Genomic DNA, 57,671 nt, shown 5'->3' with positions numbered 1-57,671 from the left:
TTCGGAATTGCCTGCATTATTCTTAGTGCACCTTTTGATGCTATTGCCCAATCTTTTACGAAATCTTCTGCTACACGATACATGGAAAACTCCCCTTTTTTATCATTTATATAATCATACCGAACAACACTAAAATGGTCTATTTATAGATATTGTTGAATAACACGCCATGCCTCCACCTTTTCATCGAATGATTTTATATTTCTTCCTGGTATAGGGCTTGTAGAAGGCATTTTTTCATACGCACGATTTTCTAAAGTCTCTAATCCCACATGCTTCTTAAATACTTCAAAGCTTTTACCGCCATTAAATAAGATAAGTTTAATTTGGGGATACTTTTTAAAAAGCGTTGCAAAGTCATTTGGAACTTCATTTTTTATCGCTGCATCCAAACTCCCTTTCCGTTCACAACTTTTTACTGAATCCCATAAACCAATTCTATGTGTACGAAGAAGTCTGATTTTATCATTATAGTTTTCAGGAATTTCGGTTGCCAGTAGCTTCCCGATGATTGCCCAAAAATGATTTCTTGGGTTACCGTAATATTGTTGTTTCTCTAATGATTGTTTCCCTGGCATCGAGCCTATGACTAGCACATATGTTTTATCATCTACAATTGGAGGCAATACATTTTCTATAGGTTCCATCGTATCCCATCCTTTCTCGTAAATTTAGTATATTAAATACATCCAGGACATGCCAAACATCAGGAAAGGGCAATTAACTTTTATCCATGAAAAAGGCTACTTGCATACCGAGTGAATTTTGTCGGTTGCAAGTAGCACTTTTTTGCTTATTGATTAATTTGTACGTTATGAATTTGATAAATACCTGTCGCATCAACTGAAAACCCTGTAACATTATTCGCATACCCTGTTAAGTATGCTTGGTGATGAATGAATGCCGCTGGTGCTTCTGTATTGATCATTTCCTGTGCTTGCTTATAAATATCCGCACGTATCGTTTCATCCGTTTCAATACGTCCGAGTTCCAGCAATTCATCCAACTTTGCATTGTTATAGCGGGTACGGTTGTTATTACCGATATCAGATGAATGGAATAATGGGTAAATTGCGCCATCCGCATCCCCTGTAGAAGGTGCCCATCCTAGCATGAACATATCGTGGTCACCCTTGGATGTTTTCTCTAAATAAGCGCCCCATTCCATTACTTCAATTGTTGCATCAATTTTCAACTGCTTTAATGTTTCTTGTAATATTACTGCAATTTGTTGACGCTGTGGATTGTCATTCGTCCAAATAGCTGTTTTGAAGCCATCAGCTAAGCCTGCTTCCGCCAATAATGCCTTTGCTTCTTCTATGTTTGTATCCTGTTTTGTTACATCTTCTGTGTAACCCCATACCATAGGTGATAATGGACCAAAGGCTTGCACACCAAATCCATCGTACACCCCTTTAATAATTGCTTCGCGGTCCAATGCTTTTGCAATAGCTTGACGAACTTTCGGGTTATTAAATGGTTCTTTTTCAGTATTGAAGCCTAAATATGAAATAGATACAGAAGGCTGCTTTAATACCTGTGCATACCCTTCCACTAGAGGTACTTCTGTTGGTTGCACCGGATCAATAATATGTGCATACCCTGCTTCTAAATCAGCTGCACGTGTAGCACTTTCAGGCACTGTTTTAAAGACAGCTGAATCGTAAGTAACTTGCTCACCCCAGTATTCTGTATTCTTCACTAAACGAATTTCCTGACCTGGCGTCCATTTATCTAATTTTAAGAAACCTGTACCGATAGGATTTTCATTTCCGTATGCACGTGCCTCTCCGCCATTTTCCATACGTTTATAGTCTTCTTCAATGACAGCTGGGCTCATAATATTTCCGCCGGGATGTGTTAATGCGAATAATAGCGGTCCATATGGTTTCTCTGTTTTAATTTGGATTGTATAGTCATCCATTACAACAATCTCTGTAATTGGTTCAAAGTTTGAAAGACGTGGTGAAGCGATATTTGGGTCAAGTAAACGGACCAAATTCACCTTTACTGCTTCAGCATTAAAATCTGTACCATCATGGAATTTTACCCCTTGACGTAATTTTAATTGTAAAGTCAACTCATCAATATATTCCCAAGACTCTGCTAATAACGGTTCTATCTCCCCTGTCTCAAAATTTCGAACAACTAGTGTTTCGAAAATATTGCGTTGTACATTTGACGAAGGAATATCATTTGAACCGTGGGGATCCAACTCCACAGCCTCAGAAAGCACTTCGATTACTAACTCACCGCCTTGTGCATTCAAATTCTCTGTTGATGTATTTGAAGCCGGTTCATTGTTTGTGTCTGTTGAGTTCTCTTGGGTTGTACCTTCATCACCGCTACATGCGGTTAATAACAATAGAAAAGAAAAAGTTAATAAAATCCATAATCTATTTAACTTCATTTCACCACTCCTTATATAACTGAATTTTCAGTTTTTTATATCATATCTTTTTACAGAGGATTTTTCAATACTTTTTCCTATAAGTTTACTTGGGTTATATTTCCCAAAAGAAAAAGAACCACACTTATATGTGATTCTTTATGCATTAGTTACTTTTTATATACAACATTACCTGCAACAACTGTTTTTAATGCAGTAGTTTGCAATATTTCTTCGGCAGTGCAATGTAATAGATCTTTATCGAGTATTGTAAAGTCTGCATCGTATCCCGGCCGGATGTAACCACGCTCATTTTCTTTACAAATGGCCTCCGCACTTCCAACCGTATACATTTTGACTGCTTCAAAACGAGATAGCTTTTGTGCAGCTCCATATCCGTCATGCGTATCGTGAGGCTTTTTGCGTTCTACTGCAGCGTAAATTGTTTCAAATGGACTAATCGCTTCTATCGGCGCATCTGTTCCTGCCGCGCACATTAAACCTGCTTCTACAAAAGTCTTCCAAGCATATATATGACCGGAACGATTTTCTCCCAGCTTTTCACGTATCCATGGGAAGTCAGACGTGACAAAAGCAGGCTGTAAATCTAAAATAACAGACAGCTTTTTTATTCTTGCCAGCTGCTCTTCAGATACGAGACAGCAATGAATGAGGCGATCTCGCTTTCCTTTATTAACAGGATATTTCTCTAAATACGTCAATACTTGTTCCATACTACCATCCCCGATAATATGGATGGCGACTGCTTCATCGTATTTTCTTGCTAATTGAATGAGGGCTTCCATTTGTTCATCTGTATGAATAAGCATACCTTTATTATCCAACTCATTTGCATATGGCTCCAATAACGCAGCAGTGGAGCCTCCAAATGAGCCATCGGCAAAAATCTTCATCGCACCGGGCTCGATAAACGGTTCATCATATGATGCATTATTTTTAATCATTTCTTCAAGAACTGTATGATGACGCAATAGATTGACACGGAAATGCTTTTTATCCCCAACTGTACGTTGATAGGCTGTTAACGGATTAGTATAATGCCCAAAATAACCCATTTCCTCCGTATGACCACCCGTCAATCCATATGATTGCATATGTTCAATGCCCAATTGCAGATAGTGCTGCAAACTATCAATATAGCTTTCTCCTTCTTGCTGGAAAATAGACGACACCAAATTCATAGCTTGCTCATACAGTAAGCCATTCAGTTCCCCATTTTTATGACGGCCCAATTTTCCACCTTCTGGATCTGGCGTGTCATTTGTTATACCTGCTAATTGAAACGCCGCTGAATTTACGAGTGCAACATGATGACAAACACGATTAAGATATATAGGTCTATCAGTTACGGCATCAAGTTCTTCTATTGTCGGAATTTGAACATCTATAAATTGATTTTCATTCCAGCCATCGCCAATTAACCATTGCCCTTCCTCAAGCAGACTTGTAGCATTTTGTACGAGCTCCAGAAGTTCCTTTCCACTCTTGGCCTGTGTTAAATCCAGTCGCATTAACTTTGCTCCATGCCCAATCATATGCAAATGACTATCGACAAAGCCGGGATACATGAAGGCACCTTGTAAATCGATTATTTCATCTGCTTTTTCCCGTAATTGATTGAAGTCTCCTGTTTCTATAATTTCCCCTTCATGCACAAGTACAGCCTGAACTGTACTTCCTTCTTGTTCCATCGTATAAATCGTGCCATTTGTCCATAGTTGTTTCATCTACCACAATCCCCAATCTACATATCAAATTCACTTCGTAAGTAAGGCTGCCCTATATTCATATGATCCAAAGCTGGTTCGTACGAGCCCTTATGGATAAATGTAATTTCCTCAATTTCCGGTAAATTTTCAAAGTAAGAACGGGCTAATGTTTCTACGAACATTTTCGCTCCAGCTGAACCTTGAATAGTATAAATATCGTCGCCTAAATTTAGCACTAAGCTTTTATTCTCACTTTCTACTGTATAATCCAATAATTCTACGTCATGCTCATTTACTTCCGAGAAAATAAACGGCACTAGGTTTCCTTCATCACCTTCAAACTCTTCTTCATATGGAACTGTATTTTCAGCATTTTCATCAGATTTATATAAAGTAATCTTTTTTTCCTCTACATTTGTATTACCCTGCGTTACATCATCTGTAGTATTTCCCGGGACATTATTTGTTATATCTGTTGTATCTTCCGTCCCGCATGCCGCGAGCACGAATATCAGTAACAAAGTAAAAAACAGCTTCTTCATCGTTGTACCACTCCTTTTGATGTATTACTTCCACGATAACGAATATACTCTCAATTTTCAAACTTTTATAACAATAAAATTGTTTTTTATACGATCTAATAGTAAAAAACCACAAAATTCCAATACTGAATATAAATTGTTTTCAAAATATATTGACAATGATAATTCGCTCTAATAATATTAAGGAACACTAAATAAATTGGAACAAGGAAAGGAGATTAGGGGCATGATGACAGCACCTTTAGATGTACACGTTTCAAAAGCGACAACTTCATATTTCCCTATTCCGTACCTTTGTTTTGATGTAGCTTGCACTTTTAAATGAAGGGCACGGGTTTGGACTTCCTTGTGCTTTTTTCGTAATGACACCTTTTCGAAAAATCGAAAGAGGTGTTTTTTTGTTGGATAAGAGCTTACAAGTGATCGAAACAAAAAAGCAGTGCTATTTAGTGAAAAAACATTCAGGAGGGCTTTAAATGACACTCTTTACGCGAAAACTATTAAAAACGGATCGATATGATGATGGGTAGCCTTGCTTTAAATTTTATTGAAAGAAGGTATAAGTAATGTTTAATGTGTTTTTTAAATTAAAATGGTTTTTTAAACAGTACCGTAAGCAGTACACAATCGCTATAACACTATTGATAATTGCAAGTTTTATAGAAGTATTGCCGCCATGGATTTTAGGTGAAGCCATCGATGTTATGACTAGCGGTGAGATGGATCAGGCACAGCTTCTTAAGTATGTAGGATTTATTCTGGCTGCTGCGATTGCAAGCTATGGATTAAACTTCTATTGGCAATACCAACTATTTGGCGGTTCTATTGCGCTTGATCGAATATTGCGGAAAAAATTAATGCATCAATTTTTACAAATGACACCTACATTTTATGAAAAAAACCGTACAGGGGACTTAATGGCAAAAGCTACAAACGATTTAAATGCCGTTACATTAACAGCAGGATTTGGAATCATGACGCTAATTGATTCGACGGTGTTTATGGCGCTTATTATTTTGGCAATGGGCTTCTTCATCTCCTGGAAATTAACTTTCTTTGCGATGCTTCCAATACCGGTTATGGCAATCATTATTCAATATTTAGGTAAGATTGTCCACGAAAGATATATGACTGCACAGGGCGCATTCGGTGAAATGAATGACAATGTTCTTGAATCAGTTGCAGGAACACGCGTTATCCGCGCTTACGTCCAAGAAGGTAAAGACGAAGAACGCTTTGAAGAGATGAGCGAAAATATCTTTGCAAAAAATATGCGCGTTGCCTATATTAATGGTCTTTTTATGCCAATAACAAAAATCGGTACAGGAGTCTGTTACGTTATCGCGCTTGGTTACGGAGCCGTCCTTGTATCAAATGAGGCGCTAACAGTGGGTCAGCTCGTATCATTTAATGTGTATTTAGGGCTTGCAATCTGGCCAATGTTCGCAATTGGCGAGCTGATTAACGTCATGCAGCAAGGAAGTGCCTCTCTTGACCGTGTACAAGATACATTAGAGTATGAAGCAGATGTTAAAAACCCAAATACTCCAATGAAACATAACGTACCCAATTCAATTGGTTTTTCTGAGTTTACTTTTCAATACCCTTTATCTCAGGTAAAAAACTTACAGCAAATTTCATTGAATTTACAAAAAGGGCAAACCCTTGGCATTGTCGGAAAAACAGGTGCCGGAAAAACAACCTTCATTCGTCAACTATTACGAGAGTACCCGTTAGGAAATGGGCAAATTATTATTAATAATACAGATATAGCACATATGACGAAGGAACAAATTTTAGACTGGATTGGTTATGTACCACAAGATCACGTACTATTTTCTCGTACCATTCGTGAAAATATATTGTTCGGAAAAGAAGATGCGACAGCAGCAGATATTGATGAGGCTATTCGCTTAGCAGACTTTGAAAAAGACTTAGCTAATTTACCACTAGGCATCGAAACACTAGTCGGAGAAAAAGGAGTATCTTTATCTGGCGGACAAAAACAGCGTGTATCAATCGCACGTGCACTTATTAAAGATCCGGAAATCTTAATTCTGGATGATTCTTTATCAGCAGTAGATGCAAAAACGGAATCAAAAATAATTGAAAATATTCAAACAGAGCGCTCCGGGAAAACAACAATCATTTCAACCCACCGCTTGTCGGGTATTCAGCATGCGGACGAAATAATTGTACTGGATGATGGCTTTATTGTTGAACGAGGTACACATGAAGAGCTTCTACGCTTAGGTGGTTGGTACAAAGAGCAATTTGACCGCCAGCAGCTTGAGGAGGTAAAACAATGAGTACATCTAAACGACTGTATCTTTATGCTTTAAAATTTAAAAAGCCGATTTTAATCGGATTATCCTTATTAACAATTGCTGTTGCAACGGATATTGCAGGTCCGTTTATCGCAAAATATATTATCGACCATTACATGGAACCAGGTAATTTACAGGCAGAGCCAATTGCGATTTTATTATCGATTTTCTTCTTGTTATCCGTACTGACTGCTGTATTCCGTTATTTAATGTTCATCTTTTTACAGCGGGGTGCAAACTTTGTCATCCAACAGCTACGGAAAGATGTGTTCGGGCATATTCAAAAGCTACCAATTGAATACTTTGATAACTTGCCGGCCGGTAAAGTAGTTGCCCGTGTTACAAATGATACAGAGGCTATTCGAAACCTTTACGTAACCGTACTTTCGCAATTTGCGAACAGCTTTATTACCATTGCAGGGGTATATATAGCTTTATTTATTTTAAATTGGAAAATGGCGCTTTTTGCCCTAGTACTCATTCCAATCGTCTATATTTGGATGATTTTATACCGAAAATTCGCTTCACAATACAATCATGTTATTCGTACAAAAATTTCCGATATTAATGCGATGATTAACGAATCGATTAATGGAATGACAATTATTCAGGCTTTCCGCCGTGAAGATCAGATGAGACTTGAATTTGATGAGATGAACGATGAGCATTACCAATACAACCGTAAGCTTTTATTGTTGGATTCTGCGACTTCACATAACTTAGTAAATATTTTACGACTTGGTATGTTCGCTGTATTCGTTTATTACTTCGGTATACAATCGATGACATTGCCCGAAGCAGTTTCAGCAGGTACACTTTATGCATTTGTTGATTATATTACGCGTCTATTCAATCCGATCACTAACTTGGTCAATCAATTTTCACAACTGGAACGTTCACTTGTAGCGGGTACCCGTGTATTCGAATTACTTGATCAGCCGGGAGAAGAAGTAAGCAAAGAAAGAATTGAGCGCTACAAAGGAAATGTTGTATTTGATCATGTTTCTTTTGCATACAAAAATGACGAGTATGTATTGAAAAATATTCACTTTGAAGCAAAGGAAGGCGAAACAATTGCACTTGTTGGTCATACAGGCTCAGGAAAAAGCTCAATAATGAATTTATTATTCCGCTTCTATGACCCACAAAAAGGACGTATTATCATTGATGGGCAGGATATTACAAAGCTGCCTCGCCAAGCAATTCGTGAGCATATGGGTATCGTATTACAGGACCCGTATTTATTTACAGGAACGATTGCATCAAATGTTAGCTTGAATGATGCGCGTATCTCACGAGAGATGGTAGAAAATGCACTGGAGGCGGTTGGTGGTGACCGTGTTTTATCAAAATTTGAAAAAGGAATTGATGAACCAGTAATCGAAAAAGGAAGTACCCTTTCATCTGGTCAACGCCAATTAATCTCATTTGCACGGGCACTAGCATTTGACCCAGCCATTTTGATTTTGGATGAAGCAACATCTAATATTGACTCTGAAACAGAAGAGATTATCCAGCATGCGATGGATGTACTAAAAAAGGGACGGACTACGTTCATCATTGCACACCGCCTTTCTACTATTAAAAATGCAGATAAAATTTTAGTATTAGATCGTGGGGAAATTGTCGAGCAAGGAAGCCATGATGAGCTTGTTGCACTCGGCGGTAAATATGAATTGATGTATCGATTACAATCAGGTTCTTTAACTTCTTAAAAACAAAAGGTGCTGTCCGGAAGTTCATTTCGGACAGCACCCTTTTTCTATTTTTGAAGCTTTTTATTTGGCCAATAGGACCATTTTCCAAATACCGTAATAATTGCTGGTACAAGCAACGGACGTACAACAAACGTATCCAGTAATACTCCGACTGCCGTTACAATACCGAATTGCACTAATAATTGAATCGGTAATGTAGCTAATACTAAGAATGTACCCGCTAAAATTAAACCTGCCGAAGTAATGACGGCTCCTGTTGATGCAATACCATTCACAATGGCCTCACGATGAGCAATCCCACGCTTTCGGTTTTTCCATATATCTGAAATCATGAATATATTATAGTCATTTCCTAAAGCAATAATAAATACAAAGCTATATAAAGGAATCGCACTTGCCATTGCTTCATGCCCTAATCCATAATGGATTATTAACCAACCAGCACCTAAAGCTGAGAAGAAGGAAATCAATACAGTTACCATCAGTTGAATCGAAGTAATAAGGGCACGTAAGTAACCTAGTAATACGATGAAAATAATGATAATCATAACAGGTTGAATAATGTTTTCATCACCTGATTGTACAACCTTTGTATCTAATTGAGCGCTTGTTTCGCCCCCTACCCAGAACTGACCATCTTCCAGATTATTTTCAGCTAAAATCGACTTCACATCATTTTTCATCTGTTCAACATCATCCATCGCTTCATTTGAGTATGGATTTTTGTCTAAATCTATTTCATAAAGCTGAATATTACTATTCACCTCACCTGTACGCATTTCTTTTACAATGCTCACGTAAGGCAACCCTAATAATTGTTCTGTAATATTAATATCTGTTCCTTCTGAATCTACTAAAAGCTGTACCGGAGCTAATTCGCCCGGTGTGAAGTTATCTTCAATAATTGTAAAGCCTTCACGAGAAGGCATATCTTCCGGGAATGAAGAAATTAAATCATAATTATATTTAATATTCGTTGAAGCGAAAGCTAAACCAATCAAAATTACACCTGCAATAACAATGACAAGCCACGGCTTTGTCGTTACGAATTCACCGACCGCACGCATATAACGGTGATTTGGCTTACGAGGTTTATATGGTTTATTTTTCTTTTCTGCATGTGCTTTTTCAGCCGATTCAGTACGTGGAACGAACGGCCAAAATGCTGCACGACCTAAAATGCCGAGTACAGCCGGCAATAATGTGACAACAGCAAAACCTGTTATTAATACACCGAAACTAAACGGAACAGCGAATCGCTGGAAAGCACCATAGTCCGCTAAAGCCAGTGTTGCTAAACCGATTACTACAGTTAAACCACTCATTACAATGGCACCGGTAGATTCACGTACTGCCATGGCTAACGCCGTAAATTTGTTTTCTTCTGTTAATAATATGTCGCGGTAACGTGTAATTAAGAATAAACAATAGTCTGTACCCGCACCAAATAGTAGGACAATCATAATCGCTACTGCCTGCGCATCTTTATCGATCCAGCCGTTTTCTGCCATCGCCCCTAATAAAGGACTGACAACTAAATATGCAATCCCAACAACAACTAAAGGAATAATAGCTAAAATTGGAGAACGGTATATTAATAATAAAATGACTAAAATAATGATAACAGTGGCAATCATAAGTTGAACATCAGCTGCTTTAAAAAGATCCGTCGCGTCAATTGAGATTCCAACTGGTCCTGAGAAACGAGCATGTAACCCTTCATCTTCCAAGTTCGACTCATATGGATTTTCACCAAACTGTTCTTCCGTACGTTCTTTAATAATCGCTAAGTTTTCTTTTAATACATCTGTATTTTTATCTGGGGAGAAAAACACAGGTGTTACAAGTGCGGCTCCATTTTCCGATAACAAGCCCATTAATGCTTGAGCCGGAATTTCATGGAATGGAGGAATAGATTCCTGCCCATTTAGTGGATCATCTGCAAGTTGCTTGTATAACCCTTGGATATTTGTTACATCCTGTTCTGTAATTCCTGATTCGTTATACCAAGTAATTAATAATGGAATTCCACTATCTGACGCAAATTCTTCTTCTAAAATCTTTCCTGCTTGTATTGATGTATATGTTTCTGGGATTTCATCACCCGCAAAACTTTCTACACTATTAATTTGCGGGAAGATAAGTGCAAATGTAACAGCGAATACAATCCATAGTGCTACAACTATCCAGCGTGTATTCTTGCCGCCCATTACACTTCCCCATTTTTCTAATGGATGTTTTGACATAATACAACCTCCTTCTCCCACTTTTCTATTTACAAATTTTTACTAATAATCATACCCTACAAACAATAACCCCATACATTGTTATACAAACATTGTACAGCATACGAAAAACATTTGACAAGTGCTTTTTTTTTCGATTGAATAGACATAAATAAGTAATTACTTAAGGAGGTGCAAAACTTGGTTAAAAAAACGTATTCTATTCAGCAAGTATCTGATATTACAAATCTTTCAAAACAACTGATCCGTAAATGGGAAGATCGCTATCAAATCATCCAACCCGAAAGATTGGACAATGGTTATCGCTTTTATTCCGAAGACGAAGTACAAACTTTAATACAGTTGAAAAATCATATAAATAATGGCATGACAATTAAGCAAGCTGTAGACCATTATCTTAAATATAAAGACACCCCAGAAGTAAACCCTATTACTTTCTTCCATAAAGCGCTTATTAAGGCTGGTACGGAAGGGGATGAACATGAGATATTACATTTACTCGAACAGGCACACCATAAATTTGGTGTTGAAAAGCTGATTCATGAAATTGTTGTTCCTTTTTTACATGAAATTGGCCAACTTTGGTGCGAAAATGCGTGGGGGGAATATCAGGAAGCCATCAGTAGTCAAACGGTGCGAGACTTTTTAAGTCATATCCGTCGGCACTTTTACGTCCCAGAAGATGCTCCGCTCGTTTTAGGGAGCTGTCTTCCTGGAGAAAGACATGAAATTCCTATGCAGATTCTGCTTATTCAATGCATGTTACGTGGTTATCGAACACTAATGCTCGGTCCTTCACCTGCACCTACCGCGATTCAATCGACTATCGCTTTAAAAAAGCCGGCCATTGTGCTCCTCACAGGATCCACTGAAATTGCTTTTACTGAATTTGCACAATCCATTACAACATTGGAAAAGTTGGCCCAAGCACATCAGGATATATCTTTTTATATTGGTGGAGCAGGCGCAGAAATCTACTATAGCGAATTTGAATTAAAAGCTTTAAAATTATCACGTACTATTAATGATATCATCCCTGCAAAAAAGAATTAAAAAATAACCCAGACAATACAAGCTCACAGTAAAGGATGTTATAGTCCTCTACTATGAGCTTGTAGTTTTTATATCCAATTTACAGTAATTGTAATGTCGTGATACATGTTCCATCTTCCTCAAACGTTGTTAAATCTCCTGTTACACTTTTCCCATCATAAGACATTTCAACAATGAATGCTTCATTACGCGGCAACCATAAATCGACGAAACCATTCTCTAAAGTTTTCATCGTCTCATCCACTACAACTTCACCTTTTTCATTTTCAATGAAAACATCTATTTCCTTTTGCACTAACTCGCCTTGGCAACCTGTTAAACTATGGTCTTTACAAGGATGAGTTTCATTAATATACGGTGCAATCGAAACAAAAAACTCATCTTCCGGTAAATCATATGTAACTTTATTTTCACTTGTATCCGTCACGATTAATTGTGTTGAAGTAATTGATGCCTTTTCATCAGTCGTTTTGTTCGCACTATATTCCGCCACCAAACCTTTCACATCTTCAGTTTGGCCTTTTGATATGGTTTCAGTTTCAGACTCGACTTCCTTCTTATCAATCGCTTGACTAACTGTTTCCTTTTCATCACCACACGCAGCTAAAAATACCATTACAAATAAACTTAATACTATGGATTTCCACTTCATTTTTAAGAACTCCCTTCCTTTATTCCATTATTGTAATTCATTTCAAGGTGCAATTCTGTGAAAAGTATAGGGCAATTCTGAAAAGTGACAAGAAAAATTGACCATTTTACAAAAGTAAAATGATCAATTATTTATTAAATTAAACTATCTACGTCTCGGTTGGTTTTTACGCTCACTACCTGACGTTTTTTTAGTGTCTGCAGGATGTCTCTCATCTTTTACTTGATCATTAAGTTCTTCCATCGGGATCGGATCGACAAATTTCATTTCCTCATCTATATCAAAAATACTATCCTTTTCGGTATTTAATAAATCAGGATTGTCGAGTTTTTTATGCTTTATTTTTTCATCTCTTTCATTTCTCATTTATAAAAACCTCCCTTTCTAGTAGTCATTATATTTATTACCCGTTTACTAGAAAGAATACACTTTTTTCTTTTATAACAACCTTCTTCTTGATGTATCACCCACAATTCCATTCTAATAGAAAAATCCGTTGCACGAATTTTTTCGCACAACGGATCTATTTTTTACGCCTCTATATAGTCACGAGAATCAACATTACGAATCATATAATCAAATGCTCCTAAAGCTGCTGTTGCACCTGAACCCATTGAGATGACGATTTGTTTATACGCAGTATCTGTACAATCACCTGCGGCAAAGATGCCAGAAACATTTGTCGCACCGTGCTTATCGACAATAATCTCTCCATGTGCATTCATTTCTATTGCCCCTTGCAGGAATTCCGTATTTGGCAATAAGCCAATTTGAATGAAAACACCTTGCAATGCAATTTGTTTTTCTTCACCTGTTTTTCGATCCTTATATGTTAAGCCATTCACTTTATCAGTACCTGTAATTTCTGTAGTTAAAGCATTCGTAATGATTGTAACGTTTTTCAAGCTACGAACACGTTCCTGCAGCACTTTATCAGCCTTCAACTCTTCACTTCGTTGAATTAGCGTTACGTGATTTACTACACCCGCTAAATCAATTGCAGCTTCAACACCTGAGTTACCTCCACCAATAACCGCTACATCTTTCCCTTTAAAGATTGGACCGTCGCAATGCGGACAGTAAGCAACGCCTTTATTTTTAAATTTCTCTTCACCCGGTACTCCCAATTGACGATAGCGTGCACCTGTTGAAAGAATTACTGTTTTACCTTTTAAGACAGCTCCATTTTCCAATGTAACTTCAATAAGATCTTTTTTCTCGATTTTTTTAGCACGTTGAGATTTCATTACATCGATTTCGTAATCTAGTACATGCGCCTCTAAGCTCGATACAAATGCAGGACCTTCCGTTGCCTTTGTTCCGATGATATTTTCGATTGATAGCGTATCATTTACTTGACCACCGAAGCGTTCAGCAACAATACCTGTACGAATCCCTTTACGCGCCGAATAAATTGCCGCCGCAGAACCCGCAGGACCGCCACCTACTACTAATACATCAAAAGGTTCTTTATCCGCAAACTCCGAACCATCCGATACTTCCCCTAGCTTTGTTAAAATATCTTCCAATTCCATACGACCGCCACCGAAATTCTCACCGTTCAAATAAACTGTAGGTACTGCCATAATGTCACGCTCTTTAATCTCATTCTGGAACGTACCACCTTCAATCATCACGTTGGAAATGTTAGGATTTAACACTGACATAATATTTAATGCCTGTACAACATCTGGGCAGTTGTGACAAGTTAAACTTACATACGTTTCAAATTTCAACGGCTGTTTAATTGCTTGAATACGTTTTATAACCGCGGCATCTACTTTTGGCGCACGACCTGAAACTTGTAAAAGCGCTAAAACCAATGATGTGAATTCATGGCCAAGCGGTAAACCTGCAAATACAACGCCCGATTCCTCTGCACCTACCTTATTAATGCTAAAGCTTGGTGTACGTTCCAACAATGAATGTTGCACCGTAATACGAGGCGACATTTTTTCAAGTTCCTCTACTAAATTGAGCATATCTTGTGAAGTTTTGTCATCACCAATACTCGCTTTAATCAATAGATCTCCTTCAAGCATCGTTAAATACTGCTGTAATTGCGCTTTAATTTGATTATCTAACATTGCACTGGCTGCTGTACGAATGCCCTCCTATTGTTCCCCCCGAAAAATAGTCGACCATTCTCCCTCTAACACAGCAAGCCTTTCACCTCTTTCATATTTAAATTAAAAGATAGAGAGCTTATCTTTCCTTTCCCACATTAAAAACAGAGCGACAAAAATCAATCCATAATGGTTGTTTTTTGCCGCCTTTTTGTTGTTATTTATAACTTAGAACTTAGAACTTAGATTTTACCTACTAGATCCAAGCTTGGTGTTAACGTTTCGCCGCCTTCTTCCCATTTAGCTGGGCAAACTTCACCTGGATTGTTACGTACGTATTGAGCTGCTTTAATTTTGTTAACTAAAATAGATGCGTCACGACCGATACCGCCAGCATTGATTTCTACTGCTTGTACAATACCATCTGGATCGATAATGAATGTTCCGCGCTCTGCTAAACCATCTTCTTCGTTTAATACGTCAAATGCTTTAGAGATTGTATGTGATGGGTCACCAATCATAATGTACTCGATTTTACCGATTGCATCAGAAGTATCATGCCATGCTTTGTGAGTGAAGTGTGTGTCAGTTGATACTGAGTAAACTTCTACTCCTAAAGATTTTAAAGTAGCATATTCGTTTTGTAGGTCTTCTAACTCAGTTGGGCAAACGAATGTGAAGTCTGCTGGGTAGAAGCATACTACTGACCATTGTCCTTTGAAGTTTTCTGAAGATACGTCGATGAATTCGCCTTTTTGGAATGCTTTTGCAGCGAATGGTGCTATTTCTTTACCGATTAATGCCATGTTAAAATTCCTCCTATATAAATATCATTGAATAATTATTACAAAATAATTATTATTACCATCTAAAATTATCTTACATTAATAATATTTCGTCAACTAGTAGCTACATAAATTGTGGGATTTTACTTTTAGAATGGGCAAACCCATGAACAACAGTAATATCAAATAATTTATATTAACATTAAAAAGTACTTCAATTATAAAATTTCGTTACTTATACATTATCTTTGTATCAAGGAATTATTTTATAATAATTATTTTATAATAAATAAGAGTTATACCTCCCTTAGAGCAACAACTCATTCTAATTCAGACCATTCTCGTTTAACATATCATTTGATTCTAATAAATGAGAAAGGTGGGGCAACACCCTTTACTGTTTTTCCCTAAAAAAAAATCTATGCGGTAAGCTTTTTCACTTACAGCATAGACTTTTCTAATATTAATTTGTAAAAGATAATACCGCATTTTTGTATTGAGCTAAAATTGCCGATGCTTCTTTTTTTGTTGTGTATTCAAACATTCTGATATCATTTGGATTGTTAAAAATAGTTACTACCCACATATTTTTCAGCTCCTTTTGTTTTTTTATTTTGTGTATGATAAAACTGCATTTGTATATTTTGCTAATTGTGTTGCTGCTTCGTTTTTTGTCGTATATTCGAACATACGAATATCATTTATATGGTTAAATACTGTTACTACCCACATGTTTCATTTCTCCTTTTTTAAAACCTGTTATTTTAAAAAGCCTTTTCCCCAATGACTTTTGCTACTTGTTGTATAACAACTTACTTAATTCATATTGTACTCCCATTTTATAAAATTAAAAGTGAGAAATACCCCTTTTCACAATGTGTTCAAAATTGAAACGCTTTCTTTGAACACTTTGTGACACCTCAGTTTTTTTAGTTTTAAATTTTATTTAGAAGAATAGATCATTAATTAGCATCATCTGTTGTAGTACAGAATAAAAACGCTTTCATAATTATTGCTCTTCATTTCTCTTATACTTTTTCAAGCAAAAAAAGCTGTGTTAAAAGTCAACCTGACTTTTAACACAGTCTTACGTCTTTTCTTTATTGTGCTTTGCGATTTACATAACTCATTACTATATTTGTCCACTCTTTCACTTCTGCTTGTCGCTGTGAATCATTATTTGCCTTTTTCAAAACAGCCGAAGTCTTGTCATAGGAGACATCACTTACCTGGTTTAATACAATACCGGTGTTTTTTACCGATTGAATGACCGACTGAACAGAGTCCTTTTTAAATTCAATATCTGTTTTTATACGATCCATCGTTTCCGTTAACTTTACCGTTTCTGTTTGTATATAGCTTAACTGTTTTTGAATGCCTTCAACACGTGCCAATAATAAAGTGACGACTTTTTTTATTGGTCCTAGTACAGCTACTATACATCCTACTAATAGAACAACTGCTATTCCTAATATTATAATTGAAGCTAAAAGCCAACTATTCATAAATACGCCTCCTTCTTTTCCTCTATTTTAATACATATACCCATATGACAATTAATAATACATATAAAAAGACAAGAAAGTGTGTTAAAAGCTTTTCACTTTTAACACACCCTATTTTCTATAAATAACGTCTTGCTCCAGAATAATTCTTTTTATAGGCACCATTATTCATCGATTCAATTTTCACTTTTGACGCATAATGTGGTGCATGCAGCATTTTGCCTTCTCCCACATACAGACCGACATGATATACTTTTCCTTTGCCGCCATTATAAGCAAAAAATACAAGGTCTCCAGGCTTTAAGTCTTTCTTTGCAACGGCTTTCCCACCTGTCGCTTGGTAAAATGAATCGCGGGGAATCATAATGCCGTGCGATCTAAATACCGCATATAAAATTCCTGAGCAATCATAGCCCCATGAAGATGTTCCTGCCCATAAATATGGAAGATCTAAATAACGCTTCGCTTCTTTAATAATCGTTTGTGCAGTTGGTTTAGGGACTTTGCTGTATGCTGTATACGATTTTGCGTCCCCCTTCTTTAATAGTTTAACGCCATTACTTGGTGTCTCAACGTAATAGTACTTTGCGTCTTCCTCGATTATAGGTAGTATCGTTGCATAACTAATCTGAAGGAATTTTGTTTTTGCGTCTTCCTCTAATAAGTGTGCTTTTTGTGATGTAATAATGGCAATGGCACAGTCATCATAATTTTTATTCGTTGCTACAATATGAGTTTTGGGTACCCAGCCCGGATAGCCTTCCTTTAAATACGGTACATATTGATCTTTTGCCGCCACACGTTGCCACTTTCCTTTTGTTTCAAGCAACGCAACCTCATCCCCGTATAATGCTTGTGTATCTGTACGTCCTACCAGCCACTTTTTTTGTGACAAACTTAACGATGAAACCCACTTTTGCATTTCTACTGGATCTTTCGTCGAAGGATAATCAACAGCACGCGCTTGATTTGGTTTATTCCAGAAGTTTGTGACTGCAACATCGACTACATATCTTTTTTTATTGGTATCTTTTGCACAGCTTTCAAAAACTGGTTGTTCTGGTTCTGAAGGTCGCAATGTAGGCTCGATAATTCTTGCTGTATAAGAAGCAAAGTTCCCGCGTGTCATCACTGCATTTGGATTGAACTTTTCGTTTTTTGCAGGAAATAGAATTTGATTTGCTACAAAAGCTTGGATAGCATTTGATCCACTGTGATTTTTAGGAATATCCTTATAAGTTATCGGTGCTTGCCCTGATAACCCAAATGCCTGTGCCAGAATTTTTACTGCCTGGGCACGTGTCAACTTTGCATCAGGGTTAAACTTGCCTTCAAACCCTGTCATAATACGTAGCTCTGTAATCGCTGCGATAATGGGCATGCGTGGGTCTTCTTCTGAAATATCCTCGTATGTAGGAATTGGTGAAGCTTCATAATCAATTTGCATTGTTCGAACGATCATTTCTGCAGCTTCATATCTTGTTATTGCATCATTTACCCGAAAAGGTTCATTCGGTATTATTGCGATTCCTCCAAAATCACTTAAAACATTAAGCTCTTCGCTTAATTTTGTGTCACTCGGAACATCGGGAAATGTATTAGCATACCCTACCCCGGTTGCCGTAGCCATAAATATACATATTATTACAATTTGAAACAAAATTCTTCGAATCATACACATTCTCTCCTCGCTATCATCGTTGTTGTAAACACTTTGTATATAAAAATCGAAATTCCACTTAACAATCAAACTCTTTCTTATTAAATATAATAGTATTTATTGTAATTTTTTTCTATGTTAATTGTTAATATTTTTTGATTCTTACAAATTTTTATTATACCCCTTTAATCTATACAGTTAAATTTAGGTCAAAAGTTTTCACGTGAAACATATTGCAACAGCTTTCGACAAATACGTCATATTTTTTTTAATACATGAAAAATATTTTAATTGTTTTTATTGCATGTAACGTTACGTTAGCTTTTATACTACATATAAGGGAGTGAAATGAATGTATTCAATTGGGGAGTTTTCTAAAAAAACAGGCATTACAATTCGTACATTGCGGTATTACGGAGAAAAAGGTTTATTGTACCCAGCCTATATTTCTGCTGGTGGGCAACGCTATTATAATGATGACAATATAATTACAGTCCAAAAGATTTTAACATTTAAATATCTTGAATATTCTCTGGAGGATATTAAGGAACTTCTGAAAAAGAACGATTCCATACTCGAATCTTTGGAACAGCAAAAATACCAGTTACTCAAAAAGAAAAAACAACTTGAACAAATGATTTCAACAATCGATACCGCCATTCACATACACCAAGATCATACTGCGGTTGATCCTACAACATTATTGCTCGTCATCCATAGTTTACTAACAGAGGATGCTCAAAGGGACTATTTAAAGCAATACCTTCCTGAGCAGCTAATCGACCGCATGTATAGCTATTTTGATATGAACTTTATCGAAATTAATCGGCGCTATATTGAAAGTGTACATGAACTAAAGCAAGCTTTTATGTGTCCACCTTCAGATACTGTCTTAAAAGAGATACTTGAACGTTTATTTAATATTATTCCACAGGATTTAGCGAAAAGTTTAGTTCAGGAATTTGAGAAGTATGCGACTATTGAAGTTGATAATTGGTTATTTGCTATTCCTTTTACTACCGAAGAGGAAAAATGGCTAATGGAACAAGTTGAGCGATTGAAAATACATGAGGAGGTTATTACATGAACGTTCAACTTAAGCAATTATGGGCACTCGTAAAAAAAAGCAAATTCCCAAAAAGACTAGTTATTGTTGTTTTTGCGTTAAGCATTATTGAAACACTCGCATCTTTAGCCGTGCCTCTCTTTACAATGAATATGATCAATGATTTTTCGAGTACTGGATTTGCATGGACAGCGGTAACCGCTGTAGCTATCATTTTAGTTATTCAAGCAATACTAAGTGGTCTTACCTATTTCTTAATGCGCATGCTCGGAGAGCGTATTGTTGCAAATTTACGCAATACACTTTGGCAGCATATTTTACATTTAAAAACACCTTATTTTGATGCCCATGAATCGGGTGAAACGATGAGCCGTATTACACAAGATACAAGCGTTGTTAAAGAATTAGTGACGAGTCATCTTGTCAGCTTCGTTTCAGGTATTTTCTCCATTATTGGAGCGATAGCAATTTTATTGTGGATTGACTGGAAGATGACATTGCTTATGTTAATTGCTGTGCCACTTGCCATATTTGTCACAATACCGCTTGGACAAAGAATGCATAAAATAGCAAAAGCCAATCAAGATGAACTTGCTTCTTTCAGCGGACATCTAGGCCGGGTATTATCGAATATTCGACTCGTGAAATCGTCTCAAACTGAGCGTTTGGAAAAGGAGCGCGGAGAAGACCGTATTGAGCAGCTTTATCGATTCGGTCTAAAGGAAGCTAAAATTTTAGCTATTTTGTCCCCAATTATGACACTTATTATGATGGTTGTTCTAATTCTCTTGTTCGGTTACGGTGGTACTCAAGTTTCTACCGGTGCAATTTCTTCAGGAGCACTTGTAGCAATTATGATTTATTTAGTACAAATTATTATTCCATTTACACAAATGGCTACATTTTTTACTGCATTACAAAAAGCACTCGGTGCCACAGAGCGTATCCAATCCATCATTTCACAGGCGACAGAAAAGATCCCTGGCTCTGTTATCCCAACTACTGCCCAGGCAATTGTCTTTCAAAATGTAAAGTTTCAGTATGCCGAGCAGCCTATTTTAAAAGGAATGAACTTTACGATTCCTGCTGGCAAAACGACCGCATTTGTAAGTACTAGTGGCGGAGGGAAAACGACGATGTTTTCCTTAATTGAACGTTTTTATGAAGTGACAGATGGTGAAATTTTATATGGACAGACGAACATAGAACAATACAACTTATATGAATGGCGGAAGCTGTTCGGCTATGTAACCCAAGATGCACCGCTTATGAACGGATCAATACGTGAAAATGTATTATACGGTCAACATGATGCAACAGAGGAGCAGATTGTGGAAGCATTACGAGCTGCATATGCATATGATTTTGTTATGACATTGGATCGGGGCCTGGATACCGAGGTTGGTGAAGGCGGCATTAAATTATCCGGCGGTCAAAAACAACGAATTGCGATAGCCCGAGCAATTTTACGTAACCCCCAAATATTATTATTAGATGAGGCAACATCTAATTTAGACAATGAATCAGAACGAGAAGTTCAGCTTGCTTTGCAGGCATTGATGAAAAACCGGACGACGATTATTATTGCCCATCGTCTTTCAACGATTACGAATGCCGATCAAATACTACTATTTGAAGAAGGCCAGCTTTCAGGCGCAGGCAAACATGAAGAACTTATTAACTCCCACTCCTATTACAAGCAGCTGTGGTCAAAAATGCAAACAATTTAATATATATAAGGAAGTGCCCAAAATTTTTGGGTACTTTTTTATAGCACAAAAAAAGAAGCCTAGCATATTAGCTAAGCTTTCATATGAACGAACTCTATATTTTTACATTGTTTTTTCAGTAAATCCAACACTTCGTTTAATTTACCGATTTCATCTTTTTCTACCATCCAGGCATTTTCATCATGCTGAGCAACATAAGAACTGCTAACATAGGGGGCGTTGTGCTCGGTAATAAGACGTACATAACCGAATGTCATACCGGATTCCTTATAATCTACTCGTAAAATCTCCTGATAAGGAATGGCCTTTTTGCGAGGTTTTGCTTTTTTTATAAAAAGGAACTTCTCCCCCGCATAGTCAATTATTATATCCTTTTGGTCAAGCATCACCTTATAGCCACCAAATAATTTAAAGCTATATGTTTTCATCGTTAACGACTCCATTTCAACTATCATTAGTAGTTTTATTATACGGATTATGACGATGAAATTCTAATTTTTACAATGATTACAGGACTAACCGATCCTCTACTGTAATTTTCCCATTACTAGTTTTCAATTGAATTCGATGTTCTTTCGTTCCATGTGTATAATGCGACGTTTTTTCATTATAAATGGAGACAGAACCCCAGGCAGTCGAACTTTCAATTTCAACATTTTCTAACTTTCCTTCTGTGCTCAATAAAATTTGCCCATTATCGGATGCAAAATTTAATGGGGATTGAACAGTTTTTAATTGGGCTACAATCCGTCCATTTCGTGACTGTGCTTTAATTTCACCTACAACATCTTTCAGTTCTACACGTCCGTTATCAGACTCTAATTGAAGTTCCTGACCCACTACATTCTCTGCAATAATTCGACCATTATTAGAACTTGCTTTTACATTTTTAATATTAGTTTCTGTAAGTACAACACGCCCATTAGCAGAGTGAGCATCAAGCATCTTCCCTTGAATATGATCTGTTAAAATACGACCGTTATCTGATCTTAAATAAAATTGCTGTGCGACTGTTTCGGACACCTTAATACGCCCATTGTCATTATTGATTGTGAGATTCTCATATTGTTTTTTCGGCAAATGAATAACCGTATCTATTGGATTGATTGACCCTATTATTGTTATAAACCAAAAACGGCGAACTTGTTCTTGACGCTTTACGGAAATAAAAAGTGTGTAATTTTTAATTTCCATCGTTGCTTCTGTTAAGTTGTCCTTATCCTTTGCTTCAATCATTGCCTCACTAGCATCTGTTGGAATAATTAATATGTTAACTCCGTCAGCTTCTATCTCTACATTGCGATATGGAAACGTTTCATCATTTTTCATAATGGCCATATTCTCTGTGAAATCCTCTTCATCATATGAGGCAAGAAGTTCTTCGGCCAACTCCTTTATATTTCCGAACGATTGAATGATTTCCTCTGTCGTTTTCCCCTCGGCACGGCCATTTTCGAAGTATTCCTCAAAGTCTCGGCGAATATCCTCACGCTCTTGCTGCTGTAATTTTTCTAAATGGTGATCAAGTAAAATTAAAAATTGTTGTTCGTTCATTTTATTTGCTCCCTTGAATTAAAGTATTTACACCTGAAATAAAACTTTCCCATTCATTACGTAAGCTGTTTAGTTGTTCAATGCCTTGTTCGGTAATTTGATAATATTTGCGTGGCGGTCCCTCTGTAGACTCCATTAAGTACGTTGTGAAAAGCCCATCTTTTGTGAGCCTGCGCAATAACGGATAGACCGAGCCTTCTGAAATTTCTATTTGTGTTGAGATCGCCTGGACAAGCTCATATCCGTACATATCTTTCTGCTCTAACAAGGCGAGTACACATAAATTTAATACACCTTTTTTAAATTGAGGATTCACTACTTCACCTCACACCTCACTATTGTTTTATATACAGTAGTGTATCAAACACTATTGTTCATTGCAAGGTAGTGTACAAAAAATAATTGTGCTAAGTAAAAAACTAGCACAATTATTTATTAATATCTTTTATGCTCTCTTTCATTTGAAAAATGGATGGCTGTCCACATTAACGTTGCAATTAAAAATAATTCGAATGCATTTGTAATCGCATCGCTCCCGATATCGAGCGGGAACGCACTGCCAATTGTCATAAAGATTGTTCCGACAAGCATCCACCACCACTTTCTTTTCCAAGCAAGCATAATTGCAGCGATTAATAATGCTACAAGAACTATTAAAATCATGAGTGGAGGTCCTGATGCGGCTTCAGTTGTACTATAGTTAAGTACCCCATATGACTCTTGTGGTGCGAGTTCAAGACCACTTAGCTCCGTAAAATACTCGACAATCATTGCCAAAATCCATAAAGCACCAAATGAAAAGGCAACCCATTTTTTATAGGCAAACTGAATGTTCGCTTCTCTCATAACGAATAATGAAAAAATAATCAATGTTGGGGTAAAGATTGCGTGAAGCCAGAATCGTCCATAGCTTAAATTTTTTAGTAACTCCCCTTCTCCAAACAAGTGTCCTACCGCTAATATTGCATTATCATAAATAAGGGCAAGGATGACAAAAAATATAATTGCCGAGGCTGTTTTTTTATGTTTCGTAATTCCCCAAATTAAGATAACAATATAAGCTAATGCAAAAAATCCAAAAATATAAGGATCCATCTACTATACCTCCTTCTAATTTCCATTCTTTCCTCTTTACCCATATTTATTTAATCTAAAAATTCCAAGATTAGAAATAGTAAAGAACGGGAAATATTCTCTAGATCATCTCAAGGGGGACTATATATGGAATTACACAACGGCTTATTGTTTTGGCCGAGTACATTCGTTAAAAAACAACATTCGAACCCACCCATTAGACCGCATTACGATGTCATCGTGGTCGGTGCTGGAATGAGTGGAATATTAACAGCGAAGGCATTGATTGATGAGGGCTTAAAAGTAGCCGTGTTAGAACGAAACGAAATTGGCTCTGGCAGTACTGCCGCCAATACTGGACTCCTCCAATATTCAAATGACATCCAGCTACATGAATTAAGCGAATTGATAGGTGAAGAGGATGCAGTGCGCTTTTATAAACTTTGCTATAAAGCCGTAGACCAATTAGAGGAAATAGCACATTCATTGCTCGATCAGGCAGATTTTATTCGACGCCCGAGCATTTGTTATGCAAGTAAAAAAGGCGATGTAAAAGTACTGGAAAAAGAATGTGAGATGTTAATAAAACACGGTTTTCCTGCTGAGTTCTGGAACGAACTTGTCGTAGAAAAGCGGTTGCCTTTTAAAGCGCCTGCTGCATTGTACACGAATGATGATGCAGAAATAAATCCTTATAAATTTGTTGTTTCCTTAGCAGAACAGCTAATAGGGCAAGGAATGGATTTATTTGAACACACGTACGCCAATGTGATTGAAAACGAAGGAAATGAGATTATTCTGCGAACAATGAATGGTGACTTTAAAGCATCACGGATCGTCTATACAACAGGTTATGAGCGGCTCCCGTATGCAACAATAAAGGGCGCTGACATTAATCGCTCCTATGCGATTGTTACCGAGCAAAAACCAAGCTTTAAAGGCTGGTTTGAGGATGCACTAATTTGGGAAACGGCCCGTCCATATTTATATATGAGAAAAACGGTGGACAATCGCATTATTATCGGTGGGTTGGATGAAAGAAAATCATCACCCGCCAAACATGAAACAGTAGTCGACGCGATGGCACGTGAGCTAATCGATAAACTCCATGAGTTATTGCCTGACGAAACGTTTCATGCACCATACAAATATTGTGCATCGTTCGGGGAATCTTTAGACCACCTTCCATTTATCGGGCAACATCCAGAAGACCCAAATCATTATTATTTGCTTGGCTTTGGCGGCAATGGCACAGTTTATAGCATGCTCGGCTCGAAAATTATAGCTGACTTAATTATGAATCGACCAAATGACGACGCACGTATTGTCACATTAGACCGGAAATATGGAATTAAATAAGTAACCGCCATGGTTTTTCTATCAGTTTTTAGGGCAAGCCATGGCTTTTTATTCTTAGCTTCTTAAAACTTTTCACAAAATTAATATACATCAACATGCGTGGATAGTTATACTCGTATACCCTTCTCACTTAAACGTTTTGAAAAATCCTCAATATTTAATGGTCGGCTGTAATAGTAACCTTGGACAAACTCACAGTTAAATTCACGTAGTAGCAACAAGTCTTTGTTTTCTTCTACACCTTCTGCAACTATCTTTAAATCAAGTGCCCGCGCCAACGTTATAATAGCTGAGACCATTGCAACATCCGCTTCATTTTTATACATTTCATGGATGAACGACCGATCGATTTTCAGTAGATCAACCGGAAATCTTTTTAAATAGCTCAATGATGAGTACCCTGTACCAAAATCATCAATGGCTAATGTAATACCCATTTCTTTCAATTGCATTATCGTGTTCAGTAAATCTGTATTTTGATCTAAAAAGCTCATTTCGGTAATTTCTATTTCCAATGAACTTGGCGAAATATCATTGGTCTTTAGTATATTTTTCAAACGCTCAATAAAATCTTCTGCTTTTAAATGGCTTGGCGAAATATTAACCGCGACACGTAGTTTTAAGTTAAATTGTTTGTTCCATTCCATAACTTGACGTCCAGCCGTAGCAATTACCCATTCACTAATGTCTGTTATAAAACCAACCTCTTCTGCAAATGGTATAAATTCATCCGGGGCCACAAAGCCAAGCTCCTCATCAAACCAACGAATTAGGGCTTCCATTCCATCAATTTTATTCGTCTGCAAATTTACTTTAGGCTGGTAATATAGCTCAAAAGCCTCGTTAATAATTGCATCATGCAATCTCGTCTCTAATTTCAGCATTTGGTTATGAGAAAAACGTTGCTGCTTTTTATAAATTACATAGCCTTTATTATTGCTTTTCTTCGCTTCATACATCGCAATATCTGCATATTTTAGGATATCCTGCGCTGACTGACCGTGTTCGGGGTAATTCACGGCTCCAATACTAATTGATGCATAAAATTTATGATTATTTAAATCGAATTGCCGCTGAATTTTATTTTGGAGGTCATCCGCAATTTTTTCCAGTAATTCGGGTTCCTTTAAAATACAAACAAACTCATCGCCACTTAACCGGTAAAAAGTGACTTCATCACTATTTAATGTTTTCATTCGCTGGGCTATTTCAACCAAAAAAATATCACCTATATGATGACCTAAACCATCATTAATATTTTTAAAACGATTTACATCAAACAGCATAAGTGTGAATGGCTGATTTTCTACTTCTATCAATTTATTTAAGTCATTTATTAATTGTCGGCGATTTTGCAGTCCTGTCAAATCATCATGATGGGCGATATGTATCATTTCTCCGATTTTCTTCCGAGCTGTAATATCTGAACGAATGGAAATGTATTGATACGGTTTTCCTTTGGAATTTAGAAATGGCACGATAGTCGTTTGCACCCAATATATTGAACCATCTTTTGCACAGTTACAAATTTCACCATGCCAAGTTTGTCCAGAACCAATTGTGCGCCACATTTCCTTAAAAAAAGTTTTTGGGTGGTAAGCTGAGTTTAACAGTCGGTGATCCTGTCCAATAAGCTCATTTCTTTCATATTTAGATATTTCACAAAATCGGTCGTTAACCATTGTAATTACACCGCGCTGGTCAGTAACAGCTAAAATAGAGGCTTCATCTAATGCCAATTTTATATTTTGTAATTCTTCTACTGTCAGTTGGATGGATCCTAGGACATTTGTTTGCTCTACCACAGCCATTTCTCCACCTCACTTTTAATTTATTGATATTCTATTATTATTTATATTCCCATTACGCTTTAATGGATTATTATAGTTCTTAATAAGCAATATTAATAGTTCTTATCATTAAACTCGGCTCATTTTCATTAATCTTTACCTTTTACCCCTACTTTTATTATCTATTACAATAATTCTCTTATAAATATCATTTATTTTCTATTAAAATCGAATATTTACTAAAAACAGCAAGAGAGCCATCCCAAACACGGCTCATCTTCATATTCCTTTTTTAATGAAACACCACTAATAATTGATTTAATTTTCTGATAAAATAATATTAAGTTAATAAATAGAAATTAATGAACTTAATGAAACACACAACCTAGGTGATTGGAAAGTAGAACTATGCTCTTTTCAATCTATTACAAAAAAGAACGCTTGAAAAGAGGAGAACAATGTATAAAGATCAAGATTTAACGATTCGACCAATTGTAGAAAATGATATGAAACGCTTATGGGAGCTTATATATAAAGAGGAACAGCCTGAATGGAAAAAGTGGGATGCACCCTACTATCCGCATAAAGCTATGCCTTACGAAAGCTTCATTCAAACAAAGCGCGATTGGATTGGCGATGATAGCTATTGGGTTATTGAAGTAGCTGGTGTAGTACGCGGAATTATTACGTATTACTGGGAGCATAAGCCTTCCAAATGGCTCGAAATCGGCATTGTTTTACACGAAGCTGGCTCGTGGGGCAAAGGTATTGGCACACGCGCATTGAAATTATGGATTGGACATTTATTTGAGTCAATGCCACTTGTTCGGGTTGGACTCACAACTTGGTCAGGCAATGAACGTATGATTCGTGTAGGTGAAAAACTCGGCATGCAAATGGAAGCACGTATTCGTAAAGTCCGCTATTATGATGGTCAATATTATGATTCAATTCGTATGGGGGTTTTACGAGAAGAGTGGGAAGCGTTACAACTATAAAATTTAGGGGTGGATGAATTGAGCATTTTAGAAAAGCTACAAGCCAATTTTGATGAGATGATTGAAATCCGTAGACATTTACACATGTATCCTGAGCTTTCTTTTAAAGAAGTAAATACACCAAAACTTATCGCTGATAAACTTGCTTCATTAGGCATTGAAGTAAAAGAAAACGTTGGCGGTAATGGCGTTGTTGGGTTTCTAAAAGGGGCTTATGATGGACCAACTATTGCATTTCGTGCAGATTTTGACGCACTTCCGATTCAAGATGAAAAGGATGTGTCCTACAAATCTAAAATTGATGGGGTAAGTCATGCGTGTGGACACGATATTCATACTGCTGCGCTTCTTGGTTTAGCCAAAGCACTTGCCGATGCACGAGAAATTCTACACGGCAATATCGTTTTTATTCACCAGTTCGCTGAAGAAGTTGTTCCTGGTGGGGCAAAAGCGATGGTAGAGGCAGGTTGTTTGGAAGGTGTCGATTACGTATATGGGGCGCATGTTTCATCCTGGAGCGAGGTTGGTACGGTACTGTTTTGTGAAGGCTATTCAATGGCCGCTGCAGACTTTTTCGAACTGACGATTCAAGGAAAAGGAGGTCACGGCGCATCTCCGCACGAAACGATTGATCCGATTATGGCAGCAGCACAATTTGTGTTTGGTGTGCAGCCAATTGTTAGCCGTAATACCGATCCAATTGAATCCGCTGTAATTACCGTCGGCAAAATCGAGAGTGGTACAGTCGGCAATGTTATTCCTGATAAAGCTTATTTAACAGGGACTGTACGTACTTTTAATCCGGACGTACGCAATATGGTAGAGCAAAAACTAAATAACTTATGTAAAGCAATTGAAATTCAGTACGATGCCCAGCTCGATTTCCACTATACACGCGGCTATGATGCTGTATACAATCATCCTACTGAAACAGTTGCATTACGTGAAGCTGTTTCGAACAATTTACCTGAGCTTCAAGTTGTCAATGTACCGCCTCGTATGGGTGCTGAAGATTTCACGTATTATTTGCAGGAAAAGCCCGGTACATTCTTCTTTGTTGGTGGCGGTAATGACGACATTAATGCTATTTACCCGCATCACCATCCGAAATTTGATGTTGATGAGCAATCTATGCTTCATATTAGTGAAGTCTTTTTACAAGCCTTAACGCTCCATGGAGTAATAAAATAAAAATTGTTTTCAGGATCTATCTAAGTCTACTTTCCAGATAGATCCTTACCTATTTTCCCAAGGAGAGGTGATGTATGAAGGCTCATAGAATAGGCGCTCTGCTTTCCATTGTAATTATAGTCATTTTTATCACGACAAATAGCGGTGTGCCTAATGCATCGGTTACTACAGATGATAGAAGAGTGACGGTTTTGAAAAGTTCTTATTGTTGGAATGAAATCTGGCGACAGCAATGTGTCGATTACATTTCACCTTCCGAACAAATAAAGGAAAAGGGAGTAGTTCCAACGGTTGTGGCACCCCAAAGCAAACTTCAAATCAAGTTTAATAAAAAACCAACCGAAGAGATTTCTATATCAGTTTGGAACAATGACAATATAGGTGAAATAGAATTTGTGGATAATACAATTACTGCCCCAAAAGAACGCGGCGTTTATATTTATGTCGTTTCCAGTCGTTGGAGTAAAGGAAGTGCCTCTTATGTGTTTAGTATAGAGGTGAAATAATCATACAGCCACTAACAGTAATCTTGTTGGTGGTTTAATTTCCTTCCCAATCAATCTCCTTTTCCATCGTTACCGTCTCCATAACAAAACCTAATGGGCTCGTCATTACTTCTTCTTGTGAAATATGGTACCCCAGCTTCTTATACAAACGAATATTATCCCCTTCCGATTTCCGAACTTTGCAGCGTACATAAGGCGTCTGCTCTTGTATTGCCTGCTTTTCAATATATCTTACAATCGCACTTGCTATTCCTTGCCCTTGGAATTCAGGCAACACTGATAACCTTGAAAAATAAAAATGATCTTTAAAACATCTAACCTTTACAACCCCAGCAAGCTGTCCTAGAACTTCTGCACCAAATATTAGTACATTACTTTCAAGCTCTTTTTTAATTGTTGATGCCGTTTCAATTAACGCACTCGAGGGCATCGGATCATCTTCATAACATTTAAACGCTGCATGAATTACTTCTATAATTTGATCCCCATCGCTAACACTTCTAATCGTATCAAGCATTTATATACCCTCCGCATTTAAAATAATTGTATGAAAATAACATATCATTAATTAAAATACATTAATAGTCATTTGAACGTATTTTCAAAGCAAAAAATACATTACTTTATGACATATATAAATTGCATTATGTAATTTATATTGTATAATGAAATTATCAAATAGAATAAAGGGGCGTTATTTATGGGGTTATTTAATCGTAAAATTGTTGATGAACGTGTACAAAATATCCAAAACAAAATTTATCGTGAAGTTTACTACATCGTATCCATTATTTGTCTTATTTCATTAATTACTAAAATGATTATTTACGGTCGCGGTGTCGAGTATATAGCAACTGAACTTATTATCCTAATAGCATGCGGTATTTATTATAGTTACCGCGCGATGTATACGGGGGTTTTATCGGAAGAGGTTGAAATCCATGATGCGAATAGTAAATTCCGCTATAGCACCAAGACTATTTTTATCGGCATTTTTACTGGTGTCGTAATCGCTTTAGCAATGGGATTAAATAGTGGCATCAACTATGCAGACAGTAATGCCCAGGCGATAGAATATTTCTTTATGGTATTTTTAATTTCATTGCTTATTTACGCACCGTTTCTAGCGCTATTTTTATTTATTGGCCATCAATCAGCTGTGAAGAAAAGCAAACAAGTAAATGATAAGATGTTAAAAGATGATGAAGATACGTGGTGAATACAGATGAAAAATGTACGTTTAAAAATGGCTCGTATTGAACATGATTTATCGCAGGATGAATTGGCTAAAAAAGTGGGGGTAACTCGACAAACGATCGGACTCATTGAGCTCGGGAAATACAATCCAACATTAAGTGTGTGCATAGCGATTTGTAAAACATTAAATAAAACGTTGGACGATTTGTTTTGGGAAGAACAGTCTGAATAAAAGACGACGTGTAAAAGGGCTAGTAAAAGTTATCTGCTTTTACTAGCCCCTTTTTATTCTATAAGTCCAATGAGTATAGCTGATCATCTTTATTAGATGGATTTCCTCGACCATCTGTATTATTCGTAATAAAGTAAAGTTTATCTTCTTCTATCCAAACATCCCGTACTCGACCTACATCATTAACGATTTCTTCCACTTCTTTTGTATCTAAATTAAAAGCAAGTATCGCCGTCCCTCTCAGTGCAGCAACATATAGCTTTCCATTGTAAAAAGCCATACCTGAAGGAGCCCAAGTCGTTCCCTCACCTGAGGTAAATAAAGGAGACATTAATCCTTCTTGTTCTTCATCCCCTTCAATAGTAGGCCAGCCATAATTTTTTCCTGCTTCAATTTCATTAATTTCATCATTCGCACTTTGCCCATGTTCACTCGCATACATTTTTCCATCCGGAGACCAAGTGATGCCTTGCGGGTTCCGGTGCCCATAGCTATATACATATGAGCCAGGGAATAGGTTGTCCTTTGGAATACTGCCATCTAAATTCAGACGCAATATTTTTCCACCTAACGAATCCGTATCTTGCGCAATTTCAGGATCTGACGCATCACCCACTGTAGCATAAAGCATGTTATCTGGACCTATTTTCAAACGACCACCGTGATGATAAGTTCCACTTGGGATTTCGTCAACAAGCACTTGCTGCTCTTGCCATATATTGTTTTCTAATTGAAGTAACACAACCCGATTAAACTGTTCTTGTCCCTTTTCATAAGTATAATACGCAAATGCTTTATTTGACTGTTCGAAATCCGGTGCTAATACAAGTCCCAATAAGCCTGCCTCTGAAGCAGTTGAAAGTGTTTGTTCCAAGCTTACTTCCTGTCTTACTACTTCACCTTGCTCTACCTTTACAATATTACCTGTACGCTCCGTAATATAAAAACTATCACCGAGCTTATTAATTGCCCATGGTGCATTAAGGTTAGTTACGATGGCTTCATATCGTCCATCAACCTGTATGTCCTCATTTGCAGGCAAAGGCTGAACCTGTTCGTCTTCTTTTGCTGAACATCCGAAGAAAAATAATATCACTATGCTTAATCCGACAAGCAACTTCAAAATAAAACCTCCTTTTTTATAAAAACTATCGTTCATATAAATTACTACCCTTATATATGGACATTTACTATATATTTTTGAAGTATTTGCCCACAAAAATATAAAACACTTAAAATATTGCTATAACAACATTTCAAGCGTTTTATTAGAAGTATAATAATGATTCCTAAAAGGACAGAACATCTAATTATTTTTAATATAATCTTCTGCTAAAATAGCTAAATAATCCATATCTTCATATACACCATCTTTTAAAAACTCTTGTCTATGGCGCCCTTCCCATATCATTCCTGACTTTTCCATTACTTTTCTTGAAGCGGTATTTCTAACCATGCAGCGGCTATAAATTCTATTTAATTGATGTTCCTGAAATCCATATTCTATTATTTTCTTGCATGCTTCTGTTGCATATCCCTTGCCCCACTCCGAAACATCAATAAAATAACCTACTTCAGCATTTCTGTGATTTTTTGAAATCGTAACTAACCCACAATTTCCAATATAACGGCCATTTTCTTTTAGAAATGCTGCAAATTCATAGGCCTTTCCTTGTTCAAAACTTTTCTGTAAATAAGAAATCCAACTATCCACCACTTCACGAGGATAAGGATGCGGAATCATCACCATTGTATCTGCAATTTCCTTATGCTTCACGACCTCGTAAATGTCATCTGCAAATTCTTTTTCATAAGGCTTTAATAAGAGTCTTTCTGTTTCTAAAATCATTTTCAATCCCCCTTCATTTTTTGGAATAATATTATATTAATAATAACAAAAAATGATTTTGCAATATTCATTATTTACTATTATTATTATTAGAAAAGTAAAAACTTACTATTAATTTAAGGATGAGTCTATGAAAATATCAGTAAAATGGAAAATAATAGGGATAGTTATTATGATTATTATTATTGGCTTAGGATCATTGGCAACCATTAGTTCTATTATTATTTCGAACAAAACAGAAGAAAGCGTTGTGAATCAAAGTAAGATCATTGTGGAACAGTTATCAACGAATGTTCAAACAGTTTTAGAAAATTATGGTAACTCTCTTCAAATAATTGCACAATCTGATGAAATTGAAAACTACTATTTGAATAATAGTGTGCTTTTTGACGAAGCGGATGCAACACTTCGTCAGGATTTTCAAACATTTTTAGCTACATACCCTAATGTGTCCGGAATTTATACTGCTGACGTTGAAGGGTTGATGTATGAGCCTCACTTTGATGGTCTCGAAGATATCGATGCGACAACACGCCCTTGGTATCAGCTTGGCCTAGAGAATCCGGATGTCGTGAGCTGGACAGAGCCCTATTTGGATGCGGCAACTGGTACTTTTACTATTACTGGGGTGACAGGCATAAAAGTAAATGACCAAGTAACCGGGGTACTTGCAGCAGATATTTTATTAACAAACTTAACAGAAATGGTTTCAGCAATGGAGCTTGGATATAAAGGATATCCTGTCATTTTTGACCGTACAGGCTTAGCAATTGTCCACCCCGATCTCGCAGGTGAGGACCTATCGGGGGAACCATACGCTAAGCAGTTACTGCAAACAACTGAATCTGCAACTATTAAAGAATCAATAAATAATGTGGCGAGTATTATCGTTTCAGAGCGTATCGATAATGTAGATTGGACCATAGCCACGATTTATGATAAATCCAGTCTCAACAGTACAGCAACTGATATTCAAAAGATTATTTTCTTAATTACAATTGGAATATTGACTATTACCTTTATCGTGCTATACTTCTTTATTTCAAAAATTGTTCAACCGCTCTTTGCCCTCGGTACATTAATGGGGAAAGTATCTCAAGGAGATTTAACTGTTCATATTGATGTAAAAACAAAAGATGAAATTGGACGTTTAGCTCACCACTTTAACTCAATGATTGGTGAAATGAAAAATATTATTAGTATTGTAAAAACCTCTTCCGAACAAGTAGATGATCGCTCACAACATTTAAGTGCGATGGCTGAACAAACGAGCGCCTCTTCGGTTCAAGTGGCACAAGCTGTAAATGAAATTGCAATTAGTGCTGCGAATACATCTGACCAGGCGGATATTGTGACGGAGCAATCAACAAGTTTAAGCGAGAAAATCAACAATATGAAAAATCTATCCACTCAAGTTGAACAAACAACAAAAGAAGCAGCGTCCCTGAATCAGGAAGGTCGTCAGAAGATGGATAACCTTTTAGAAAGCTTTACAGAAAATGATCAGGAACTAATAGAGCTGACAAAGGTGATTATGTTGTTAGAGTCACAAATTGTTTCAATCGATTCTATAATGAATACGATTTCCTCTATTTCAACCCAGACAAATTTACTTGCACTTAATGCTTCCATTGAGGCTGCTCGTGCTGGTGAGCACGGCAAGGGATTTGCGGTTGTTGCAGAAGAGGTACGCAAACTGGCTGAACAATCGGCTGAGGCAACAGAAACCGTCAAAAAAACGATTCATCAGCTTCAAAGTCAGTCTCATGATGTGACAATTCGTATGAATGAAATGAAGCGGTCTTTTAATGAATCAAATGAAGTCGTTAATACAACGGGCGAGCTGTTCGCGCAGCTATCTAATTTAATTGACCGTGTAAACCATTCATTTATTGCTGTTCATTCAGAAATTGATAATGTAAATAAATACAAAGACCGTGTGCTTGATACAATCGAGGAAATGTCGATGAATTCACAAACAGCAGCTGCTGCTTGTGAAGAAGTAAGTGCATCGACCGACGAGCAGTTACATGCGATTCAATCGGTCGCACAGGCATCAGAGGAGTTAAATCACTTGAGCACTGACCTTGCGACAGCTGTTAGTCGTTTCAAAATTTAAGGAAAAAAAGATGTATCCAAATAGAAGTGCAGCCAACGTACACTAAATTGTACTTTGGCTGCACTTTTTAATTACTCTATTCACTAAGATTATTAATGAAATACAAAGCTTTTCTATCAATTTATTGATTATTCTGGTAATAACATGGTATGTTAAAGGAAAATTAACCCAAATAATTAAAGGAGCTGGATAAATGAAAAGAACTTTTGTATCTCTTAGTATAGCATTAGGATTGTTATTTTCGACAAGTGCCGGCGCAAATGCCAAAGTACATTACACTGACGTAAAGGAATCTGACAACTTTTATCCATCTGTTCAATATTTATTAGATCAAAAGGCTATTAGCAGAACTTTACCTAAGTTTAGACCTTATGAAAATATTACACGTGGACAGGTTTCCAGTATATTAACAAAGGCATTGGACAATCGTTTAAAAGAGGTAGAATACTCAGATTTGTATTATGGAATCGACTATATAGACGTGCCGAAGACAGATCAATTTTACCCTTATATTGATAGACTGTTCTTTAATGGAATAATGCGTGGCTATACTGTCGGAAATTCTTTCGATTGGGCATTTGGTATAAATCAACCTTTAACACGTGGACAATTTGCTGGAATCATTATAAAAGCCTATGACATTCCACTAATTCAACGTCACAGCTACAAAGAGAATGGAGCTGGTAAATCGGATATCTTTAACGGCAATTACTTTACGGATCCATGGGGACAACAAATTGCCACACTTGAAACACTCGGAATTATATCTGGCTATCAGGATGGTAACTTTAAACCTAATACACCCATTAAGCGTTCACAGTTTGCCAATATGCTAGTAAAGGCTGATAGAGATGAGCTAAACTTTTTTAATCAGTCAACTCTTGTGAGGGAATTTATAACGTTAGGTATTAATGCAGACGTTGCGGTTGAAAAGCTGAAATCCCTTTCAAATAATGAGGTGCTAAAATATATCGCTTCTTATAAAGATATTCGTTATATAGATACGGTTAATATGGCGGCAACAGTCAGAAAAGAAGGGGAAATTATATTTAAAGATATTCAAGTGAAACTTATTGTTTCAAAAGATGCGGATGATAAGTGGCTAATAAATGTAGTTAAGAATTAAGGAACCTGCTATTACACTTTAAAATAAGCCTCAAGCCCTTTTAAGACTTGAAACTTATACTCACTGTATTTAATATTTCTTCACTGGTCTCTCTCTCGGAGTTATATTAATAATATAGTAACCAATGATTAAAATTAATATAACTCCTGCGAAAATAAGTGTATCTAATGCAGAATCATGTTCGACAATAATGAGCCGGAGCATTGCCGTAATCCCGATGTACATAAAGTAACGAAGCGGGAAATGGTAATCCTCTTTAAAGTATTTCACAATCATTGTTATAAACTCAAAGTACAGAAAGAAGACTAAAATTTTTGCTAAAAAGTATTTATACTCTTGCTTCCCGCTATTAATTATAAACTTTAGAAATTCGACCATCTCGACGATGAGCATGACGCATAGAGCTAACGCCAGTACCGATAAACCAATATTCAAAATCACTTGCAAAACTTTAGGAATCAATTCTTTGAATGGCTTAGGATTGGTTAAAAGCTTCATTGTACACACCTCCAGATGTTATATTTTCAGATTATTCCATCTGTTTATATGTGTCAATTTTGTAAGCGATTACTATCCCCAAAAATTTTTTCTCTTTTTTTTATTGATTAAATCTCGTGCAGAAAAACTGCTAAAAAGGTTCTGTTTCTTTAAACTCCCCAATATAGCTGACAATTTTACCGAATAGGGGATTGTATGTAGCAATTTCAATTGTATACATTTGTTTTTGTTCATTAAAGCATTCAACCGCGCTGCCACGCGCTTCTAAAATAGAAGGCAGCGGAATTTCAACAGGACCTGCGACAAGCTTTTGTGCCCCGGATTTTGTAATGAGACCACCATCTTTCGTTGTGAAAAATTCTAAATCAGCAGAGACAATGGCGGGATCGCCTAAATAATCACGTGCTGTTAGATTGTTCAAATTGACATGCATTGCTGTTATAAAAATTCTTATTGCTGTAGGAAAGTAAAACGTTCTTTCAAATAGTACAGTGTTATTGCTGTCACAAGTGTTTTTGAGTGTAAAGGGAATATTTTTCCCACTTTCAGGAAATAGGAAATTCACATGCTTTCCAAGTTGATAAACAGGTTTGATTAAAGTAGAACCTGTTTGGATTTCATGCATGACACCCTTTGCATAAAAGGGCATTGTATATCGATGCTGTAGCTTTGGATGGAGCTGCCTGAACTGTTTACCTAGCAGAGATTGATAGATCATAGAAATCCTCCTAATAGTGCATCCATAAAAACAGGAATATGTGCAGATTTTGTGGAACTTTTTTAGTGAAATAATATAGTCATTTCATTGTACGGTTGATCATTTAAAATTTACAACTATTTGGTTATTTTGGGGAGGCGATACTATGAATAGGATAAAAATAATCTTAATATTTTTCAGTATGCTACTTTGCATTACAGGCTGTACACCTGCTCAAGAAGAAACAGAAAAAGAACTTATTTTACCTGCTACAATTCCTTCATTTGTTCAAAAGAGTGATATTGAAACAATTGATTGGGATAGAAAGGCTGTAAAATTTGGGGACAGCGGAATGATTGGCAATGAAAACAAATCCGGTGTAATAGGTGCAGGTATGCCGAGTTTAAATGGTCAAAAGTGGATGTGGCACCTTTGGGGAACAGAAAATGCCACAAATACCGAGCTTACAGTAGTTGGCTTTCATAGAGAATCAGGTACTGTTCATCCAATACTTATTGATGGTTGGTCACTGAAACTTGGTGGTGAGAATAATGGAGCTGACGCTCATATTCCTTCTAGCGTTAAAATACCCAAATCAGGGGAATGGGCAATTTTACTTTATACGAACGGGGAATTATTCGATACGGTTGTATATAATATTCACAAATAATGACCAATACGATTCCAGCACCCATAGCCATGCTGATTTGAGATGAAGTTTAATTTATCCCCCCACCCCAATGGATTACTTTGTCCTAAAGGGGGAAAAATCCTTAAGTGAGGAGCGGTTTTTTGGTTCATTTATTAGAGAACATTTTTCAAATATCAGCAGTTATATTATTACTGTGTTCCATCTATTATTATAGACATTTCAAAAAAATGAAGAGGGAAAGAAAACTGAATTCATCAGAGCTTTCGATATATATTATTACTAGAATTGCTATTATTCTTTTTGCAGCTAGTTATATGCTTCTGTTTTTGGATAGAAACTACGGTTAACATTATAAAGGGAAGTTAGATTTCTAAATCTCCTAATTTCCTTTTTAAAAATTGAATAAACGGATACTCATTCTGATCTGCTTTCCTTGTACAAATAAACAGGCTTTGACTGATTTCTACCTGATCTACAAATACACGCGCCAGACTGCCTTGTACCAATTTCTCCTTTACACTTACGGCTGGTGCAATGGCCATTCCATAACCAGCTTCCACGACTTTTATTGATTCAAGTACACCTTCCATTTGTAAGCCGAATTTTGGTAGCGGACAATTATGTGTATAAAAAATTGCCTCGAGTAAATCCAGCGTTGAACTGCCCCGTTCTCTATAAATAAAATCATGCTCACTCAATTCAAAAATTGATACTTCTTTATTTGCTAGAGGATGAGTTGGATTTACTACAAACCAAAATGGGATATCCAGTATTTTCTCAAAGGATAAATCTTCATGACCTATATTACTCTGTACAACAAAGCCAAAATCGACTTCATAATTCAGGACGAGCCGCTCTACTGACTGCACATTACCTAACGATACATACACATCGATTTGTGGATTTTCCAATTTATAACCCGCAATTATTGACGGTAAAATATAATTTGTTGATATATAAGAAGAAGCAATTTTTACGTTCTCCTTCTTCGCCAAAAATGTGTTAAATTTTTCATCAATTTGTTCCTCTAAATAGAATAAGCGCAGTCCTTGTTCATAAAGAAATTCCCCTTCGGAGGTTAGTTGTATCCCTCTTCCCTTTCCAGTAATGAGCTTGACCCCGATTTCCCCTTCAAGTTTTCGAATCTGTGCGGTAACAGCTGGCTGGCTAATATGCAGTATATTTGCCGCTTCGGTAATACTGCCTAGCTTTGCGACATTTGTAAAAATCCTTAGTGTATGTAAATTCATTTTCTCACCCATTCATAACTAAAATTTATGAATAAACAAAATATATATATTTGTTTTATGAGTAGTATAGCAGTATTTTGTCATTAGGGGTGATTTGTTTGGAAAACTTACTACTAGAGTGGCTATCATTTGATGGTCTCATATTATTTGGAATTGGTTTGCTTGCAGCAGTTGTGGGTGTAATGTTTGGAGCGGCAGGATTTGTATTACTTCCTTCCTTATTACTAGTCGGCATCCCAATCCATGCTACCGTTGCAATAAATAAGTTTGCAACAGGCATATCTTCATTTTCTACGGTTATTGTTCTGACAATGAAAAAGAGAGTACAGCTGAAAAAAATGATCCCGTTCATGCTCATCGCTGCAGTTGGCGGAATAAGCGGAGCCTTTTTAGCAACAAGACTGTCGGAACAAACGATGAATATTGTGGCTTGTATTGTGTTAATCGTGATGTTCATTTTCGTTTTAAAAAGTAATAAAAAAGCAGTTGTTAACGAACAACCTGAGATTGAAGAGAAAACTACTTTAATAGCTCCATTTCTTATAGGAATATATGACGGCGGGCTTGGAACGGGGTCCGCGCTTTTAAATATAACGTACTTTCTAAAAAAACAATTCAGCTATGTAATGGCTGCTGAAATGACCCGCTTTGTTATGTTTGCAAGCTGTACGACCGCATTTTTGTTTTACCTTTTTTATGGAATTGTCAATTGGGGCGTTGCCGTTCCAGTAGCTGTCGGATCAATCGTTGGCTCCCAAATCGGTCTTAAAATTATCCCTTATTTAAAGGGTAAATGGATTGAGATTTTGCTTCCTATTATCTTTTTCTTATTAATTGTCCAAGTTATCGCTGATCTACTATTTTAATTTATAAAAAGAAACCAGATGATTTCGCTCCATCTGGTTTCTTTGAACTTACTTTTCTTTTACGGCCGGTGCGCCAAACTTCCCTTGCTGAAAATCTCGGAATGCCTCTTTGATTTCTTCCATTGTATTCATTACAAATGGTCCACCGAGAGCAATCTCTTCACGGATTGGAATGCCTGAATAAATTAACACTTTGGAACGCGATACTGCTTTGATTTTCAACTCACTTTGATTAGTTTCTGAACCTTCTTCGTAAAAGGATAAAGTAGCTGCCCCTGTTTTAGCAATCTTTGTCTCATTATCCCCGAACGCCATTTCTCCTGCCAGCATATACAAAAATGAATTATGGTTTTCAGGTAAGACATGTGTATACTCCGCTCCTTCGCGGAGGCTAATTTCTGTCATCGTTATCGGGACTAAACTATTCATTGGTCCTGTTACTCCTGCAATCTCGCCTGAATATACTCGAATGGAGCCCCCTTCAAAATTTACAACAGGCGCATCTTCTACATATATATTTTGATAAGTTGTCTCTGTATGTTTCAGGCTTTTCGGAAGGTTCAGCCATAGCTGTAATGTATGAATAAGATCATCATCATAAGCTTCTTCCGCATGTCTAGCAGCCCAACCTGCATTCATATATTGAACATCGCCAGCATCTAATACGCTATATCCACCTGCATTATCTATATGTTCAAGTCTTCCATCGATTACATACGTTACCGTTTGGAAGCCCCGATGTGGGTGATCTGAGAATGTTCCACGTTTGAACCAGTCTTCCGCCATTAAAATAAATGGATCAAATTCTTTATTCCTGTCTGGAGAAAGGATGAAGCCCTGCTGAATATGAGGGTAACCATTCTTGTTATATTTCGGATACCAATAATCTTTTACTTCTCTTTGAAATGTTGAATCGCTCTTCATTTTAAAGCCCCCTTTGATCTACTCTGCCGCCTATTAACAACTATCGTTTACACAACACTTATTGCATAATTAAAGTATAGATATATTTTAATTACCTCTCAAGCAACTAAACTTTTATGCCACTGAATTTTTTATAATTGTTACTTCTACCTTATAACTAAATGCAAAAAGGCACCCATCTTTCGAGAAGGATGCCCAATAAAAGATGTCCACCTTTACATGGACACCTTTCTGATTTTATTTAGAAGATAGTTCGCTTTCTGTTACCCATTTATGATTTTTTACTTGTTCTCCTGTTGTGGAAGTATAATCAATCATATAAACCGTTGTTTCTTCAGCTGAATCTATTGTGGCAGTTGCTCCCTGCATTCCTTCCATATGATCCGCATCAAGTAATACTTCTGTTCCAGGTTCTAAAGGCGCTTCATCTGCGTCCTCTATTTCTTCATGAATAACCCATTTATGATCTTTAACGGTTTCTCCTCCCGTAGTCGGTGTATAGGAAACCGTATATACCGTTGTATCAAAAGCTCCTGCAATTGTGGCTTCAGCATTTTTCATACCAGGCATGTGATCCGTCTGGATAATTGCTTTACTCCCAACAGGTAATGTTGGATTTTGTGCTTCTTTTAAATTTACTGGAACTTCGCCTGTCCCCGAATGGTTCATTGAAGAGTGATCCATGTCTTTCTCGCTACTTTTTTCTGCACCTTCACTTTGTTCATTTAACATTCCGTTTGTTTCTTCCTGTGTTGTTTTATTTTGAGTAGTATCTTCATCCCCTTCACCGCCACATGCAGCAAGTGCTAAGGCAGCAGAAAGAGAAATAATGCCCATCTTAAATTTAGTATTCATTGTCTATCCCTCCTAACTATTAACGTATTTACCCTTAGTGTGTAAAGCCAAACTTGGTAACCGTAAAACACCCGTGTTGGGATTACAAGTCAGATGGACGCTAAATACCCATATTTTACACACTATTTAAATCGTATTAAGTACATGGCGAGATCTGGTCCTTCTCCATTTAAGACAAGTGTACCGGCTTCCGTAAATCTTGGCAAAACAAGACGTTCTTTAATACTTGGCAATTTAGATACTCGCTTTAATGCGCCATCATTATTTTCAAAGAGCCATACTGTATCGCTGTCGCCTCTTTGTACCGAAACAGCAAAATGCTCACCATCTGTTGCAAAGTCATGTACCTCGAAAGAAGTTTTAATTGCATGGAATTGACCGCTTTCCATATCAATTGAACCGATAAAAGGCTCATCGTCTCCTTCATTCCACATATATCCGTAAACGTGATTTCCTTTTAACTGCAAACTTTGAACAGATCGATAGGGCACTGTATAGTTTCCGTAATCTTTTATTTCTTTATAATCTTGTACGGTAATTACAGTCGACATACCGCTTTCCATTTCAACTGTTTCAGAAGTGACGATAAGACTTCCATTAATCTCCGGAAGACTATTCCCCCCTTCTCCATCATGTTTTCGCAACTCTTTGATTTCTCCTGTTTTCAAATCCATCATTTTATACGCAACACTTGAAGAATTCGCATCAATGCTAGTGAGCCCCATATAAATCAATGTATCATCCTTCACTTCAATCCCGTAAAAGTAATCCGTCTCATATATTTGGACTTCGTTCGTTTGACGATTCAATACATGGAGTTTCTCCTCATTTCCAACAGGCTGTGCCCAAACAACCCAGTTTTCTGATACTCCATAGTCATAACCCCAGTGAGTTGTTTCTACCAATAATCTTTCTTGCTTACTAGTAACATCAAATGAATAAAATCCGCGCTCTGTCCAATAAATAAATTCATTTGTCTCATCAAGATAAGTCGAGTTAGTTAACGCAGTATAGGCTACTTCAGGAAACACAACTTTCTCAATCATAAAATCTTGTTTATTAAATAACGCCTGATACATAGAAGGACCAATCAAAAATATAGCAACGACAAGCGTGAAAACAGCAATGAGCGCCGGCATCCAATTACGTTTAAATGTTGGTTTAGATGATGGCATATTGTTTCGCATATGTTCCATAATGCGCTTTTTATTCTTCGATGTATCTCGAAGTGGTGTTAAACGATAATTAGTCATGTAAAAGCACCTCCCATTCTTCTTTTGAAAGATTTTGCTTTAGCAAATCCCGTCCACTCTTTAGCCTCGATTTCACTGTACTTTCGGGACGTTCTACAAGCTCCGAAATTTCCTTGGTCGATAAACTTTCTAAATAGTAATAAACAATTGCCTCCCTTTGCTTTAGAGGCAATGCTAATATCCCTTTGTCGATTGTATTTAATTCCTCCTGGTGCACTAAGCGATCACTATGTAAAACATTTTCTTTTGAAAATAACTTTTCGGTTAACTTGATTTTGCGGTACGCCCAACTCTTTAAATAATCTTTGGACGCATTCGCTGTTATTCGAGATAAATACGCCTTTAGTTCCCCTTGTTCCACATAGTTCAAACAATATAATTTCATGAACACATCCTGCACAATATCTTCTGCCATATGTGAATCTTTTACGTAATAATAGGCGATGCGAAACAGGTAGTCGGTATATGTATGCATCACTTCTTCAATGAACTCGGAAGATTTCAAACTTTCTCCCTCCCTTCTTTATATAAACGAAGCTGACTGCTAAAAAGACGAAAAAAGCTTAGCATATTTTGCCAAGCTTAAATTCTCACTTCTTAAAATCATCCATTGTCGTATCTCGATCAGTAAACTGTACCATAAGCGGTGTATAAAAATATGTTAAGGATACAACAATTAGCGCTGAAAATAACAATACATAGGCAAAGTGAAGTGACAGGAAATTTTGTAGCCAGATCGGTGCTAATGGTATTAGTGCATATCTCATTGTACTTTGTGTGGCATTACCCTCTAAATAAATAATTTTTTGGCAAGAATCGCATTTTTCACGATAGGGCATATAGGTTTTACGGAAAATTTGTTTTCGTGTAAATGGGGTCTTACAATGTGGACAATGTGATTGCTTGCGATCCCGAGCATCATATAAAACCCATAATGTAACCAAACCTACGGATAATATGACAAAAATTAACTGGCTATACCAAAGGCTCGCAAAATAAATTGTTCCTCCCCATAAAAGAAGAAGTGTTAGGATCACCACAATTTTAGGTTGAATCGGCTTTGATAAAAAAGCATTCCATTCTTGCACTCTTTCATTTGTTTGCCAACGTTTCGTATTGGCTATACAAGCTTTCCCGATAAAATACATCACAATCAGCTCAATCGAACTTGCCACTGACCAAAGCACGACTGCTAATGATATATTGTGAAACGGTGATTCACTACCAGTGGAAGCTGTCGTCGGCTGAAGGGTCCAGCTGTTTGGCGCAAAACTAATACTCACAAAAAAGACACTTAAAATAAGAAAAGCGGGTAAAATTACCGGTATGTATGATTTCTCTTTCTTTGACGGTTTTTTGGCATTGGCAATCATTTGCTGCTTTTGCGCTTTCGTTAAACGTATTGGTTCCAATCGTTGTTTTAAATTATTCATCACGCAATACCTCCCATTCGATTGCTGGCAATTGATCTTTCAGTTTTTGACGTGCTCTTTGCAGTCTCGTAGCTACTGTCGATTCCGGAATATTGATGTAAGATGCCACTTCTGCAATGGACAAGTCATCATAGTAGTAGTGCAATAATACTTCCCGGTACTTTAAAGGTAGCTTCAAAATTGCTTCCACAATTTCATCCCGCTCCTCATCCTCCACTACTACCTGCTCACCACTAGGCTCCTGCCTCATAAAGTAATGAACAATCTGTGCTTTCTTTGCCTTCCATTTTCGCAAATAATCATAGCAACGGTTAATCGTCATTCTTGTTAAGTATGTTTTCTCCGAGCTTTTCTGTTCAAACTGTTGCGTTTCATACAGTTTGATAAAAACATCCTGCACTACTTCTTCCGCTGCTTGTCGATCTTTCGTATAAATGTAGGCAATGCGATATAAATAATCCCCGTATTGCTCTACGTAATATTCAATATCCATTCGCCCGCCTCCTTTCTATACTTATTTAGACGGAAAAAATGAGCAGGACATCTCATTTTTATCTAAATATACTAAAAAATCCCCTCGTTAAATAGAGGGGTGGAGACAGAAGGTAACTTTTTCTTATTCAATATCAAATCAACATCAAAATTTCTTGGTTTTTTCTATGCACATTTTCAATTTAATTTTTTAGTCAATGATATATGAAACAACCTCTATGGATATTTCACCCACTGATTATATACAAAAAAGTTGGGTACTACGAGGTGTTCAAACCCACATTATTGCATTATGTTTAAACATTCACGAAAATAAAAGTCGGGTACTGGGATTTCATGAGGAAACGAAATATACCTTTAATATGTTGGATATAAATTTTAGAATTTAATACCTTTTCGTATTTTTAAAAAATCGATTTCAGAAGTCCAGATATGGATATTTAATTCAAGCGTCATGGATGGTTGGGTACCAGACTGAGGTTTAACATAAATACGGTCATAGCTTTCAAGTCTACCCTTTGAATCATAATAATATCTTGCATCTTGATACTCCCAACCTGCTTCTGAAAGGGGTCTAAACACATGCTTTGAAAGAGCAGATTCGGTCTTTCCTACATACCAATCATATTCACCTTCTGTGGAAATTTTTACAAACCCGCTATCGGATTTATCTAATAGGTTAATAACTTCTTTTGAAGTAATTGTTTCAATTGGTGGAGAAGGATAGTGCCAATAATTACTTAGGAATAGATAAATTATTCCAAGTGAAATAATAGCTATCAAAAAGGTTTTTTTATCCTCAATTACTTTTATATTTCTTTTCACAAAGCACCCCCTGTTTATTAGTTTTATACATACATTATAGATATATAATTCTACTCATATTCTACAATCCCTTTAAAGAGAGTAGGGAGTGAGTTTTGTCTGGAGAGTTGTTTTCTGCATTGGATATAACAACTTTCTACCCCAAATCTGCTTAAACATTAGATATCTAAGAAAAAAAAGCATGGCGTTAGCCATACTTTTTTTGTATCAGTTCCCGACTTTTTTGTCTTTAAACACCCATAGAGGTTGTTTTTATCATTCTACTCAACTGTAACCGATTTTGCTAGATTACGTGGTTTATCTACATCACAACGACGGTGAAGAGCCGCATAGTAACTAATTAACTGTAACGGTACAACCGATACAAGTGGTGTTAATAGTTCGTGAACAGGAGGAAGCACTAAGCAATCGCCTTCTTCTTCCATACCTTCCATTGCAATAATGCATGCATTGGCACCACGCGCAACAACTTCTTTAACGTTACCGCGAATATTAAGCGCTACGTCTTTTTGTGTTGCTAAAGCAAATACAGGTGTACCTTCTTCAATTAAGGCAATTGTACCATGCTTTAACTCACCGCCAGCAAATCCTTCTGCTTGAATATAAGAAATTTCCTTTAGCTTTAATGCACCTTCTAGCGATACACAGAAGTCCATGTTACGGCCGATGAAGAATGCGTTACGTGCAATTTTCAAGTAATCTTCAGCAATTTGCTCCATTTTATCTTTTGAATCGATGATTGTTTGAATACCATTTGCAACAATTGCCAGTTCTTGTTTTAAATCAAAATCAAGTGCCACACCTGTTTGCTTTGCCACCGCATAAGCCGCCACCGCTAACACAGCTATCTGTGCGACATAAGCTTTAGTAGAAGCTACGGCAATTTCTGGTCCAGCATGCAACAGTAATGTGTAGTCCGCTTCTCGAGAAAGCGTCGAACCTTGAACGTTCGTTACAGTTAATGACTTATAGCCAAGCTCTTTAATTTTCACTAATACTTGACGGCTATCTGCTGTTTCACCTGATTGTGAAATAAAGATAAATAGAGGCTTTTTCGAAAGTAATGGCATGTTGTAGCCAAATTCACTTGAAATATGCACTTCTACCGGGATACCAGCAATTTTTTCAAAGTACTGTTTACCGATTAATCCAGCATGGTAACTCGTACCCGCTGCAATAATATATAGACGGTCAGCTTCTGCCAATGCATCTAATATATCAGCATCAACCGTTACATCTTCGCCCTGTTCATAAGCTTGAATAATTTTACGGATAACAGTAGGCTGTTCATCCATTTCTTTTAACATATAGTGAGGGTAAGTACCCTTTTCAATATCAGAAGCATCTAGTTCTGCTGTAAATGGAGCGCGCTCAACCGAACGGCCATTTAAAGTAGAAATTTCTACTTTGTCTTTACGCACAATAACAACCTCTTTATCATGTAATTCGATAAATTGATCTGTTACTTGCAGCATCGCCATTGCATCTGAAGCAATAACATTAAAGTCCTCTCCAACACCTACTAATAAAGGAGATTTGTTTTTCGCTACATAGATTGTTTCAACATCTTCGTTATCTAAAAGCGCTAATGCGTATGAACCATGCACTAACGATAAAGTTTTACGGAATGCTTCTAATGTTGATAGTCCTTCTTTTGCAAATAAATCAACTAACTGAACAATAACTTCTGTATCTGTATCTGAAGACATTTTTGTGCCTTTTAAATAAGCTTTTTGTAATAAGTGGTAGTTTTCAATAACGCCATTGTGTACAAGCGTATATCTTCCTGAAGCACTTGTATGCGGGTGAGCGTTTAAGCGATTCGGTACACCGTGAGTTGCCCAACGAGTATGACCAATTCCTACTGCAGCTTCGACATCGCCATCTACTGCTTTACGCAAATCAGCAATACGGCCCTTTTCTTTAAAAATTGTAATACCCTCTTCATTATGAACAGCAATCCCTGCTGAGTCATAGCCACGGTATTCTAGTTTCTCTAAACCTTTTAATAAAATTTCCTTTGCGTCTAATACACCATTATATCCTACAATTCCACACATAATCCATTTCCTCCGATGCAACAGCTATATCTAAGCGACTTTTGGCAATAAGAAAGCAGACTACGAAATCTACCTTTTTTTCGCCGGATGCGCTTTAGGAATGTTAATTAGAAGATGTTCTTTGCTCTCTTTTAGCAAGGTGTCCACTCATCTATAAAATTCCTACTCTTTAAAAGGTGATGTAGCTTGTTAGTATTTTTTATTTGTATGCCGTTTCGTTCTTCTGTCCAGAAAATCACTTCTCTGTTTTAAAACGAAAGTTACAACCGGGCATGTGCGATCGGGAGGCATCCGCCGAAATTTCGATAAACCTCCACCTCGTCAGCTAAGGATTAATGTTCGCTCGATTTCCTTAGCTCTGGCGCTTTTACTTTTTTTCCGATTTTATTTTATGCGCATTTTTCCCTCCTTTAGCGCAACTTAGGAAATAGTTTTTTCCATGAGCATTTCCATCATACACATAATCAAATTCATACGTCAATCCTCTGCTTCTAATGTAAGCGCTTCATAGAAAAAAATCCCGTTTTGTCATTGGAATAACGCATCAGTGAAGAATTGGGCTGTCCACTGATTTATTCATTCACTCCAATGACTTCCAAACGGGATATGCACTATTATTTTATCTTATGCTAAGAGCACTATTACAGTGCCTTATCTTTTAATAACTTCACGATTTCACGGTTAAATGCCGGCAAATCATCTGGAGTTCGGCTTGTCACAAGCTGTTCCTGACAAACAAATACTTCCTCATCATGGAATTTTGCACCTGCATACTCTAAATCGACTTTAATTGATTTATAACCTGTCGTATCTCTTCCCTCTAAGGATTTTGCCGTAATTAATAGTTGTGGACCATGGCAAATCGCAAATACAGGTTTCTTCTCATCCATAAAATACTTTGCGAATGCTACGACACGATCATCATCACGCAGTAAATCCGGTGAGAAACCTCCTGGGATAAACAATGCATCAAAGTCTGCAGGATTTACATCTGCCACACCTTTATCGATTTGAACTGTAGCCTCACCATTCTTACCTGTAACTGATTTATTTCCTTCTTTATCAATCGTTACAAGTGTATGCCCTGCAGCTTCCAGTGCTTCTTTCGGACTTGTGAATTCCACATCTTCAAACTTATCTGTAATTAATGTTGCAATTTTAGCCAATGTAAAACACTCCTTCGTCTTAATAGGGTACACTATATCGTTTCCCTCAAGATTATAAATTAAAACATTTATTGGTTTAGTTATAAGCTTTTTAGTAAGGTGCTTTAATTAGAATAAATGAAGCTAATATTAGAAAAGATATGTTTGATTTTAGGACACTTCACCATGATATTAGACGATTTGAGCCGAATTTTAGAACACTGAAATTATTTCAGAAAAATGGTCTTTTACTAGATCTTTTTTAGCTATATTAGAACTTCGTGTCAGTATATTGAAAAATGAGCCCCTAGCCATCCCTACAAAAGCAAAAAACACCGAAAGCAATGTCTCCATCACTCCCGGCGCCTTATTCTATGTTATTCAGCTAAACCCATTTCTACGCTTACCACATCTGCAATGCGGGTAACATATTCTTCACAAGCCTCCGCAGAAGCTGCCTCTACCATCACACGTACTAAAGGTTCAGTACCTGAAGGGCGGACTAACACACGACCATTGCCGGCCATTTCCGCTTCCACTTCAGCAATTACTGCTGCAACCTTTTCATTTTGTGTTACTGCATGTTTATCTGTAACACGAACATTGATTAATCTTTGCGGGTAAATTGTCATTTCACCTGCAAGCTCAGATAGTTTTTTACCTGTTGCTTTCATGATGCTTACTAATTGAATTCCCGTTAAAAGTCCGTCACCAGTTGTATTGTAATCTAAAAATACGATGTGACCTGATTGTTCGCCACCTAGGTTATAGTCGTTTGCACGCATTTCCTCTACGACATAGCGGTCACCAACTGCTGTTTGAATACTTGTCATTTCATGCTCTTCTAATGCTTTGTAGAAGCCCATATTACTCATTACAGTAGAAACGACTGTACCTTTGTTTAGGCGACCTTTTGCTTGTAAATACTTTCCGATGATAAACATGATCTGGTCACCATCGACAATTGTTCCGTTCTCATCCACTGCGATTAAACGGTCACCGTCTCCATCAAAGGCCAGGCCAACATCTGCATTACGCTCTAAGATAAATTCAGCTAATTTTTCAGGATGTGTTGAACCTACACCTTCATTAATATTCAAACCATCTGGAGAAGCACCCATAGTAGAAATATCGGCCTCTAAGTCTGCAAATAAATGTGTTGCTAAAGATGAAGTTGCCCCATGTGCACAATCAACCGCCACATGTAAGCCTTCGAAATCTTCATCTACAGTTTGTTTTAAGTATGAAATATATTTTTGTCCACCTTCGAAGTAGTCTGTCACTGAACCAACAGCAGCACCTACAGGACGTGGTAATGTATCTTCTTCTGCATCAATTAAGCTTTCAATTTCTGCTTCTTGTGCGTCTGTTAATTTAAAGCCATCTGGACCAAAAAATTTAATGCCGTTATCCGCCACAGGGTTATGCGAAGCTGAAATCATGACCCCTGCTTCTGCATTCATGACACGTGTAAGATAAGCAACACCTGGTGTACTAATCACTCCTAAACGCATAACTTCCGCACCAATTGAAAGGAGACCTGCAACAAGTGCACCTTCCAACATTTCCCCAGAAATACGTGTATCTCGTCCAATTAATACTTTCGGGCGATCTTTAGCATCCTTCGTTAGCACATAGCCGCCAATACGACCTAGTTTAAACGCCAACTCTGGTGTTAGTTCACTATTTGCGACACCGCGGACGCCATCTGTTCCGAAATATTTACCCATTACTTTCTCTCTCCTTCAACGCTTAAATTACATACGTTTTAAATTTACCACCTAATGTGGATTGGTTGTTTTATTGGTAGTTAGTTTTACTCAGCGTCGTCAACACTTTCCTCTGCATTGGCTTCGCTTTCCTCTTCCTGAACAGGCTTACCTGATACCTCTGCATATACCGTTAGTTTATCCTGTGATAGCTTCGTTGCACCTGTAGGAAGCGGAATACTAAAATCATAGGAGCCAGACTCAGTAATTTTTTCACGAGATACTTCTACAATTACTTCTTCCAAAGCATCCACTGTCGTTTTCGCCCCATAAACAGTGATGCGGGATGGCTCTGACGACAACTTTTCAATCGTAAGCCCATCTACTGATTCCCCAATTTCCTTCAATGTAATCGGGACTTCTCGACTATATTCATTAATTTCTACCTTCACCTTAACTTTATCTGGATTAACACGCACATCCAGTTTATTTAAATCACGGTCAAGTACCTTTACAGTCGCATCTTGCTCAAATGATTCTTTTAAACCTTTCTCACCTGTAATTGTCGCCTTTACGAAGCTTATGTTATCTATCACACTTTTTGCACCTGTAATAGCAACTTTCGTCGGTTCTGCACTCATCCTATTTACGATGAAGTCTTCAGCAACAAGGCTTTTATTCATCTCAGGCTCTATACGAAACTGCTCGGTAATTTTTTCTTCAATTGTCACATTAACAATTTTCGGTTCAATTGATACATTAAGTTTTTCAGAAAAGTTTTCCTGCTGTATTGTAACGCTATGTTCACCGATTAACAATGAGTTTAAATTGACAAATAGTTTAAAATCCTTTTCAAGCTTCGTTTTTAAAACAATTGCAGTCGGTCCGGAAATTTTCACATCGACGGTTTCAGGAATACCTGTGACAAACAGATTATCTGAATCATAATACACTTCCAGCGGGACATTTGTTATGACATCTGTTTCGTTTGACGAACCCGAATCAGCTGTTCGATTTCCTTCTGTTTGAATGTACAGGAACAAAGCAGCCGCTAAAAACAATGCTGCTAACCGTAGCATCCACGGGCTATCGAATAATTTATCCATTCTTTTTCCCTCCCCAAGTCCACTTAGATGCTAAGTTAGAATCTTGCTCAGGACCAAACCACATTTTACGTAATAGCTCTTCAAATTCAGTCATAGTGAGATTACGGTGTAAATTGCCGTTTGCTGTAATACTGATCGCACCTGTTTCTTCCGATACTACAATTGTAATGGCATCTGTGACTTCACTTAATCCCAGTGCAGCTCGGTGACGTGTTCCTAGCTCCTTAGAAATAAATGCACTTTCAGATAACGGTAAATAACAGGCAGAAGCCGAAATTCGGTTTTTCTGGATAATTACAGCTCCATCATGCAATGGGGTGTTTGGAATGAAAATATTAATCATTAATTCAGAAGAAAGCGCGGCATCCATTTTAATGCCTGTTTCCACATATTCATTTAGACCTGTATCTTTTTCAATTGAAATAAGTGCACCAATCCGACGTTTCGCCATATAGCTCACAGATTTTTTTATTGCCTCGACTAAACGTGTTTGTTCATCTTCCTGTTGGTTATTAGTGCGTTGGAAAATCTTCCCTCGCCCTATTTGTTCAAGCGCCCGGCGAATTTCCGGTTGGAATATAATGATGATGGCCAAGAAACCCCAGTCAATTACTTCCTGCAATAGCCAATCAAGTGTATCGAGTCCAAAAACGTAGGTAGCAAATTTCGCTAAAACAACAATCAGCAACCCTTTTAATAATTGAACGGCTTTCGTTCCTTTAATGAGGGTCAATGCCTTATAAACTACGTACCATACAAGCAGTACGTCCAACACTTTAAAAATCATATCTACAGCAGCAATGTCTGTAAATTGTTCAATTATTTGCATGTGGCATCCCCCACCTTTTATAGCTAATCCATATTGCCTTTAGTATAGCACAATTTTGGCATTGATTAACTTTCATAACAGAAAAAAGTCTACCCGAACGAGTAGACTTTGCCTTTTATAATAGAACGTCATTTTTTTGAAGAAAGTTTCACCATTCGTCAGGAAAAATTTATTTTTATGTGATTTTCAGTAAAACTGATATTTATTTATTTATTTATTTATTTATTTATTTATTTATTTATTTATTTATTTATTTATTGCTAAAGACCGCCATCAAATTATTAAAGCCATCTTTAATTTTAAACCATAGCCACTCGAACATTTCATCGATTTCCTCTACTTGTCCTGTAACTACTGCTGTAGATGCCATATAGTTTCCATTTATCACGGTGACATTCCCATCTACTTCCCCTTCAATAATGATATCGCCATTTTTCACAACGATGTCACCTTTAACAACTTCACCAGCGGGAACTGTTACCGTTTGCCCTTCAACAACTATATTTGGCTTTTTTGTCACAGAAAATTGATTGTCATTCGGGAAACTACCTAGCACTGTAGCACTCATAAACAAGCAAAACAATGCAGCAGCCATGAGTAGCGGATGCTGACGGAACCAACGCTTTATGCCGACAGAATTTTTGCGTTTCGGTAAACGACTTATCACTTGTTCCTCAAAGCTTGGAGGGGCAGTAATATGCGCTGCACTCTTGATAAACGCAACCGTGTCACTTAATTCATGCATATGTTGTTGGCAGTCCGGGCATGTCTGCAAATGTTGTTTTAATGATTGTTCATGCTCACGACTAATATCACCATCTAAATATTCGTGCATATAATCCACGAATTTTGATGCACACGTTTTCATGCGTATCTTCCTCCTACAAATTGTTTAACTGCTTTCTTAACGCTTCACGACCCCGGTGAATACGGGTTTTTACTGTACCAAGCGGCATATCTAAAATTTCACTAATTTCTTGGAGCGATAACTCTTCAATATATTTTAAAACAATGACCGAACGATATTTGTCAGGGAGGCGACTGATTTCATATTGAATTCTGTCCTGAAGCTCCATTTGTTCAACGGCAGCTTCAGGTGATTGCTCATCAGCAGCAATTTGCGAGTACATATCCAATCCTTCTGTCCCAGCAACTTCGGCATCTAAATAGTAATCTGGTTTCTTTTTCCGAATACGGTCGATACATAGATTCGTACCTATTCGATAAAGCCATGTTGAAAATTTTCGATTTTGATCATACGAATGTAGATTAATATAGGCACGTATAAACGCCTCTTGAGCAATATCTTCTGCTTCTTGTTTATTTCCAAGCATTCGAAAACATACTTGGTACAGCTTGTGCTGGTAGAGGTTAACAATGTCGGCATATGCGTTTTGATCACCTTTAAGCACTTGCTTTATTCTTTTATTTACTAACGCATCCATTTGTCTTTCCTCTCCACCTTTTCAGCTGTTCTATATATACGGATTGTTTCTTAAAAGGTTTCATTTTCAAAAAAATTTATTTTATCTTTTCCGCAAAAATATGTGTACCTATTATAACAAATTTCATTATGCTCTACCCATTTTTCCACAATATTCATACTAAAGTTTCACCAAACAAAGAACCGATTAACGCAACTGCTACATCAGCCGTTTTATTACGTTCATCCAGTATAGGATTCACTTCAACAAATTCGGCAGAAGTCAGCAATCCTGATTCCTGAATCATCTCCATTGCTAAATGACTTTCTCGATAGGTAATTCCTCCAGCAACCGGTGTTCCAACTCCAGGTGTATATAAAGGATCCAATGCATCTAAATCAAGAGATAGATGCATTCCATCTATTTCATTTTGTTTGAAATAATTCACCGTTTCTTCCATTACATGCGTCATTCCAAGTCGGTCAATTTCATGCATCGTATAGATTTTAATTCCACGCGTTTTTATTAATTCACGTTCCCCTTCATCAATCGAACGCCCGCCAATAATGATTATATTTTTTGCTTTGATTTTTGGTTCTCCGTGTAATATTGAAGTCAATCTCTTGTGTCCAAGCCCTATACTTGTAGCAAGAGGCATACCATGAATATTTCCTGAAGGTGTTGTCTCTGGTGTATTTAAATCGGCATGGGCGTCAAACCATATTACTCCTAAGTTTTTATATTTCATGGAAAGTCCTGCTAACGTACCTATTGCTATACTATGGTCACCCCCTAATACTAGCGGTGTACAATCTTTTTTTACAACTTCATATACTTTCTCGGCAAGTGCTGTATTCACTTTAATTACTTCATCTAAATTTAGAAGTTTTTCGTCTTTCTTTTCAATTGCATTTCTTTCAATTACTTGAATATTGCCTTCATCTTCAACCTCAAATCCTAGATTTACTAAACGTTGCTGCAAGCCTGCATATCGAATAGCACTTGGTCCCATATCCACCCCACGACGTTGTTGACCATAATCACATGGAACACCTACAATCGAAATTTTTCTATTCATTTTCCCATCCCCTTACGATATCTTTTTAATATATTTGTCGGCTATACTATGCTCAGCTAAACTCTCTATTGAAATTTCGATTTCCTACACGATTTTCCCTTTAAAATGCAAAAAATCCTTTACTCATAAATATAAGTAAAGGATTGTAATTTTTTAATTTAAGTGCACTTCTAAATTTATAAAATAAAAGTGAGCCATGAAGGACTCGAACCTTCGACCCTCTGATTAAAAGTCAGATGCTCTACCAACTGAGCTAATGGCTCAGAAAAAAATAAAAAAAATGGCTGGGGAACCTGGATTCGAACCAGGGCATGACGGAATCAAAATCCGTTGCCTTACCGCTTGGCTATACCCCAAACATTTTATAGATGGTGGAGGGGGACGGATTCGAACCGCCGAACCCTAAGGAGCGGATTTACAGTCCGCCGCGTTTAGCCACTTCGCTACCCCTCCGACAAATGATGCAACACTGTTAAACAATGAATGGTGGAGGATGACGGGCTCGAACCGCCGACCCCCTGCTTGTAAGGCAGGTGCTCTCCCAGCTGAGCTAATCCTCCATACATAACAAGTGTTACTGATTATTTTTTTATGAAGCCTTAAATGGTGACCCGTACGGGATTCGAACCCGTGTTACCGCCGTGAAAGGGCGGTGTCTTAACCACTTGACCAACGGGCCGTTATGTAAATGTTACGTTCTCTTTAAGACAAGATTTATAATATCATCATTTTTAATATCATGCAAGCCTTTTTGAAAAAATTTTTTTAAAATTTTTGTTTTTAATTTCACTATACAAAAGAGCAAAAAAAAATGGCTCCGAAGGCAGGACTCGAACCTGCGACCTGCCGGTTAACAGCCGGATGCTCTACCAACTGAGCTACTTCGGAACGCTACTATAAATGTACCCGAGTACATTGTTTCCCTTGTACATTTATTATTATAGCAACGTTTTTATTTTATACAAGCAATTTTTTAAAATAATTTTTCTTACATTCTTATTTTCAGAGTGAGAAAATAATCCTCTTATCTAGAAGCTATTTTACTTCACGAATTTAACAATTTTATCTAATAAGCCACTCGCTAAAAGCGGCTGTAAATTTTAGCATAGTCCACAATCGACGTGACGTCCTCTACATACATATCAAATGTTAAGTCTTCTTCTTATGCTATTAGGGCTGTATTTTCTCCAATACCCCGCTTATCAAAACGAATTGAGGTAATTCCCTGGTCTGCTAAACTTTCCGCAATCATCTTTAGGCTATTATTAGACCCACCACCAATAGTATTTCCATCTTTATTCGTTGGTCCAGAACCTGCATGGATAATAAGCTCCCCTGTAGGTTGTTCGGGCATTTGTAATGCTACGTTTAACTCCCCGCCGAAAATAGGGAGAGAATGTTCTTCATATGTTATAGAAGCTTCTGTATATGGATTTAAAGTAAGCGGAATTCAAATGAAAATTCACTTAATCATCCTTGGGCTGGCACCGATATATTTCCGCCCGTTTTTTGCAAATCTAAAATAATTTCCAATGGTGCCTGTGGAATTTCGATCATGTCTTGCCATTCCCTAATAATGCTCCGTTCATCTGGATGACCTCCTGAGAGCATTCAGTTTGTCCTTTAGTAGTTATATCTGTACTGCTTGTTATTATCATTGCCACAGGCCGCCTGCAATACACTAGCTACCGCTATATACAGTATTTTACGCATCAGCTCCCCCCTTAATTAAAATTTCCCTTCTGTATACGGTACTTTAGTTGTAAAAGTTTCAAATCCGGAAATCTGTTCAAAGATCGATTGGCGAACCTTTTTAAACCCTCAACCTTTAATGCGTATCTTCAAAATCATTAAGGTATTTACGTTCGTTAAATAAAAAAAGCATGCCCCAGAAAGTCTTATCCTTTCAGGTCATGCTTGTTATCTTTAATTCACTATCTTTTTAAAATAAAAAAAAGCCACTACTGACTGAATCAGCAGCGACTTTTTGAGCCTAGCGACGTCCTACTCTCACAGGGGGAAGCCCCCAACTACCATCGGCGCTAAAGAGCTTAACTTCCGTGTTCGGTATGGGAACGGGTGTGACCTCTTTGCCATCATCACTAGACTAT

57 protein-coding genes, 6 tRNA genes and 1 rRNA gene (1 of these 64 running past the window's edge) are annotated in these 57,671 nt (G+C 37.1%); 15 read left to right on the top strand and 49 right to left on the bottom strand.

The window, feature by feature from the left end; genetic code table 11:
- The 5 genes from SNE38_RS11305 to SNE38_RS11285 all read right to left on the bottom strand — a co-directional run.
- Positions 1-83: the beginning of a DinB family protein gene (locus SNE38_RS11305; protein WP_191704248.1), read on the bottom strand. It extends 388 nt beyond the left edge of the window; 83 of the gene's 471 nt are visible here — the first part of the coding sequence; it begins with the start codon at positions 81-83; its stop codon lies beyond the left edge, outside the window.
- A 60-nt stretch (positions 84-143) separates the two neighbouring features.
- Entirely contained in the window at positions 144-647 is a 504-nt protein-coding gene (locus tag SNE38_RS11300; RefSeq protein ID WP_191704247.1) for a DNA-deoxyinosine glycosylase, read from the bottom strand.
- A gap of 146 nt (positions 648-793) precedes the next feature.
- Positions 794-2,410: a glutathione ABC transporter substrate-binding protein gene (locus SNE38_RS11295; RefSeq protein ID WP_336046515.1), complete on the bottom strand. Its 1,617-nt coding sequence runs from the start codon at positions 2,408-2,410 to the stop codon at positions 794-796.
- 149 nt (positions 2,411-2,559) lie between these two features.
- Positions 2,560-4,137 carry an amidohydrolase gene (locus tag SNE38_RS11290; RefSeq protein ID WP_336046514.1) on the bottom strand — a complete coding sequence of 526 codons (1,578 nt, stop codon included), beginning with the start codon at positions 4,135-4,137 and terminating at the stop codon, positions 2,560-2,562.
- A 17-nt stretch (positions 4,138-4,154) separates the two neighbouring features.
- Positions 4,155-4,661: a membrane lipoprotein lipid attachment site-containing protein gene (locus SNE38_RS11285; RefSeq protein WP_191704244.1), complete on the bottom strand. Its 507-nt coding sequence runs from the start codon at positions 4,659-4,661 to the stop codon at positions 4,155-4,157.
- 566 nt (positions 4,662-5,227) lie between these two features.
- Here SNE38_RS11285 and SNE38_RS11280 point away from each other — a divergent pair.
- The gene (locus tag SNE38_RS11280; RefSeq protein ID WP_191704243.1) at positions 5,228-6,970 is read left to right on the top strand and encodes an ABC transporter ATP-binding protein; all 1,743 of its coding nucleotides are present in this window, start codon (positions 5,228-5,230) and stop codon (positions 6,968-6,970) included.
- Positions 6,967-8,703: an ABC transporter ATP-binding protein gene (locus SNE38_RS11275; RefSeq protein ID WP_336046512.1), complete on the top strand. Its 1,737-nt coding sequence runs from the start codon at positions 6,967-6,969 to the stop codon at positions 8,701-8,703. The genes SNE38_RS11280 and SNE38_RS11275 overlap by 4 nt, the downstream gene beginning before the upstream one ends.
- Positions 8,704-8,750: 47 nt before the next feature.
- Here the strand turns inward: SNE38_RS11275 and SNE38_RS11270 are convergent, their stop codons facing one another.
- Positions 8,751-10,952: an MMPL family transporter gene (locus SNE38_RS11270; RefSeq protein ID WP_191704241.1), complete on the bottom strand. Its 2,202-nt coding sequence runs from the start codon at positions 10,950-10,952 to the stop codon at positions 8,751-8,753.
- Positions 10,953-11,132: 180 nt separating this feature from the next.
- Between SNE38_RS11270 and SNE38_RS11265 the strand changes: the two genes are divergently transcribed.
- Positions 11,133-12,005 (top strand): MerR family transcriptional regulator, encoded by an 873-nt coding sequence (locus tag SNE38_RS11265; RefSeq protein WP_191704240.1) that lies wholly within the window; start codon positions 11,133-11,135, stop codon positions 12,003-12,005.
- Positions 12,006-12,084: 79 nt separating this feature from the next.
- Here the strand turns inward: SNE38_RS11265 and SNE38_RS11260 are convergent, their stop codons facing one another.
- The 8 genes from SNE38_RS11260 to SNE38_RS11225 form a co-directional block, all read right to left on the bottom strand.
- Positions 12,085-12,657 (bottom strand): CueP family metal-binding protein, encoded by a 573-nt coding sequence (locus tag SNE38_RS11260; RefSeq protein ID WP_191704239.1) that lies wholly within the window; start codon positions 12,655-12,657, stop codon positions 12,085-12,087.
- 144 nt (positions 12,658-12,801) lie between these two features.
- Positions 12,802-13,023 (bottom strand): hypothetical protein, encoded by a 222-nt coding sequence (locus SNE38_RS11255; protein ID WP_191704238.1) that lies wholly within the window; start codon positions 13,021-13,023, stop codon positions 12,802-12,804.
- Between the two features lie 164 nt (positions 13,024-13,187).
- Positions 13,188-14,744, bottom strand: a complete 1,557-nt coding sequence (ahpF, locus tag SNE38_RS11250; RefSeq protein WP_336046511.1) for an alkyl hydroperoxide reductase subunit F — start codon at positions 14,742-14,744, stop codon at positions 13,188-13,190.
- A 221-nt stretch (positions 14,745-14,965) separates the two neighbouring features.
- Positions 14,966-15,529: an alkyl hydroperoxide reductase subunit C gene (gene ahpC / locus SNE38_RS11245; protein WP_191704236.1), complete on the bottom strand. Its 564-nt coding sequence runs from the start codon at positions 15,527-15,529 to the stop codon at positions 14,966-14,968.
- A 442-nt stretch (positions 15,530-15,971) separates the two neighbouring features.
- Positions 15,972-16,094 (bottom strand): hypothetical protein, encoded by a 123-nt coding sequence (locus SNE38_RS11240; RefSeq protein WP_263617279.1) that lies wholly within the window; start codon positions 16,092-16,094, stop codon positions 15,972-15,974.
- A 23-nt stretch (positions 16,095-16,117) separates the two neighbouring features.
- On the bottom strand, positions 16,118-16,240 hold the full coding sequence (locus tag SNE38_RS11235) for a hypothetical protein (protein ID WP_263618330.1): 123 nt from the start codon (positions 16,238-16,240) through the stop codon (positions 16,118-16,120).
- A 368-nt stretch (positions 16,241-16,608) separates the two neighbouring features.
- Positions 16,609-17,013 carry a DUF948 domain-containing protein gene (locus tag SNE38_RS11230; RefSeq protein WP_191704235.1) on the bottom strand — a complete coding sequence of 135 codons (405 nt, stop codon included), beginning with the start codon at positions 17,011-17,013 and terminating at the stop codon, positions 16,609-16,611.
- A gap of 118 nt (positions 17,014-17,131) precedes the next feature.
- Entirely contained in the window at positions 17,132-18,688 is a 1,557-nt protein-coding gene (locus SNE38_RS11225; RefSeq protein WP_336046510.1) for an NlpC/P60 family protein, read from the bottom strand.
- 337 nt (positions 18,689-19,025) lie between these two features.
- Here SNE38_RS11225 and SNE38_RS11220 point away from each other — a divergent pair, with 337 nt between their 5' ends.
- The gene (locus tag SNE38_RS11220; RefSeq protein ID WP_191704233.1) at positions 19,026-19,760 is read left to right on the top strand and encodes a MerR family transcriptional regulator; all 735 of its coding nucleotides are present in this window, start codon (positions 19,026-19,028) and stop codon (positions 19,758-19,760) included.
- A complete protein-coding gene (locus SNE38_RS11215; RefSeq protein WP_191704232.1) occupies positions 19,757-21,469 on the top strand; it encodes an ABC transporter ATP-binding protein in 1,713 nt (570 codons plus the stop codon). The genes SNE38_RS11220 and SNE38_RS11215 overlap by 4 nt, the downstream gene beginning before the upstream one ends.
- A 71-nt stretch (positions 21,470-21,540) precedes the next feature.
- Here SNE38_RS11215 and SNE38_RS11210 read toward each other — a convergent pair whose 3' ends face one another.
- The 4 genes from SNE38_RS11210 to SNE38_RS11195 form a co-directional block, all read right to left on the bottom strand.
- Positions 21,541-21,897 carry a hypothetical protein gene (locus SNE38_RS11210; protein WP_191704231.1) on the bottom strand — a complete coding sequence of 119 codons (357 nt, stop codon included), beginning with the start codon at positions 21,895-21,897 and terminating at the stop codon, positions 21,541-21,543.
- Between the two features lie 79 nt (positions 21,898-21,976).
- A complete protein-coding gene (locus tag SNE38_RS11205) occupies positions 21,977-23,023 on the bottom strand; it encodes a DUF4097 family beta strand repeat-containing protein (RefSeq protein ID WP_336046509.1) in 1,047 nt (348 codons plus the stop codon).
- Position 23,024: 1 nt separating this feature from the next.
- A complete protein-coding gene (locus tag SNE38_RS11200) occupies positions 23,025-23,339 on the bottom strand; it encodes a PadR family transcriptional regulator (protein WP_191701435.1) in 315 nt (104 codons plus the stop codon).
- A gap of 119 nt (positions 23,340-23,458) precedes the next feature.
- Complete coding sequence (locus SNE38_RS11195; protein WP_191704229.1) at positions 23,459-24,118, bottom strand: phospholipid phosphatase; 660 nt, start codon at positions 24,116-24,118, stop codon at positions 23,459-23,461.
- 126 nt (positions 24,119-24,244) lie between these two features.
- On the opposite strand from SNE38_RS11195, the gene SNE38_RS11190 reads away from it, so the two are divergent.
- Positions 24,245-25,456 carry an NAD(P)/FAD-dependent oxidoreductase gene (locus SNE38_RS11190; RefSeq protein WP_191704228.1) on the top strand — a complete coding sequence of 404 codons (1,212 nt, stop codon included), beginning with the start codon at positions 24,245-24,247 and terminating at the stop codon, positions 25,454-25,456.
- A gap of 107 nt (positions 25,457-25,563) precedes the next feature.
- On the opposite strand, the gene SNE38_RS11185 is transcribed toward SNE38_RS11190, so the two are convergent.
- Positions 25,564-27,267 (bottom strand): putative bifunctional diguanylate cyclase/phosphodiesterase, encoded by a 1,704-nt coding sequence (locus tag SNE38_RS11185; RefSeq protein WP_191704227.1) that lies wholly within the window; start codon positions 27,265-27,267, stop codon positions 25,564-25,566.
- A gap of 437 nt (positions 27,268-27,704) precedes the next feature.
- Between SNE38_RS11185 and SNE38_RS11180 the strand changes: the two genes are divergently transcribed.
- The 3 genes from SNE38_RS11180 to SNE38_RS11170 all read left to right on the top strand — a co-directional run bounded on the left by SNE38_RS11180 (position 27,705) and on the right by SNE38_RS11170 (position 29,941).
- Positions 27,705-28,244: a GNAT family N-acetyltransferase gene (locus SNE38_RS11180; protein WP_191704226.1), complete on the top strand. Its 540-nt coding sequence runs from the start codon at positions 27,705-27,707 to the stop codon at positions 28,242-28,244.
- 18 nt (positions 28,245-28,262) lie between these two features.
- Positions 28,263-29,435 (top strand): M20 metallopeptidase family protein, encoded by a 1,173-nt coding sequence (locus SNE38_RS11175; protein WP_336046508.1) that lies wholly within the window; start codon positions 28,263-28,265, stop codon positions 29,433-29,435.
- A 74-nt stretch (positions 29,436-29,509) separates the two neighbouring features.
- A complete protein-coding gene (locus SNE38_RS11170) occupies positions 29,510-29,941 on the top strand; it encodes a hypothetical protein (protein WP_336046507.1) in 432 nt (143 codons plus the stop codon).
- Positions 29,942-29,975: 34 nt separating this feature from the next.
- Here the strand turns inward: SNE38_RS11170 and SNE38_RS11165 are convergent, their stop codons facing one another.
- Positions 29,976-30,458, bottom strand: a complete 483-nt coding sequence (locus tag SNE38_RS11165; protein WP_191704223.1) for a GNAT family N-acetyltransferase — start codon at positions 30,456-30,458, stop codon at positions 29,976-29,978.
- Between the two features lie 183 nt (positions 30,459-30,641).
- Here SNE38_RS11165 and SNE38_RS11160 point away from each other — a divergent pair, with 183 nt between their 5' ends.
- On the top strand, positions 30,642-31,160 hold the full coding sequence (locus tag SNE38_RS11160; RefSeq protein WP_191704222.1) for a DUF6773 family protein: 519 nt from the start codon (positions 30,642-30,644) through the stop codon (positions 31,158-31,160).
- Between the two features lie 6 nt (positions 31,161-31,166).
- Positions 31,167-31,370, top strand: coding sequence for a helix-turn-helix transcriptional regulator (locus SNE38_RS11155; RefSeq protein WP_191701444.1), 204 nt, complete (start codon positions 31,167-31,169; stop codon positions 31,368-31,370).
- Positions 31,371-31,428: 58 nt separating this feature from the next.
- On the opposite strand, the gene SNE38_RS11150 is transcribed toward SNE38_RS11155, so the two are convergent.
- Positions 31,429-32,493, bottom strand: a complete 1,065-nt coding sequence (locus SNE38_RS11150; protein ID WP_336046506.1) for a PQQ-dependent sugar dehydrogenase — start codon at positions 32,491-32,493, stop codon at positions 31,429-31,431.
- Positions 32,494-32,676: 183 nt separating this feature from the next.
- The gene (locus tag SNE38_RS11145) at positions 32,677-33,219 is read right to left on the bottom strand and encodes a GNAT family N-acetyltransferase (protein ID WP_336046505.1); all 543 of its coding nucleotides are present in this window, start codon (positions 33,217-33,219) and stop codon (positions 32,677-32,679) included.
- Between the two features lie 130 nt (positions 33,220-33,349).
- Between SNE38_RS11145 and SNE38_RS11140 the strand changes: the two genes are divergently transcribed.
- Both SNE38_RS11140 and SNE38_RS11135 read left to right on the top strand, forming a co-directional pair.
- Entirely contained in the window at positions 33,350-35,338 is a 1,989-nt protein-coding gene (locus SNE38_RS11140) for a methyl-accepting chemotaxis protein (RefSeq protein WP_191704218.1), read from the top strand.
- A 193-nt stretch (positions 35,339-35,531) separates the two neighbouring features.
- Positions 35,532-36,464: an S-layer homology domain-containing protein gene (locus tag SNE38_RS11135; RefSeq protein WP_191704217.1), complete on the top strand. Its 933-nt coding sequence runs from the start codon at positions 35,532-35,534 to the stop codon at positions 36,462-36,464.
- Between the two features lie 69 nt (positions 36,465-36,533).
- Here SNE38_RS11135 and psiE read toward each other — a convergent pair whose 3' ends face one another.
- On the bottom strand, positions 36,534-36,962 hold the full coding sequence (gene psiE / locus SNE38_RS11130) for a phosphate-starvation-inducible protein PsiE (protein ID WP_191704216.1): 429 nt from the start codon (positions 36,960-36,962) through the stop codon (positions 36,534-36,536).
- Between the two features lie 130 nt (positions 36,963-37,092).
- A complete protein-coding gene (locus SNE38_RS11125) occupies positions 37,093-37,680 on the bottom strand; it encodes a DUF4166 domain-containing protein (RefSeq protein ID WP_336046504.1) in 588 nt (195 codons plus the stop codon).
- A gap of 145 nt (positions 37,681-37,825) precedes the next feature.
- Here SNE38_RS11125 and SNE38_RS11120 point away from each other — a divergent pair, with 145 nt between their 5' ends.
- Positions 37,826-38,329: a hypothetical protein gene (locus SNE38_RS11120; RefSeq protein WP_336046503.1), complete on the top strand. Its 504-nt coding sequence runs from the start codon at positions 37,826-37,828 to the stop codon at positions 38,327-38,329.
- Positions 38,330-38,673: 344 nt separating this feature from the next.
- On the opposite strand, the gene SNE38_RS11110 is transcribed toward SNE38_RS11120, so the two are convergent.
- Positions 38,674-39,561, bottom strand: a complete 888-nt coding sequence (locus SNE38_RS11110; protein WP_336046502.1) for a LysR family transcriptional regulator — start codon at positions 39,559-39,561, stop codon at positions 38,674-38,676.
- Between the two features lie 98 nt (positions 39,562-39,659).
- On the opposite strand from SNE38_RS11110, the gene SNE38_RS11105 reads away from it, so the two are divergent.
- Positions 39,660-40,427, top strand: a complete 768-nt coding sequence (locus SNE38_RS11105) for a sulfite exporter TauE/SafE family protein (protein WP_191704212.1) — start codon at positions 39,660-39,662, stop codon at positions 40,425-40,427.
- 48 nt (positions 40,428-40,475) lie between these two features.
- On the opposite strand, the gene SNE38_RS11100 is transcribed toward SNE38_RS11105, so the two are convergent.
- The 24 genes from SNE38_RS11100 to rrf form a co-directional block, all read right to left on the bottom strand.
- Positions 40,476-41,351 carry a pirin family protein gene (locus SNE38_RS11100; protein ID WP_191704211.1) on the bottom strand — a complete coding sequence of 292 codons (876 nt, stop codon included), beginning with the start codon at positions 41,349-41,351 and terminating at the stop codon, positions 40,476-40,478.
- 237 nt (positions 41,352-41,588) lie between these two features.
- The gene (locus tag SNE38_RS11095) at positions 41,589-42,206 is read right to left on the bottom strand and encodes a YdhK family protein (RefSeq protein WP_336046501.1); all 618 of its coding nucleotides are present in this window, start codon (positions 42,204-42,206) and stop codon (positions 41,589-41,591) included.
- A gap of 122 nt (positions 42,207-42,328) precedes the next feature.
- A complete protein-coding gene (locus tag SNE38_RS11090) occupies positions 42,329-43,459 on the bottom strand; it encodes a hypothetical protein (RefSeq protein WP_336046500.1) in 1,131 nt (376 codons plus the stop codon).
- Positions 43,452-43,964, bottom strand: coding sequence for an RNA polymerase sigma factor (locus SNE38_RS11085; protein WP_336046499.1), 513 nt, complete (start codon positions 43,962-43,964; stop codon positions 43,452-43,454). The genes SNE38_RS11090 and SNE38_RS11085 overlap by 8 nt, the downstream gene beginning before the upstream one ends.
- A gap of 85 nt (positions 43,965-44,049) precedes the next feature.
- Positions 44,050-44,892 carry a TIGR04104 family putative zinc finger protein gene (locus tag SNE38_RS11080; protein ID WP_336046498.1) on the bottom strand — a complete coding sequence of 281 codons (843 nt, stop codon included), beginning with the start codon at positions 44,890-44,892 and terminating at the stop codon, positions 44,050-44,052.
- Positions 44,885-45,385: a sigma-70 family RNA polymerase sigma factor gene (locus SNE38_RS11075; RefSeq protein ID WP_336046497.1), complete on the bottom strand. Its 501-nt coding sequence runs from the start codon at positions 45,383-45,385 to the stop codon at positions 44,885-44,887. The genes SNE38_RS11080 and SNE38_RS11075 overlap by 8 nt, the downstream gene beginning before the upstream one ends.
- A 377-nt stretch (positions 45,386-45,762) precedes the next feature.
- Positions 45,763-46,209, bottom strand: coding sequence for a hypothetical protein (locus SNE38_RS11070; RefSeq protein WP_336046496.1), 447 nt, complete (start codon positions 46,207-46,209; stop codon positions 45,763-45,765).
- Positions 46,210-46,469: 260 nt separating this feature from the next.
- A complete protein-coding gene (glmS, locus tag SNE38_RS11065) occupies positions 46,470-48,269 on the bottom strand; it encodes a glutamine--fructose-6-phosphate transaminase (isomerizing) (protein WP_191704206.1) in 1,800 nt (599 codons plus the stop codon).
- A gap of 641 nt (positions 48,270-48,910) precedes the next feature.
- On the bottom strand, positions 48,911-49,435 hold the full coding sequence (locus SNE38_RS11060; RefSeq protein ID WP_191701466.1) for a type 1 glutamine amidotransferase domain-containing protein: 525 nt from the start codon (positions 49,433-49,435) through the stop codon (positions 48,911-48,913).
- A 356-nt stretch (positions 49,436-49,791) separates the two neighbouring features.
- Entirely contained in the window at positions 49,792-51,144 is a 1,353-nt protein-coding gene (gene glmM, locus SNE38_RS11055) for a phosphoglucosamine mutase (protein ID WP_336046495.1), read from the bottom strand.
- Between the two features lie 86 nt (positions 51,145-51,230).
- Positions 51,231-52,229, bottom strand: coding sequence for a CdaR family protein (locus SNE38_RS11050; protein ID WP_191704204.1), 999 nt, complete (start codon positions 52,227-52,229; stop codon positions 51,231-51,233).
- Positions 52,222-53,058, bottom strand: coding sequence for a diadenylate cyclase CdaA (cdaA, locus tag SNE38_RS11045; protein ID WP_191704203.1), 837 nt, complete (start codon positions 53,056-53,058; stop codon positions 52,222-52,224). Before cdaA ends, SNE38_RS11050 begins: the two co-directional genes overlap by 8 nt.
- A 250-nt stretch (positions 53,059-53,308) precedes the next feature.
- Positions 53,309-53,926: a zf-HC2 domain-containing protein gene (locus SNE38_RS11040; RefSeq protein WP_191704202.1), complete on the bottom strand. Its 618-nt coding sequence runs from the start codon at positions 53,924-53,926 to the stop codon at positions 53,309-53,311.
- 13 nt (positions 53,927-53,939) lie between these two features.
- Positions 53,940-54,503 (bottom strand): RNA polymerase sigma factor SigW, encoded by a 564-nt coding sequence (sigW, locus tag SNE38_RS11035; protein WP_191704201.1) that lies wholly within the window; start codon positions 54,501-54,503, stop codon positions 53,940-53,942.
- Between the two features lie 154 nt (positions 54,504-54,657).
- Positions 54,658-55,560 carry an arginase gene (rocF, locus tag SNE38_RS11030; protein ID WP_191704200.1) on the bottom strand — a complete coding sequence of 301 codons (903 nt, stop codon included), beginning with the start codon at positions 55,558-55,560 and terminating at the stop codon, positions 54,658-54,660.
- Between the two features lie 190 nt (positions 55,561-55,750).
- A tRNA-Lys gene (locus tag SNE38_RS11025) sits at positions 55,751-55,823 on the bottom strand.
- Positions 55,824-55,841: 18 nt separating this feature from the next.
- Positions 55,842-55,916: transfer RNA gene (locus SNE38_RS11020), tRNA-Gln, on the bottom strand.
- Between the two features lie 13 nt (positions 55,917-55,929).
- Positions 55,930-56,013, bottom strand: a tRNA-Tyr gene (locus SNE38_RS11015).
- A gap of 31 nt (positions 56,014-56,044) precedes the next feature.
- Positions 56,045-56,120: transfer RNA gene (locus tag SNE38_RS11010), tRNA-Val, on the bottom strand.
- A gap of 44 nt (positions 56,121-56,164) precedes the next feature.
- Positions 56,165-56,239: transfer RNA gene (locus SNE38_RS11005), tRNA-Glu, on the bottom strand.
- A gap of 133 nt (positions 56,240-56,372) precedes the next feature.
- A tRNA-Asn gene (locus tag SNE38_RS11000) sits at positions 56,373-56,448 on the bottom strand.
- 274 nt (positions 56,449-56,722) lie between these two features.
- Positions 56,723-56,914: a hypothetical protein gene (locus tag SNE38_RS10995; protein WP_336046493.1), complete on the bottom strand. Its 192-nt coding sequence runs from the start codon at positions 56,912-56,914 to the stop codon at positions 56,723-56,725.
- 116 nt (positions 56,915-57,030) lie between these two features.
- On the bottom strand, positions 57,031-57,171 hold the full coding sequence (locus tag SNE38_RS10990) for a hypothetical protein (RefSeq protein ID WP_225223808.1): 141 nt from the start codon (positions 57,169-57,171) through the stop codon (positions 57,031-57,033).
- Positions 57,172-57,551: 380 nt separating this feature from the next.
- A 5S ribosomal RNA gene (gene rrf / locus SNE38_RS10985) occupies positions 57,552-57,667 on the bottom strand.
- Positions 57,668-57,671 lie beyond the last annotated feature (4 nt).

The sequence above is a fragment of the Solibacillus ferritrahens genome (assembly GCF_037027585.1).
Taxonomy (GTDB): Bacteria; Bacillota; Bacilli; order Bacillales_A; family Planococcaceae; genus Solibacillus; species Solibacillus ferritrahens.
The sequence above is the reverse complement of the archived record's forward strand: the minus strand, read 5'-3'. Positions and strand labels throughout refer to the sequence as shown.

Excerpts from the sequence above, each read along its gene's own strand:
- SNE38_RS11300 (WP_191704247.1), bottom strand. The coding sequence starts at position 647 with ATGGAACCTATAGAAAATGTATTGCCTCCAATTGTAGATGATAAAACA.
- SNE38_RS11295 (WP_336046515.1), bottom strand. The coding sequence starts at position 2,410 with ATGAAGTTAAATAGATTATGGATTTTATTAACTTTTTCTTTTCTATTG.
- SNE38_RS11290 (WP_336046514.1), bottom strand. The coding sequence starts at position 4,137 with ATGAAACAACTATGGACAAATGGCACGATTTATACGATGGAACAAGAA.
- SNE38_RS11285 (WP_191704244.1), bottom strand. The coding sequence starts at position 4,661 with ATGAAGAAGCTGTTTTTTACTTTGTTACTGATATTCGTGCTCGCGGCA.
- SNE38_RS11280 (WP_191704243.1), top strand. The coding sequence starts at position 5,228 with ATGTTTAATGTGTTTTTTAAATTAAAATGGTTTTTTAAACAGTACCGT.
- SNE38_RS11275 (WP_336046512.1), top strand. The coding sequence starts at position 6,967 with ATGAGTACATCTAAACGACTGTATCTTTATGCTTTAAAATTTAAAAAG.
- SNE38_RS11270 (WP_191704241.1), bottom strand. The coding sequence starts at position 10,952 with ATGTCAAAACATCCATTAGAAAAATGGGGAAGTGTAATGGGCGGCAAG.
- SNE38_RS11260 (WP_191704239.1), bottom strand. The coding sequence starts at position 12,657 with ATGAAGTGGAAATCCATAGTATTAAGTTTATTTGTAATGGTATTTTTA.
- SNE38_RS11255 (WP_191704238.1), bottom strand. The coding sequence starts at position 13,023 with ATGAGAAATGAAAGAGATGAAAAAATAAAGCATAAAAAACTCGACAAT.
- ahpF (WP_336046511.1), bottom strand. The coding sequence starts at position 14,744 with ATGTTAGATAATCAAATTAAAGCGCAATTACAGCAGTATTTAACGATG.
- ahpC (WP_191704236.1), bottom strand. The coding sequence starts at position 15,529 with ATGGCATTAATCGGTAAAGAAATAGCACCATTCGCTGCAAAAGCATTC.
- SNE38_RS11240 (WP_263617279.1), bottom strand. The coding sequence starts at position 16,094 with ATGTGGGTAGTAACTATTTTTAACAATCCAAATGATATCAGAATGTTT.
- SNE38_RS11235 (WP_263618330.1), bottom strand. The coding sequence starts at position 16,240 with ATGTGGGTAGTAACAGTATTTAACCATATAAATGATATTCGTATGTTC.
- SNE38_RS11230 (WP_191704235.1), bottom strand. The coding sequence starts at position 17,013 with ATGAATAGTTGGCTTTTAGCTTCAATTATAATATTAGGAATAGCAGTT.
- SNE38_RS11225 (WP_336046510.1), bottom strand. The coding sequence starts at position 18,688 with ATGATTCGAAGAATTTTGTTTCAAATTGTAATAATATGTATATTTATG.
- SNE38_RS11220 (WP_191704233.1), top strand. The coding sequence starts at position 19,026 with ATGTATTCAATTGGGGAGTTTTCTAAAAAAACAGGCATTACAATTCGT.
- SNE38_RS11215 (WP_191704232.1), top strand. The coding sequence starts at position 19,757 with ATGAACGTTCAACTTAAGCAATTATGGGCACTCGTAAAAAAAAGCAAA.
- SNE38_RS11210 (WP_191704231.1), bottom strand. The coding sequence starts at position 21,897 with ATGAAAACATATAGCTTTAAATTATTTGGTGGCTATAAGGTGATGCTT.
- SNE38_RS11205 (WP_336046509.1), bottom strand. The coding sequence starts at position 23,023 with ATGAACGAACAACAATTTTTAATTTTACTTGATCACCATTTAGAAAAA.
- SNE38_RS11195 (WP_191704229.1), bottom strand. The coding sequence starts at position 24,118 with ATGGATCCTTATATTTTTGGATTTTTTGCATTAGCTTATATTGTTATC.
- SNE38_RS11190 (WP_191704228.1), top strand. The coding sequence starts at position 24,245 with ATGGAATTACACAACGGCTTATTGTTTTGGCCGAGTACATTCGTTAAA.
- SNE38_RS11185 (WP_191704227.1), bottom strand. The coding sequence starts at position 27,267 with ATGGCTGTGGTAGAGCAAACAAATGTCCTAGGATCCATCCAACTGACA.
- SNE38_RS11180 (WP_191704226.1), top strand. The coding sequence starts at position 27,705 with ATGTATAAAGATCAAGATTTAACGATTCGACCAATTGTAGAAAATGAT.
- SNE38_RS11170 (WP_336046507.1), top strand. The coding sequence starts at position 29,510 with ATGAAGGCTCATAGAATAGGCGCTCTGCTTTCCATTGTAATTATAGTC.
- SNE38_RS11165 (WP_191704223.1), bottom strand. The coding sequence starts at position 30,458 with ATGCTTGATACGATTAGAAGTGTTAGCGATGGGGATCAAATTATAGAA.
- SNE38_RS11160 (WP_191704222.1), top strand. The coding sequence starts at position 30,642 with ATGGGGTTATTTAATCGTAAAATTGTTGATGAACGTGTACAAAATATC.
- SNE38_RS11155 (WP_191701444.1), top strand. The coding sequence starts at position 31,167 with ATGAAAAATGTACGTTTAAAAATGGCTCGTATTGAACATGATTTATCG.
- SNE38_RS11145 (WP_336046505.1), bottom strand. The coding sequence starts at position 33,219 with ATGATTTTAGAAACAGAAAGACTCTTATTAAAGCCTTATGAAAAAGAA.
- SNE38_RS11140 (WP_191704218.1), top strand. The coding sequence starts at position 33,350 with ATGAAAATATCAGTAAAATGGAAAATAATAGGGATAGTTATTATGATT.
- SNE38_RS11135 (WP_191704217.1), top strand. The coding sequence starts at position 35,532 with ATGAAAAGAACTTTTGTATCTCTTAGTATAGCATTAGGATTGTTATTT.
- psiE (WP_191704216.1), bottom strand. The coding sequence starts at position 36,962 with ATGAAGCTTTTAACCAATCCTAAGCCATTCAAAGAATTGATTCCTAAA.
- SNE38_RS11125 (WP_336046504.1), bottom strand. The coding sequence starts at position 37,680 with ATGATCTATCAATCTCTGCTAGGTAAACAGTTCAGGCAGCTCCATCCA.
- SNE38_RS11120 (WP_336046503.1), top strand. The coding sequence starts at position 37,826 with ATGAATAGGATAAAAATAATCTTAATATTTTTCAGTATGCTACTTTGC.
- SNE38_RS11110 (WP_336046502.1), bottom strand. The coding sequence starts at position 39,561 with ATGAATTTACATACACTAAGGATTTTTACAAATGTCGCAAAGCTAGGC.
- SNE38_RS11100 (WP_191704211.1), bottom strand. The coding sequence starts at position 41,351 with ATGAAGAGCGATTCAACATTTCAAAGAGAAGTAAAAGATTATTGGTAT.
- SNE38_RS11095 (WP_336046501.1), bottom strand. The coding sequence starts at position 42,206 with ATGAATACTAAATTTAAGATGGGCATTATTTCTCTTTCTGCTGCCTTA.
- SNE38_RS11090 (WP_336046500.1), bottom strand. The coding sequence starts at position 43,459 with ATGACTAATTATCGTTTAACACCACTTCGAGATACATCGAAGAATAAA.
- SNE38_RS11080 (WP_336046498.1), bottom strand. The coding sequence starts at position 44,892 with ATGAATAATTTAAAACAACGATTGGAACCAATACGTTTAACGAAAGCG.
- SNE38_RS11075 (WP_336046497.1), bottom strand. The coding sequence starts at position 45,385 with ATGGATATTGAATATTACGTAGAGCAATACGGGGATTATTTATATCGC.
- glmS (WP_191704206.1), bottom strand. The coding sequence starts at position 48,269 with ATGTGTGGAATTGTAGGATATAATGGTGTATTAGACGCAAAGGAAATT.
- glmM (WP_336046495.1), bottom strand. The coding sequence starts at position 51,144 with ATGGGTAAATATTTCGGAACAGATGGCGTCCGCGGTGTCGCAAATAGT.
- SNE38_RS11050 (WP_191704204.1), bottom strand. The coding sequence starts at position 52,229 with ATGGATAAATTATTCGATAGCCCGTGGATGCTACGGTTAGCAGCATTG.
- cdaA (WP_191704203.1), bottom strand. The coding sequence starts at position 53,058 with ATGCAAATAATTGAACAATTTACAGACATTGCTGCTGTAGATATGATT.
- SNE38_RS11040 (WP_191704202.1), bottom strand. The coding sequence starts at position 53,926 with ATGAAAACGTGTGCATCAAAATTCGTGGATTATATGCACGAATATTTA.
- sigW (WP_191704201.1), bottom strand. The coding sequence starts at position 54,503 with ATGGATGCGTTAGTAAATAAAAGAATAAAGCAAGTGCTTAAAGGTGAT.
- rocF (WP_191704200.1), bottom strand. The coding sequence starts at position 55,560 with ATGAATAGAAAAATTTCGATTGTAGGTGTTCCATGTGATTATGGTCAA.
- SNE38_RS10995 (WP_336046493.1), bottom strand. The coding sequence starts at position 56,914 with ATGCCCGAACAACCTACAGGGGAGCTTATTATCCATGCAGGTTCTGGA.
- SNE38_RS10990 (WP_225223808.1), bottom strand. The coding sequence starts at position 57,171 with ATGCTCTCAGGAGGTCATCCAGATGAACGGAGCATTATTAGGGAATGG.